The organism is Bacillus sp. FJAT-27245, from assembly GCF_001273955.1.
Classification (GTDB): Bacteria; Bacillota; Bacilli; order Bacillales; family Cytobacillaceae; genus Bacillus_D.
This window is the reverse complement of the sequence record NZ_LIGI01000001.1, coordinates 4,529,236-4,584,463: the sequence shown is the minus strand read 5'-3', so window position 1 is coordinate 4,584,463 and position 55,228 is coordinate 4,529,236. Positions and strand designations below refer to the sequence as shown.

The window sequence follows — 55,228 nt, the reverse complement described above, 5'->3', positions numbered from 1 at the left end:
GGGCCGTTACCCCACCAACTAGCTAATGCGCCGCGGGCCCATCTGTAAGTGACAGCCGAAACCGTCTTTCAGCTTTCCTCCATGTGAAGGAAAGGGTTATCCGGTATTAGCTCCGGTTTCCCGAAGTTATCCCAGTCTTACAGGCAGGTTGCCCACGTGTTACTCMCCCGTCCGCCGCTGAAGTTCCAAAAGCAAGCTTTTGAAACYTCCGCTCGACTTGCATGTATTAGGCACGCCGCCAGCGTTCGTCCTGAGCCAGGATCAAACTCTCCAAAAAGAGTTGAGTCATGCTCAAAATGTTACGTTGGCTAGTGATCCGAAGATCACTATATTATTGTTTGTTGACGCTTGTTTGTTTAGTTTTCAAAGAGCAATTTTTAGCGTGTCGCTCAAAGGCGACTTTATTATTCTATCAAGTTGTTAACCTAAAGTCAACAACTTTTTTTATTTTTTTAGCCGGCTTTTTTGTCGGCTTGGTTGCTGCAAAAGCAACATTAACTAATATACCACCTTTAAAAGTACCATGCAACAGTTTTTTTATTTTATTTACAAAAGGATTATTTCACCTCAACTTACATGCTTCCCCTCTATATAATGAACTCATATTATCCTAATGGCCAGCTTTGATCTACAAGTAAAAAAACGCCAGCTTCCGGAAAAGGAAACTGGCGTTTTCAACATTATTTATGTCTCATAAGCGGGAATAACAATACATCACGGATTGATGGGGAGTTGGTCAGCAGCATAACCAGCCTGTCAATTCCTATTCCAAGTCCGCCTGTTGGCGGCATTCCGTACTCAAGTGCTTCAATGAAGTCCTCATCCATTTCGTGTGCTTCATCATTCCCTTGTTCGCGCTCTTTTAACTGCGCTTCAAAACGCTCCCTTTGGTCAATCGGGTCATTCAATTCCGTAAATGCGTTTGCATGCTCGCGGGCAACGATGAACAATTCAAATCGATCCGTAAAACGGGGATCTTCGTCGTTCTTTTTCGCAAGAGGAGAAATTTCCACAGGATGTCCATAAATGAAGGTTGGCTGGATTAGTTTTTCCTCAACTTTTTGCTCAAAGAACTCATTGACGATATGGCCGTATTGCATATGTTCCGTAATTTCAACCCCGTGTTCTTTCGCAAGCGCACGGGCTTCTTCTACACTCATCTCTTTCCAGAAGTCGGCCCCAGTATATTCCTTAATGGCGTCGACCATATGGAGCCTCTTCCATTCCGGTTCAAGATTAACCTCATAATCACCATATTTGACAAGGGTTGTGCCTAAAACATCCTTGGCGACATGGGCAATCAGGTTTTCGGTGAGTTTCATGATGTCCTGGTAATCAGCATAAGCTTCATAAAGTTCAATCATTGTAAATTCAGGATTATGCCTTGTCGATACTCCTTCATTCCGAAAAACGCGGCCGATTTCATACACCTTTTCCAGTCCGCCGACAATTAGCCGCTTCAAATGAAGTTCTATGGCAATCCGCATGAACAATTCCATATCAAGGGCATTGTGGTGGGTGATGAACGGACGAGCGGTTGCTCCTCCCGCAATTGAATGCATCATCGGGGTTTCTACCTCGAGATAGCCTTGTCCATCAAGGTAACGGCGCATTGATTGAAGGATCAGGCTCCGCATTACAAAGGTTGCTTTGCTTTCATCACTCATAATCAGGTCTAGGTAACGCTGGCGATAGCGCTGTTCAACATCCTTCAGGCCATGGAATTTGTCGGGCAGCGGGCGCAGGGCCTTAGTAAGGAAAGTGTAGTCGGTTACTTTTACCGATAGTTCACCGACCTGCGTTTTAAAAAGGGTTCCCTCAACGCCAATGATGTCCCCAAGGTCGGTTGAATTAAACAATTCGTATTGGCCGTCACCGACTGCATCCTTCCGGACATAAATCTGAATTTGGCCTGTTAAATCTTTTATATGCGCGAATCCGGCTTTACCCTTTCCGCGTTTTGTCATTACTCGGCCTGCAAGGGTAACAGATACCTCTTTCGCTTCAAGCTCTTCCTTTTCAAGCCCGCCATATTGTTCAATCAATGACTTTGCGTTTGCATTGCGCTCGAATTTCTTGCCGAATGGGTCAATCCCCTTCTGGCGCAATTCATTCATTTTTTCCCTTCTGACCAGCAGCTGGTCGTTTAGTTCCTCTAGGCTCATTTCTTATCAGCTCCCATTTATACAGTGCGGCATGTTGCCCGCGCTAGTTTTATCATTAAGTACCTTTATGCAGTTTAGACAATTTCGCATAAAAAGAGACATTAGTACCATTGTACACAAACTTCCGGCAAGGGACATAATAAAAATATCAAAAATACAACAAAGACTGCCAGATTTTTAACTGGCAGCCTCCACTTGCCGGCTGGTAACATAGCTTTCGCCGTCATTCGACCCCATCACGAGCCTTCTTTAACAGTTTAACCAACGATTGCCTGGATTTCCGTTTCCTCAGCTTTAGCTGCGAGCCCATTAAGAAGCATTACGAGTTCTTCCCTTGTATTGCATTCGTTGATGGCGTTGCGGACGGTTGCATTCCCCTTAACGCCTTTCAAATACCATGCCGCATGCTTGCGCATTTCACGGACAGCGATATGTTCATTCTTAAGGGCAATTAGCCGGTCAAGGTGAAGGATGCACACATCCATTTTTTCGCGAACTGAAGGCTCGTCCATTAGTTCGCCTGTTTCAAGGTACTTGACGGTCCGGTAGATCATCCATGGGTTCCCTAGAGCCGCGCGGCCGATCATTACGCCATCGACGCCTGTTTCTTCCAGCATCCGCTTGGCATCCTGGGGGGTCTCGACGTCACCGTTCCCTATGACAGGTATGTTAACCGACTGTTTCACTTCACGGATGATATCCCAGTTTGCTCTGCCTTCGTACATTTGGACCCGGGTACGGCCATGGACAGCGACAGCCTTGCCGCCGGCGCGTTCGACCGCGCGGGCATTTTTAACCGCAAAAATATGCTCTTCATCCCAGCCTATCCTCATTTTAACTGTAACCGGCTTTTCTACCGCATCAACAACAGCGGAAACCATCTCATAAATTTTGTCAGGATCAAGAAGCCATCTAGCCCCCGCGTCACATTTCGTGATTTTCGGGACAGGGCATCCCATATTGATGTCGATGATATCGGCATTTGTATTCTTGTCAACGAATCTTGCAGCCTCGACAAGAGTATCCTTTTCACCGCCAAAAATCTGGAGGCTTAGCGGCTTTTCGCGCTCATCTATATACAGCATGTTCATTGTCTTTTCATTTTTAAAAAGTATAGCTTTGTCGCTGACCATTTCAGCGCAGACAAGGCCGGCGCCAAATTCCTTTACGGTAAGCCGGAAAGCCGAGTTGCAAACACCGGCCATAGGCGCCAGAACGACTGGATTCTTCATGACAATATCGCCAATTTTCAACATAGTACCGGCCTTCCTTTCTAACTTTTTTCCGTTTTAACGAGGCTAACCATCAGCGAAAAATCACTGCTGGTGAAAGGTTCACTATATGTTTATTCCTCAGGGGGAGCTATTTCTTCTATACTTACGCACAAGACTTGAGAAGCTCGCCTTATTATATCGGGAGGCGGCATCCGGTTGCCCCTCTCGATTTCACCAAGTACGGAGACTGACACTCCAAGCTCTTTCGAAAAACTGTCCTGGGTATATCCTTTTAGCTTCCTGAATGCCCGAATCCGTCTTCCCCATTTATCAGCTTCCATATCCGTACTCCTTTTTTATCAGGCAAGAGACCCACTAAAACTTCAAGAGGTTCGCTCTGGCCTGGAAGATGAATATTTCCAGCAACTTCATACAGTGGCACAAGCACAAACGCACGTTCCACCATCCGGGGATGGGGAATAAACAGCTTCTCTGTTTCAATATTTTCTTGGTTATAGAGGAGAATGTCAAGGTCTATTGTGCGCGGACCCCACCTAATTTCCCTTTTTCTTCCAAGAGTGAGTTCTGCCTTTAGGCATGCATCCAACAGTTCAGACGGGGACAAAGCCGTCGTTAGTTCAATTACCATGTTTAAAAAAGGGGCCTGGTCCTCGTAGCCAACCGGATCCGTTTCGTAAACGGAAGAGCAATTTACAACTTTTATGGAAGGGTGGCTATCCAGCAGCCGGACGGCTCCCTTGAGGTTTTGAAAACGGTCGCCGATATTAGAACCGAGTGAAAGAAATGCCTGATTTTCAATCATTATCTTCTCCTTGTAATTTCGGCCGCAACCGACTCATAATGTCCGGGAATAGGGGGATCGGGTTTAACGACTTTGACCGTTGTTTCTTCCACAAGCGGAAATTCCTCAAATATCCTTGATGCGATTTTCTCGGCAACTGCTTCAATCAATTTATACGGCTTGCCTTCGACGACTTCCCTGGAAATCCGGTACAAGTCGGCATAATTAACGGATGCTTCAAGGTCATCCGTTTCCCCCGCCTTTCTTAAATCGAGGCCGACCGCGAGCTCGATGATAAACCGCTGGCCCAATTTCGTTTCTTCGGGAAAAACTCCATGGTACCCATAAAATTCCATTTTATTTACGTGAATCTTATCCATCCGCTTTCCCCTTCCCCATCAAGGCATCCATCATTTTCGCCATCCTGGCCATTTCCTTCACATCATGGATGCGAATCATCTGGCAGCCCTTCTGGATTCCATAGCAAACTGTCGCGCCAGTACCTTCCATTCTCTCTTCAGGCGGCAAGTCAAGCACCGTGCCAATGAATCTTTTCCGGGATGTCCCAAGCAGGACCGGATACCCCAATGCCACAAGAGTATCAAGGTTCTGCATCATTTCAATGTTTTCTTTGAAGTCCTTGGCAAAGCCAATACCCGGATCAAGAATAATTTGAGAATCCTTTACCCCTGCTTCTTTCGCAATCCTGATGCTTTCATACAGGTCCCAAAACACATCACGCGTGAAAAATTCATAGTCACGATTGTCACGGTTATGCATAAGGATGATCGGCGCGTTGAACTCGGCAGCCGCTTTTGCGATACCCGGCTCAGCCTTGGCCCCCCAAATATCGTTAATGATATGGGCGCCTGCCTTTAGTGCCTCCCTCGCGACCTCCGCTTTGTACGTGTCTACGGAAATCGGGACATCGACTTCTTTTGCGAGCAGTTCAATAATCGGGATAACCCTCCCGAGTTCTTCTTCGAGGGAAACAGGTTCATGCCCTGGACGGGTTGATTCGCCCCCAATATCGATAATGTCGGCCCCGTATTCAATCATTTCGCGGGCATGGGCAACCGCGCGGTCAGCCGCGTTGAATTTTCCGCCATCAGAGAAAGAATCCGGGGTCACGTTCAATATCCCCATGACTATTGTTTTTTTATCGTAATCAAGGACATGGTTTCCACAGATGATTTTTCCATTTCCATTGCTCATACATCGTCCTCCGTTCTTATTTCACTTTTGCTGTAAAACGAACTCCGGCCTTCAGCATACCTGCCGTGTAAAAAGCCAGCCAGCTGCCCATTCATACCTTCGAAATTAGCATCTCCAATTCCCGGGCATGCGACAATTTCCTGGATTGAGTTCGTGAAAAATACTTCGTCCGCGTTAAGGAGGTCATCAAGGGAGTAAAAACCTTGGCGAACCTCTATTCCTGACTTTTCCGCCAATTCAATCACAAACTGGCGGGTAATCCCATTTAAGATTCCCGTTTGTACCGAAGGAGTGTAGAGAATGCCGTGTTTCGCCCAAAATACATTAGAGACAATCCCTTCGGCAACATTGCCTTCCTGTGTCAGGAATATTCCTTCAACCCCGGGAAAGTGGCGGATTTCCCGCCAGGCAAGAAGGTTATTCAAATAATGATGCGATTTAAGGCGTTCATCCCCCTCCGGCGTGTTCCTGCTTATGGAAAGGATTTTTCCGCGTTTTTCCTGCAGGGAGCCTGCCCGCGGGAGCGGTTTGGAGAAGATTAGGACTTCCGGCGAATCATACGGTTCGGAGCGAAGGCCGATTTCGCCAATCCCCGCTGACACATTAAAACGGATATAGGCATCCGTATAGCCATTTGCTCCAAGGAGTGACCTAACAGCGCCTTCCGCTTCATTACGTTTCACCTTTTTGCCAATCTCGAGCAATTCGAGCCCCGCATTCAGCCTTTCAAGATGGTCATCCAGCAAAAAGCAGTGGCCCCCGTAGACCCTGAATGTTTCGAATAGCCCCGCCCCATAAAGAAAGCCATGGTCGAATGGGCTAATCGCCGCCTCTTCCTTTTTTACAAGCATGCCGTTCTGCCAAATATACATGTCTAGCTCCGCATCTTAAGGGAATGGACAGCGACGAAATTGGCGAGCAGTTGTTTCCCCGGGCCTGTCATAATCGATTCAGGATGGAACTGGACTCCCTCTATCGGCATCGTTTTATGGCGGAGTGCCATGATTTCTCCCTCTTCCGTCCAGCCTGAAACCTCTAAGCATTCGGGAAATGTTTCCTTTTTAACGATTAGGGAATGATAGCGGGTCGCCTCAAACGGAGTAGAAATTCCTTGGAAAATCGTCTTCCCGTCATGGTGGATGGGAGAGGTTTTTCCATGCATAAGCCTTTCCGCCCGGACGATGTCTCCACCAAACACTTGGGCAATTGCCTGATGGCCAAGGCAAACGCCGAAAATGGGAACCTTGCCGGCAAAATGTGAAATTGCGTCGAGGCTGATCCCAGCCTCATTCGGGCTGCATGGACCCGGTGAAATCATCAGGATGGACGGATTCGCTCTTTCGATATCCTCCAATGTAACTTCATCATTTCGTTTTATTATGAGCTCCTCCCCCAACTCACCCAAATATTGGACGAGATTGAAGGTGAAGGAGTCATAGTTATCAATCATATAGATCATTTGCTTTCACCTGTTTCCGCAAGCTCTTTCGCTTTCCAGAGCGCCCTTGCTTTTTTCAAAGACTCTTTATATTCATATATCGGATTCGAATCTATGACGATGCCGGCCCCTGCCTGGACATGGGCTTGTCCGTCTTTTACGAGCATCGTCCGGATCATGATGTTCAGCTCCACGTCTCCGTTAAAGCCGATCCATCCAAGTGATCCTGTATATGGTCCGCGTCTCGAAGGTTCAAGTTCTTCGATAATCTCCATCGTCCTCACCTTTGGGGCTCCGGTAATGGTACCGCCCGGGAATACCGCGTCAATTAGATCGAAGCCATCTTTATCCTTCGAAATTCGGCCCCGGACATTCGAAACAATGTGCATGACATGGGAATATTTTTCAATGACCATGAATTCATTCACTTCCACTGATCCGTAGGCGCTGACCCTTCCGAGGTCATTGCGTTCAAGGTCAACAAGCATCACATGCTCGGCGCGTTCCTTTTCACTTCCGATCAATTCATTCGCAAGAAGCTGGTCCTCTTCTTCATCGCGGCCCCGCGATCTTGTTCCCGCAATCGGCCGGGTACTGATTTCATCCCCAAGCTTTTTGACGAGTAGTTCCGGCGAACCGCTCACTAGCTGAAATTCGGGGGTATGGAAATATCCCATATAAGGGGATGGATTGACCTCCCGCAGCTTTTCATAAACTTGGATCGCCGGAATGCCAATCGGTTTCTTCTGTCTGACGGAAAGGTTTACCTGGAACACATCTCCCTGTGCAATGTATTCCCTCACCCTTTCAACCGCTGCCATAAAATCCGTTTCTCCAATGGAAACTTCCCTTTCCTGGACGGACACACTTTCTGTCTGTTTATCCGAACCGGCATCTGCCCGAGTCCACCGTTCTTCCCAGTCCCGGACCCGTTCCTCTAGGCATTCGATGTCACCCTCGTCATAAAGGAAGCACATTCTCAAGGTGTTTTCCTGTAAATCAAGGACGAACCATTCCTTATGAAGGAGGAAATATACGTCGGGCACGCGAAGCTCATCTTTGGCCTGGTCCGGTAGTGTTTCAATATATCTTGCATAGTCATAGCTTATGTATCCAATCGCTCCGCCTGAGGCAAGAGGGACCGCGGACTCGGCCTTAATTTTGAATCCAGCCATATATGTTTTCAGACCATGAAGCGGATTCCCTTCCATGGCAACCGCAGCCTTTCCTTCTTCAATGATTTCAAGGCAGTTCCAGCCTTTGGACCTGACAATTGCGAACGGGTGAAATGCCGCAATGCTGTAGCGTCCGCCCCGGCCGCTTTCGAGAAGGACATGATGTCCGGTTTCCCCGCAAATTTGCTTATATTGCTTAAAAAACTTATCCGCTGACAAGTCGATTTTTTTTATATGGACGTTTTTACCCAAAAAACTCACTCCCATTTTCCCGTATCTTCTACATCATACAAGAAGTAAGCCAATGAAAAAAGCATGAGCCGCAAAGTTTGGCCCATGCTTACTATATCGTGTATTATTCTTCAAACTGGTAAAGAGGGGTGCTTAGGTAACGCTCGCCGTTGCTCGGAATGATTGCCAGGACTTTTTTGCCTTTTCCAAGTTCTTTGGCTACCTTTAGTGCCGCATAAATGGCCGCACCGGATGAAATGCCGCCAAGAATCCCTTCTTCCTTCGCCGCGCGGCGTGCAAACTCAAACGCCTGCTCGTTTTCAACTTTAATAATTTCATCATAAATGTTTATGTCTAGGATATCAGGAACAAATCCCGCGCCAATTCCCTGAATTTTATGCGGACCCGGTTTCCCGCCGGAAAGGACTGGTGAATCGGCCGGCTCTACCGCATAGATTTTAATGCCCGGGTAAGCCTCGCGAAGCACCTCACCCGCGCCGGTAATCGTACCGCCGGTTCCAATCCCGGAAATAAAACCATCCAGCTGGGCGCCCATTTGCTCGACAATTTCTTTTCCGGTTGTCCTCCTGTGGACTTCCGGGTTCGCCTCGTTCTTGAACTGTTGCGGCATGAAATAACCGTTTTCCTTTGCCAGCTCCTCTGCCTTGCGAATCGCACCGCCCATGCCTTCCGGGCCCGGCGTCAATACGAGTTCGGCACCATAGGCGCGGAGCAGGTTGCGGCGCTCCATGCTCATCGTTTCGGGCATTACAAGAATAGACTTATAGCCTTTGGCGGCAGCAATCATGGCAAGGCCGATGCCTGTATTTCCGCTGGTTGGTTCAATGATCGTATCGCCAGCCTTTAATTCACCTTTTTCTTCGGCGGCTTCAATCATTGCCAAAGCAATCCGGTCCTTCACACTGCTTCCGGGGTTCATGTATTCCAGCTTCAAATAGACTTCCGCGCTGCCTTCCCCAACAATCCGGTTCAGCTTAACTATTGGGGTGTTTCCCACGAGGTCGGCAATCGAGTTTGCGATACGCGCCATTCGTCCCACTCCTTAATCCGAGTATTTTTATTGGTTTTATATAGAATGTAACAATTTGCCTGGAAACTGTCAATATTTTAGTTTCCCCAAATCTGCCTCCAAAAAACAGAAAAAAGGCTTCGCATAGCCAATGTATGCAAAGCCTTTCCCAATCTTGATGAATATATTTAATAAAAATAGGCTCTTGCCATCCCGTCTATTTTTCAAAAAACCATTTTACTTCCGCTTCATCCCATAGAGCCGCGGCGGAAGGAGGCGCCCCGAGCTGGGAAAGGGCAATTTGCCTGCGGATTTCATCTTTTACGTCCTTGAACGAATAGTTTGTTTCTGCTATTTTTTCATGGAGCTTGATAATCGCATAACCCGAGCCGGTTTTGATTGGTTTGCTCCATTGGCCGCTCTCGAGTTTTTGCGCGGTTACGATATATTCTGGGGGAAACCGTTCATCCCCAGCTTGGATAAAGCCGATGTCTCCACCTTCCGCGGCGGTGAATTCATCTTCGGACCTTTCCCTTGCCAGCGTTTCGAAGCCGGAGCCGCCTTTAAGCTCCTGAATGGCCTGGTCCGCTTCTTCCTTTGTCTTCATCACAATGTGTGATAGATGGTAAGCGGCCGGGACATCATAAAGAGTTTTGTTTTTTTCATAGTAGCTTTTCATTTCGGCCTCGGATACAACAGCATCCTTTGTTAAAATTTCTTCCAGCAATAGCGAAAGCTCGATTTGCCTTTTCCATTTTTCCAAATCCTCGCTTTTGGAAGACGAGCCGCCATATGCCGTTTGAAACATTCTAAGCTCTCTTTCCACATCTTCCTTGGCGACTGTGATGTTGTATTTGCCGGCCATTTGGCTGATAACTTTCCTGTCAATCAGTTCCCTGAGTGTATCTTTGCCGTAGCGCGCTTCCATCTCATTCAGCCATTCTTCTCTCGAAATGCTGTCCTTTCCGACCGTCGCGACTGTTTCACCATCCTTAAGGAAACCGGAGGCCATCTCCGATTTGGAAAGAAAGTAAAAGATGGTCAACGCATTCAGGACAACAAGCGCGGCGATCACCAACCACAATTCCCTAGTTTTCATTTTCCCTCTCCCGGATACAAGCCTTACTTCGCTTCTCTCTTTAGCGCCTCAAGCTCTTCTTTTGAAAAATGATATTTTTCATTGCAAAAATGGCAGTGGGCTTCGGCCATTCCATCCTCTTCTATCATGTCCGAGATTTCGGACTGGCCCAGTGACACAATCGCATCCGCAAACCGTTCCTTTGAGCAGGTGCATTCAAAGCGGACCGGCATCTTCTCGAGGATGGCCAGCTCTTCCTTTCCAAACAACTCCTGTAGTATTTCTTCAGGCGTAAGGCCTTGCTGAATCATTTTGGAAATAGGTGTGATTGTCTTAAGGCGATTCTCAATCCGGGAAATCGTTTCCTCGCTTGTTCCTGGCATTAGCTGAAATATAAAACCGCCCGCCGCCAATATGCTGTTGTCCGGATTGACAAGCACCCCTACCCCAACAGAGGAGGGAACCTGTTCAGAAGATGCAAAGTAATAAGTAAAATCTTCACCTAGCTCCCCCGATACAAGTGGAACCGATCCACTAAAGAAATCCCTCAACCCAAGATCTTTCACAATCGTAAGGGTACCGTCCGTCCCTACTGCACGCCGTACATCGAGCTTGCCGTGTTCATTCAAATCGAAATGGGTTTGCGGATTGCTTACATAGCCTCTAACTGTCCCTTTCGCATTGCTGTCGACAAGGATATTCCCTATAGGGCCCCCACCTTCTATTTTAATCGTCAATTTGTCTTCGCCCTTCAGCATCGCGCCCATCATTAAGCCGGCTGTCATCGCCCGGCCAAGTGCAGCTGAAGCTGTTGGCCATGTATGATGCCTGCGCTGCGCTTCCGCAACCGTGTCCGTGCTTTTTACTGCGTACGCCCTGATTTGTCCGCTATAGGCAAGCGCTTTTACAAGATAGTCACTCATTTTACCGCTCCTTTCTCGTTGTCCGTTTCGCGGGGCTCCTAGGCTAACCCGCGATTCCTTGCTGATTTCCCCTATGCCGGCCGCTGCCCGGCCCGGAGTGCACCTTACACCTCATGCTTGTTTAGTGTATCCATATTACGCTTATAGATTAAATGAAGCCCTTTTAAAGTGAGGAACGGATCAACGATGTCAATGATTTTCGATTCCTCGGCTATCAGATTGGATAGGCCTCCCGTTGCAATGACAGTTGGCGTTTTGGAACTGTTGGCAATCATCCGCTTGACGATTCCTTCAACCTGTCCGACATATCCGTACACAATCCCCGCCTGCATGGCGGCAACCGTATTTTTGCCGATGATTCCCTCCGGCCTCGTTATTTCAATACGCGGGAGTTTTGCCGCCCGTGAGTAAAGCGCTTCTGTCGAGATGCCGACACCAGGAGCAATTGCCCCGCCCATATATTGCTTCTGCTCGTTTACATAGCAATAGGTAGTAGCTGTCCCAAAATCGACGATAATGAGCGGACTCCCATATTCATGGATAGCCGCTACCGCATTCACAATCCTGTCGGCCCCTACTTCCCTTGGATTTTCATATTTTATGTCAAGACCCGTCTTAATGCCAGGGCCAACAATCAATGGTTTTAATTTAAAGTATTTCACGCACATTCTTTCCAGCGAAAACATAATTGGGGGAACGACCGAAGAAATAATGATTCCTTCAATGTCACGAAAAGAAAACCCGGAATGGTCAAATAGGGATTTAATCAGCATCCCGTATTCATCCTCTGACCTGTTTCGGTTCGTTTCGATCCGCCAATGGTGGAGGAGATCCTCCCCTTTATATACACCTAAAACGATATTTGTGTTTCCAACATCAAATACGAAAATCAATTGACTCACCACTCCATGGAATTTAACCAGGACTGAACGCCCCCCATATTGCCAGGGTTGCCGCCGCTGCCCAAGGTTGCAGGTTTACTGAAAACATCATATCACAAACCGTTTCGGGAAAGAAAAGGCAAAGAGCCAATTGCGGCATAAAAATATTCAATTTCCCGCGGGCTCATGTCCGTAAACAAGCAGGGCACCGCGTTGATAAGCGGTGCCCTGCATATTGTATTGCTTATTTATTTTCCTCATCCCGAGTTTCTTCAGGTTTGAGCAGGCTTGTTTTCGGGGCCCCTGGATTGTCTTCCTCTTCCTTTTTGCCCGAAATATTGATAATCACATCATCAAGTGTACTCTTGATTTCGGCAGGAGTAGAGTTAGCGGGAACTTTTCCGTCCGGAAGCCTACCATGGTCGACAAGGTGCTTGATGTCTTCCGCATCGAGTGTTTCCACTTCAAGAAGCGTATTGGCAATCAAGTCGAGCTTGTCGCGGTTTTCCGTTAGAATCTTCTTCGCACGTTCATAAGATTGTTTGATGAAGTTCTGGATTTCGGTATCAATCTCATAAGCAATCTTGTCGGAATAGTTTTGTTCATTGTGCAGGTCGCGCCCGAGGAAAACCTGGCCGCCCTGCGGTTGGCCGAACTGAAGCGGCCCGAGCTTATCGCTCATACCGTATTCGGTAACCATTTTCCTTGCGATTCCGGTTGCCCTTTGGAAGTCGTTGTGCGCTCCGGTGCTTACTTCACCGAACACAACTTCCTCGGCAACCCGGCCGCCAAGCAGGCCTGTAATTTTATCAAGAAGCTCTGGCTTTGTCATGAAATAACGGTCTTCCTTTGGAAGCATGACAGCGTATCCGCCAGCCTGCCCCCGCGGGACAATCGTTACCTTATGGACCATTTCAGCTTCATCCAGCATGACGCCGATGACTACATGGCCGGCTTCGTGGAAAGCGACAATCCTGCGTTCCTTTTCGGAAATAACCCGGCTTTTTTTGGCTGGTCCGGCAATGACCCGATCAGTTGCTTCATCAATATCAACCATATCGATTTTCTTTTTATTCATGCGGGCCGCAACGAGCGCCGCTTCATTCAGCAGGTTCTCAAGATCGGCGCCGGAAAAGCCCGGGGTCCTCATCGCTATCGCTTTCAGATTTACAGAATCATCAAGCGGCTTGTTGCGCGCATGGACTTTAAGAACCGCTTCCCTGCCCTTCACATCCGGACGGTCAACCGTAATCTGGCGGTCAAAACGTCCCGGACGGAGAAGCGCCGGGTCGAGGATATCAGGCCGGTTCGTTGCCGCTACGATAATAATTCCTTCGTTGGCCCCAAAGCCGTCCATTTCAACAAGCAACTGGTTCAAGGTCTGCTCGCGCTCATCATGGCCGCCGCCAAGGCCGGCGCCACGCTGGCGTCCCACCGCATCAATTTCATCGATAAAGATGATGCATGGGGCATTTTTCTTTGCTGTTTCAAATAAATCGCGGACACGGGATGCACCCACCCCGACGAACATTTCAACGAAATCGGATCCGCTGATAGAGAAGAACGGCACGCCTGCTTCGCCAGCTACCGCGCGTGCAAGCAACGTTTTACCAGTTCCCGGAGGCCCGACGAGCAGGACGCCTTTTGGAATCCGCGCCCCAAGCTCGGAAAATTTGCGAGGATCCTTCAGGAATTCAACTACTTCAACGAGTTCCTGCTTTTCTTCATCCGCTCCAGCGACATCCTTGAAGCGGACCTTTTTCTTATCATCGTTATACAGTCTAGCCTTGCTTTTCCCGAAGTTCATAACACGGCTTCCGCCGCCCTGCGCCTGGTTAAGCAGGAAGAAGAAAAGGATGAAAATAATCACAAACGGAATGATGGACGTAAAGAAAGTGACCCACCCGCTTGTTTCTTTTGCAGGCATCGCCTCGATCTTCATGTTTGGAACCGCTTCGTCAATACGGCTCAGCATCCGTTCACTGTTCGGGACATATGTCAGGAAAAACTTGTCCTTGTCTGCATTTTTAAGCTGGCCGCGAACTTCGTATACGTTACGCTCCGGCTGAAGGGTGATAGACTTTATTTCACCTTTTTCAAGATGGGAAATAAACTGGTCGTACGATATATTATCCGTTGGTTCATTGTTTCCGTTAAAAAAGCTAACGACGCCAATAATGACCAAAAATATCAATAAATAAAAGATGGTATTGCGGAAAATCCGATTCATCCCTTACCTCCTCCCACGGTGGAAAACAGTAAATAAAATAGTAGCATAATGACAAAACTGCTTCAACAAAAGTGCTTGAAATGCCGCCTGGTTCACAATATAGTTTTGCCTACTCGGCCTTGTTGTACACTTCCGGCTTCAAAACCCCGATATAAGGAAGGTTCCGGTATTTTTCCATGTAGTCCAATCCATAGCCGACAACGAAAGCATCCGGCACTTGGAACCCAACATAGTCCGCTGAGATATTCACCTTTCTTCCAGTCGGTTTGTCAAGCAACGTGACGATTTTAATGGACTTTGCCTTTCTGTAGCGGAATAGTTCAACCAAATAGCTTAGCGTCAAGCCGCTGTCGATGATATCCTCAATGATCAGCAGATTCCTTCCTTCCACGGAAGTATCAAGGTCCTTAAGGATTTTTACTTCACCAGAAGACACGGTCGAATTTCCATAGCTGGAAACATCCATAAAATCCATCTCCAGGTAGCAATCCATTTTTTTCAGGAGATCTCCCATAAAAGGCATTGCCCCTTTTAACACACCGATTGCCAGCGGATATTTATCCTGGTAATCCTCTGTCAGACGGGCTCCGAGTTCCTTGATTTTCCCTTGGATTTCGTCTTCGGAGATCAAAATTTTTTCAATATCATTTCTCATTTACATGTGCCCCCCAGATGTTGGTTCCTTGATATATAAAAGCTTCAGATAGCCTTCTTCCGGATTTCCGGCAGAATCAAGGGCGGATTTTTTCAGCCCAGGCAGCCAGACAATCCGGCCAGCGCTATCCGTTATGACAGGCCACGCTTCCCTTTCGGAAACCGGTACCTTGTTATCAATAAAAATGTCCTTCAATTTCCTTGTACCCTTCATTCCCTTCAGCGTCATCCTGTCGCCATTTTTTTTCATGCGGATGATTAGCGGGAACGATACTTCAGATTTAGGCAAATACGAGCAACCTTGCCCGGCCCCTTTTTCAGCAATTTCAGCCGGTTCAATGGAAATAATCGCTCCATTTGGCAGAACTGTTTTTCCGGGCCCATCCAATTCAAACCTGAATTGCATCTTCCCAAGACGCCCAAAATGGAAAATACACTCGGAGTAGGAACGGGTGACAGTCAACCCGCCGGGGAAATCAAGATTTCCGGATGGATGAGGACGGTTCAGCAAGGAAATGACTTGATCAATATGTACGGCAGCCAAAAATGTATGCTTTCCTGCATAAAGATAGTTTAATATTAGTTGAATCCCTCTTCTTTGTAAAGGCATTGGCATACCAAGAAAAGCCATAGCATCCAGAACTACTTTCCCTCTTTCCCTGCTTTTTATTACTGTAACCATCCGGCTCTCCGCCAATTCCTCCAAATACGCTTCATCACTTTCCAAATCTTCGCTAAAACGCTGAAAATGTTCGTGTACAAGCGGATTTTCCATTTTTAAAAAAGGGAGGATTGTCTTCCTGAAACGGTTCCTGCTATACGTATCTTTTTGATTGCTCGGGTCGATTCGGAAATCAATACCTTTCCTCCGGCAATAATCAATGATATCCTCCCGGGAAGCTCCCAGAAATGGACGGATGATCATGCCGTCCGCAAATGGCCTGATAAACGGGATGCCAGCCCTGCCCCTGCCTGTACTTCCGCGGGTAAGCCGCATCAGGACCGTTTCCATCTGGTCATCGCCATGGTGGGCCAGCGCCAGGAAGGAATACCGGTGTTTCTCAAGCTGTTGCAAGAAAAAGCGATAGCGGGCTTCGCGCGCGGCAACCTGTGAATTTTTACCTGTAAGCCGGATAATTTCCGGGACATTGACCCGCTCCATTGTAAACGGTATTCCCCGGTCTTCGCAAAAACTTTTCACAAAAAATGCGTCCTCAAGCGATTCTTTCCCCCGAAACATATGGTCCACATGGGCTGCGGAAACTTCCATCCCGAAAGGCTTCCTTCTTTCCCACAAATAGTAGAGCAAAGCCATGGAGTCGGGGCCGCCGGAAACCCCTACAAGTACGCGGGACCCTGTAAGGGAAATCTGTTTCCTTTTCAAAATCGCCTCTATTTTATCCTCAAGCATACCCATACTTCCTTAAAGTAAGTAATTAATCCCGCCTTTTGGCGGCAAGCTTTGGTTTATACGCTCCAAACAAATAAAAGTTTCATTTCTTCCGTTTTCTTCACACTTTTTTTCTGAGTGTGGAATAGACAATCACGTTAATTGTACAACAATATAGACAAAATAAAGAAGCGCCAGGACTGAAATAACAAAAAAGGTTTCTTTTTTGTTGCTTCGTTTTTTGGTTTTCCCGGGAGGATGCCTTCTTAACGATTGCCCTGCCGCCGGTGGTGCCGTAGGTCGTACTGTTGGTGCCGCACCGATTTTAGGCTGCAGCGGGCTTGCGGTGCGGAGCAAAGCTTCCCGCATTCCCCTGGCGGAACCATATTTGCCCAGCAGCGCATTTGAGAGCACCGGCTCAAAGCGGGTAAGCTCTTCTTTTTTCCGGATTGCTCCAAGCAGCTGCCCCATTCCACCTTCTGCTTTTCGGAAGGTCCCTTGGTAAGCGGATGCGATCATGACCATCGCCACCGCAAACAAATCATAGGACGGCTCGGCTTTTCTTGTCCCAAGCCCCCAATACCCCCTGTCGTAAAATTCGGTGTATTCCTTTATGGCCCTGCCAATTAGTGTCGTTCCGCCTACGTCAATGCAGCGGATTCTTGGGGGTGGGCCTGTAACGATCAGATTTTCCGGCTTCAAGTCGCCAAACACCCACCCGTTCTTGTGAAAAAGGTCCAAATCAGTTAATAATTGAAGCAAAAGGACGTGCATCCATTCCTTCCCTTTTTGAAAAACGAATTGCTGAAGTCCCGGCCCTTTTATGTATTCCATAACATAAAAACTGAACATGCCATCCGGAGCAATCCAATCATCCATATCAAGCAATAAAGGCCCAAGGGCTTGGCCCCGGGCCTTGGCAAAAGACTTTAGGACATTAACCTCCGAAGTGATGGACATGCTATTTCCGCTGATTTTCAAAGCGGCTTCCTCGTTCCCGCTTTTCACCAAATAAACAACTCCGTTTGCACCATTGCCCAATTCTTTCAAAACAAGATATTCATTCCTGTGCCACTTCCCGGAAATAACCGTCCCGGTCCCTATCCTACATGGATTCTTCGAGGAAGGATTCATCATTTTCAGCCAGAAGTCTCCTTAATGCGCTTTTTTCATTGAACAATTGGATTGCTTTGCGGATAGCCGGGCCTGTCGGAGTAATCCCTCCGGCTGCAAGCATTGGAAAAATAGAACTAACGGATTCCAGCCTTGGCGTCCAATCAAGGATCCGATCCGTTTCTCCACTTTTCCCGGGAAATACTAGGACTGAAAATTGATTTTTTCCAGAACGCGCATTCAGGCTTATGGACAGGTCGAGCAACGCTTCCTTGACTGTCGGCAATTTATGCTTCATGCTTGCGCTCACATCAACAAGGACAATCACCTCAAGGTCGACAGTCTCGCCAAGTTCATCTACAACCTCAAGGATTTCCCCCCTTTTTTCCGGAGGTAGATCTTCAAGTGTTTTCGTGCTTCCAAGAATTTGCCTTAATTCCCGGTTTACTACTCCTTGCAACGTTTGGCTCATGGCCTTCCTTGTTACCATTTGAACCGTTTGTGAAAGCTGTTCGGAATAGACCACCTGGCTCACGCCGCCACCGGACATGGCAATCCCTTCGATTTCCCTCTTACCCTGGCCATCAATTGGATCCTGATCGACGACTCCAATAACATTGACCGTAATTCCCTGCTCTTTCGCAAGTGCCGCCATTGCGACAGGGTCTTCCCCCTGATTCGAACAGCCGTCCGTAATCACGAGAAGTTGCTTGATTTTCCCCGTATTCATTCCGTCTCCTCCATTCGTTAAATAGTACCATTTTCGACGGAAAGGAGGGTATTTATACAAAAGCCTGTTATGCCCGTTTCTTTTTCATTCCATGTACCGGGATGGAGGCCCATTTTGGGGTATTGTGTTTTACTTTCGCGACCGCGACAGTCATGTCATCTTCAATTTTGTTCGACCTGGAGCGGATGACCTCTTCCATTACCAAATCAGCTACTTCCTGCGGATCATTCGTTTCAAGTTCATGGATTTTCCGTTTCATCCACATTTCATAGTTGCCAACATGCTTTGGCCCTTCGAACACCCCATCGCTCATCATGATTAATAAATCGCCTGCCTTCAGCTGCTCGCTGACAACATCGACATCGAATTCCTGTACAATTCCCATCGGAAGATTGTTTGCCTGTATTTTCATCACTTTTTCGCCACGCTTAATGAAGCTTGGAGTGGAACCGATTTTCAGGAATTTTGCCGAAGCATTCTGCAAATCAATAACCGCAAGATCGAGTGTCGAGAATATTTCATCCGTTGTCCTTAAGGCCAGGACCGAGTTAACGGACTTGATGGCAACCTTTTCCTCGATGCCTGATTGCAGGATTTGTTGAAGGAGTTTCAGTGTTTCACGGCTTTCGTCCTGGGCGCGCTCTCCATTCCCCATTCCATCGCTGATCGCAACAGCGTATTTCCCGCTTCCAAGCTCCATCGTCGAAAAACTGTCCCCGGAAACCAATCCGCCCCCTTTGGCAGCATACGCGACCCCTGTTTCCACAGTGAATGTTTTCGCGGAGCGGAATGTAGCTTGGCAAGAACTGTGAGGGTAGGCACCGCATTCCTCTGAATTAACGATGATTGTTTCGCCAAGAATGTCGGAAAGCATCGGGGCAATGAGCTTCTCGCACTCCCCATGCCCATTGCAATATGGGATTGTCATATCAATATCGACATTTCCGGGTTCGAGGCTGTAAATCTCCACATGTTCAATCTGTAGGCCGAAATCCTGGATGGCCTCCATTATTTGTTCTTCCTGTTTATGGAGGTTTTCACGCTCGCGCTGGATTTCCTTCGCGAAATCTCCCATCACTTCAGAAACGCCAAGTAATTGGTCCGCGACGAGCCGCCTGCTTTCTTTCACCTGCTTTTTCAACTTTTGGTTTGCCTGGTAAACGGCTAGTTCCTGATGAATCGCTTCCGTTACCTTTTTGGGCCTCGAGCAGAGCTTTTCCCACTCGCGCGCCAGTTTTGGAGGAATCGTTGCCTTCGACTGGTCCATTTGAAGCATAATTTCTTCCATATAGCCATATGTTGTAGTAAAGTTCCTTGTCCAGCAATGCTCCTTTTTAAAACACGTCTGGCAAGTCTTTTCAGCAACATTGCTCAAAAAGATGTCCAGTTCCTTTTCTTCTCCGTCTATGTCGTCGTCATCGTGTGAAAAACTCTTCGAAAGCGCTTCAAACACATTTGAAAATTGGGCAACCCTTTTTGCCGTCACATCTCGCATTTTTCTCATATATTTTTGCTGCTCAGCCGTATGCTCCGGAGTCCCCGGTATGTATTTTGCAATTCTCGCGGTTAACGAAGTGGGAGTCAGGAAAAAAAGCAGGATTGCGGCCGAGGTTTCCAGCATGGTTGACTGAAGGCTTACGCCAGTTTCCCCATACATTCCGATCAAAAGGGTCGCAACGAGAAGCCCAAGCGAGACACCAGCCTTTCTCCCTTCTTTCAGCAAACCGCCGAGCACCCCTGAAAAGGCAAGAAGGCTCATATGTGAAAAGCTCGAAACGTTCGCGAGGCTGAAAATGAGGCCTGTGACAACACCGACGGTTGAACCGACCGCTGCGCCTGCCATAAGGGAAAACAGGAGGACCAAATACCTTGACATCACATGTTCAATCGACAGGCCATAGACTACCCATCCAATTGTCCCGGTCATAATAGATGCAAGGAGGATGATTAAAGAAACAATTTCTTCTGTTTTCAGAGGCTGTTTCCGTTTATTGGCTGTAACCAAGGGAACGCTTTGCATAAAAATCAACGAGAGGATGAAGGCCAGTATTCCTTCTATGCCGGCCATTGCCGTATCATAAACAGAGACGCTTCCAGCTTGAATAAACCTTTCAGCAAGTTTTCCGGCAAACAGTACTGCACCGATAGAATAAGGGATTGCCCTGGCCTGATTTCCCACCCATTTCCCGGTGGATTTGTAGACTATAAGGTAAAGGAACACCATGGCGAAAGTGGAGGCCGCGTGGCCAAAGGAAATAGTTGCTGCGCCCGCGACAAGCCCAAAAAGCGCCAACGGAGCCCGTTCCTTTTTAATGAAAAATACTGCGGCGAAAAAGGGAAGGCCGAACGGCGCCAGCTTTGCAAGAATCAATGCCCGTCCAAGTAAAAAACCGACCAGGACAAGGAAATATCCCTTTTTCAAAACAAACCTCTCCGCCTCGGATTGCAGTTTCCCGAAAACTCCGGCCAATCCCCACTTGGGGCGGATGCCCGATCCCGATACATGGTCCATCACTGTTTGTTCTGCCCTTTCCAAAAATACACACTCCCCCGTCGTCTCGTTATTGTGCTTCATTATAAATGGACAAGCATTCAAAGATTGTCAAAATCAAGCATAGAGACTATGGAATTCTTCGACTCATTTCACCCAGCCTGCCATGGTTGGGCAAAAGCCGCCAAAGAGATTGAAATGGTATTTTTAAAAAAGGTATTGACAGTCCTTTTCAATTTATGTATTATGTAATTTGTGTTTAAAAAAATGGCGGTGTAGCTCAGCTGGCTAGAGCGTACGGTTCATACCCGTAAGGTCGGGGGTTCGATCCCCTCCGCCGCTATACTTTTTGCCGGAGCTTTTCGGCTTTCAAAGGCTTTCCCTATAAGGGAGAGCCTTTTTTGTTTGCCACGATGGAACACGTCACTAAAAGATGGATTGGCTTCTGCCGACTCCATACCATCAGCAATCGGCTTTTTGAAAAACAAAACAGGCAGAACCTCAACGGGCCTGCCTGGTATAATAAATATTTGGTTGATAAGCAGCAACAAGTTAGCCTCTTCTAGCCCCTCTTCCACCGCGTTTTGATTCGGTGTTCCGTTTAAGAGAGGATAAACGATCTTCGCTGTCCTTAAGGAATTTGGCCATTTTCGACTCAAAATTCTCAGGCCTTGCATTCCGGTCATTCGCCCTTCCCTGGCGGGGACGTGGCGTGTAAGACCTTTGCGGTTCAGGACGGTCCTTGGCTTTTTTAATGGAGAGGCCAATCTTCCCATCCTTTTCGACATTGATGACTTTAACCTCTACCATATCGCCAACCTTCAAGTGGTCATTGATATCCTTTACGTAATTATCAGCGACCTCACTAATATGGACAAGGCCTGTTGAACCTTCCGGCAGCTCGACGAACGCTCCGAAATTTGTAATCCCTGTAACCTTCCCTTGTAACTTGCTGCCTACTTCGATTGACATAAAAAGAAACTTCCTCCTTAAAAAAATAAAAAAAATCAGTCTTACTATAGATTATACCTAAGTATTAAAATAAGTGTCAACAAGAGTGCACTGTATCATTTTTCCTTCTTTTTATTGTCCTCGGGAATATTGAAAATAATCTCACCCTTGTCGGACAGGAAGTATTCCTTCCTTGCCAGTTTCGCGATATAGTCATCATCGTTCAGCTTGATGATTTCCTCGTTCAGGATTTCGCGCTCCCGTTCAAGACTGGCAAGCCTCTGCTCAAGCTTTTCCTTTTCCGCCTTTTTCTTTTCCAGTACTTCGGTACGCGAATAAATGGAGCTTACAGTAAAGTAAATTAAAAGGGCTGCCAGCAAGGCAAATGCAGTGAGCCTTCTCACCAACGCCTTCCGTTTCCTGGAAGCGGCTTCTTCCGAATAATATTGAGATTCAACATAGCTGTTGCGAATCCTTGCCACGTTTCGTTTCTTTGGTGCTTCCAAGGGCTCTCCCCCTTACTTTTCTTTTTTATTCCACTTAAATATCCGTTTATAAACTTCCCGTACTTTCAATAGAATTCCTGTCCCACTATTATATAACTTCTCCGCCGGTTTTTTAATCCCTTTCGGCAAAAACTTCCACATGAAAGCGAATATTTTTTTTACTGGGTACAAAATCAGTATCCGGACGAGAAAATACGCGGTTCTTAACAGGAGGCGGAGCAGGGACAGGACTGCTTTAAAGAGGAGCAGGATTAAAGCGATGGCAAGCTGGGCAAGGCCAGCAACCGGCTTGAAAATAAGCAGCCGGACTGTTTTTGCCACAATGCTGCCGGCCACCGCCGCGGCATGGATTACCCGATCGAGAAGCCAGAGATAGGCACCTTTCAACAAGGCTTGGTAGGCGGCGAAACCGCACATCAGCGCGATGAAAATATAAAACCTTATTTCTCCTTTATTGACGTGGAATAGAATGTAAAAAACAATCAGCGCCTGGACAACCCAAAAGAGGATATCGTTTATAAACGTAATCCAGTTTTTGCGCTTCGGGCGGTTCAGAAAGCGCTGGTACGTATCGAGCATCGCCCCGAATCCCACCCCTGCCGAAACCATCGCCGCCATTGTTAAAAACTGTACCGTGAGCGTCATCGGAATAACTTGCTAAAGAATCCTTTAGCCTTGTCTCCATGCTGCTCATCAAGGTACACAAGTTCGAAAACCTTTCCCTTAATCGATACGACGCCTTTATCGACATCGAGGTTTTTCATCTGCAGATTATGTCCTTTTATCGACAAAAACCCCATGACTGTTTCCAGGAGGAATTCCTCGTTGTCGAAACTTTCCACCTGTTTGACCCCGGTAATATCAAGGAGTTTCCTTCCCCTCATAATGACATCATGATCAGGCGCCGCCCCTTTGTTTGTTGCGTTTGAGTCATAATACTGGTTCATTGTTCATCCCCCGAATCACATTGTACATGCTATTTTTGTACATAGTATGATTTTCAGGGATTAAATAGAACAAGCCTTATTCTTCGGATGGAGCCTTTTCTTCCTTCACAATCGTATACATTTCGGCCGCTTCATCTTTACGGGATGTTTCCTGGATTCGGTCAACCCTCGCTGTGACGATTCGCTGGCCAAAACGGATGGTCAATTCATCTCCCACTTTGACGGCCGTGCTAGCCTTGGCCTGGTTGCCATTCACAAGAATCCTACCCTGTTCGGATACTTCCTTTGCAAGCGTCCGCCTCTTAATGATTCGCGAAACCTTCAGGAATTTATCAAGCCTCATCGTTCTTCCCCCTAATCTCCTAAATTCTATAGTCCGTTTTTCTTGGCGTCATTCCAAAAGCGGTCAAGCTCCTCAAGCGAGTGGTCCTCGATTGCCGTACCGCTTTTCTTTACCATTTCTTCAATGTAACGGAAGCGGCGAACAAATTTAGTATTCGTTTCCATGAGCGCTTCTTCGGGATGGATGCCAAGGAACCTTGCGACATTTACAAATGCGAATAAGAGATCACCGAATTCCTTTTTTGCGAGTGAAAGCCCCGCTTCATTTTTTAATTCGGCCTCGAATTCATCTAGCTCTTCCTTAACCTTCTCGAACGCCGGGCCGATTTCCTGCCAGTCAAATCCAGCTTTTGCCGCCTTTTTTTGCAATTCATATGCTTTTATAAGGGCAGGGAATGATTTTGGTATCCCTTCTAGAAGGGACTCTTTCTTTAAAGCCCCTTTTTCCCTCTCCTTAATCTGCTGCCAGTTGGCAACAACCTCCTCCGCCGTATCTACCGATTTTGTGCCGAAAACATGCGGATGCCTTCTGACCATTTTGGCTGCAATCGATTCAATAACATCATCAATTGAAAAAAACCCATCATCCTCGCCAATTTGCGCATGGAGCATGACCTGAAGAAGCACATCGCCAAGTTCTTCAATTAAATGGTCAATGTCTCCACTGTCGATCGCTTCAATGACTTCATATGTTTCTTCAAGCAAGTACTTTTTCAGGGAATCATGTGTTTGTTCCTTATCCCACGGGCAGCCGTTTGGCCCCCTCAAAACAGAAATAATTTCCCTCAATTTGGAGAAGTCACGCATGAGGAGCTCTTCTTCGGTTACGGGAGGAACATACAAGGTCACAAGATTATGTATTTCCGTTTTATGGTCCAATTCATAAAGAGGCACCTTTTCTATCTTTTCTTCGGAGCTTCCGGCTGCGGTTATGATGGTTACTTCATATTCATCCGGGAGCCTTTCCATTAAGGTAAGTTTGACATCCGAGGCGATTAGCCGGTCATAAACCTGGCTAATGAACATATGCTGCCGCAACTGCAGCTGTTCGGCCCTGAGCGCGGTTCCATCCAGGAGCTGGAAGCCTTCTACAGGGTCGATTCTTAGAGCAAGGAACAGCGCATCAAGAAAGCTTTGCCCCCCTCCGAACCTGATACAAATTCCCTCCTGCTGAGCCTGTGCTTCAAGCAGGAGCTGGACTGTCCGTTCAGCAACAAGCGGATGGCCCGGAACCGCATATACAATCGGCCCGAGGGATGCCTGGGCAAGAAGGGTATCACGGATTTCTTCATAAACCGCTTCAAATGAGTCATGTTTTTCATAAATGGAATCAAAAGAGGTGTAGGCGAATCCTTCTTTCTCAAGCTCACGAACGACAGGATGTTCCTTTGTCCTTAGGAAAACCCTTCCCCGCTGTTTTATTTTTTTGTACACCCCAAGCGGCATGGCATCCAAATCGGCCGAGCCTAATCCAATAATTTCAATTTCTTTTTTCATCATATCCTGCTCCTATCTTTTGGCAGCAATAATAATAGTTTGCTTCCGAATGGAAACAGCGCAAGGTCTTCCGCGCGAAAGACACCGCTCCTAACGATGGCCAAAGCGTAAATGAACGCTCCGAACAAACTTGCCCCCACCGCCTGTATGGCCGCAGCCGCCCGTTCGCCGCCCGTACTATATAAAAAACCGGTGCCAACTAGGAACAACTTCACAAATATGAGCATCGCCGCAAGGGCAACACCTGCTTTTTTTAAAAATCCCCACTGGAAAGCTGCCACGCCTATACTGCTCTTTAAGAACAGGATGGCACAAATGGCGATTGGACATAACGTAAGCGCGGTGGCCCATGCCGCGCCAAGCGTTCCAAATTTGGGAACAAGGGCGAGGTTAAGGATGTACTTTAACGGGAAGCCCAATAGGATGGCTGCGGCCGGCTTAAATAAGACCCCGCGGCCTTGCAAAATTGCCGATGCGGTTGAAATAACCGAACTAAAAATGATTGCAAGGCTCAACACCGCGAGCACTGCGGTGCCTTTCGCATTCTCAAATAACATAATATTGGCGGGCTTGGCGATCATCCAAAGGCCCGCGGCCGCACCGGCCCCAATTACGGCGGTTACTTGCATTGCAAGCCTGATGTTATGGACGAGGACCGCTTTATCACGTGTTAGCCTGTTGCTCGCAATCAAGGGAACAACAGATAATGAAATAGCCGAGGCCGCCGCGAGGCCAAGCTGGATAAGAGGCTGCCCACGGTCGAAGACGCCCTTCATTTCCTTGGCGGTTTCCGGGGCAATGCCTTGGCTGACAAGGAGGGAATAGAGATTTAAAGCATCGCCAAGTTGAATGAAAACCATCAACAGGCTGGCAGTGCAGATGGCGAGCCCCTGCAGCCCCAGCATTTTGGCAGCGTGTTTTATTTCCTTTAATGGTGGCATCCGAAGCGAATGGGAAACCTTGGCGAGCACATCTCGATGCCTGTTTCGGAAAAAAAGCGCGAGCATACCGAGTGACACAATGCCCCCTGTGATGGACCCAAACATGGCACCCGCCCCAACATAGTACAAGGATAGGCCTTGGCTGGTAAACAGGACGGCAACGAAGAGTATGGTCGCTACCCGAACGACTTGCTCGCCAACCTGGGAGGACGCTGTCGGGACCATATCTCCCTTCCCCTGAAAATATCCACGCAGGACAGAGATTGGCGGAAACAATAAAAAGACAACCGCAACGACCTTAATCAATACAAAGAGGCTTGGGTCTCCCATCAACCTCGCTATTAATCCCGCTCCTGTGTAAAGCACCGCAAAGCAAACCAGCCCGAAAAGCTGCAGGATGATATACGACGCCGCAAGCAGCTGGCCGCCCCTCTCCCCCCGTTCTGCATAAAGCTTCGACAGGACGACCGGAAAACCGGTTGTTGCAAGGGCGATGGCTATTCCATAAAACGGGTACACTTGCTGATAAATATAAAAGCCGACATCCCCGGCAATATTCTGGAATGGGATTCGGTAACCAGCACTCAAAAGTTTTGTAAACAATACGGCAGCCGCCAAGATGAAGGCTCCCTTAAAAAGTTTTTCCGCCTGTTTTACCGGCTCCATTTCAGTCTCCTTCATAATAGAATTCGACAACTATTATAGCATATGGTCCCATATCCAGACGAAACGTCATTTTAGTGAAGTGCAAGCAGGCCGAACGTGATGGAGGGACCTTACACACTCCGATTTTTCCAAAAAAGAAGGCTGTACCCGCTTTGGGCCAGCCTTCTCCTTCATTACTGTTCCATTTGCCTTGCAAGGAAGCCTGCTGCTGTTTCAACCGCTTTTTGCTCTACTTCCCCAAGGTTGCCTTCTTTTGCAAAAATGATGACTGCTCCGATTGGGTCGCCATTTGCGATGATTGGTCCGATTGTATAGGCAGAAACCGATTCCTCAATCCCATCGACCAGCCCGATTGTCCCTTGCTGGGTGACAAGGACCGAAGAGCGGTCTTCCATAGCCTTTTCAACCACTTCCCCAATATTCTTGTTCAGAAAATCTTTCTTGGAACCTCCCGCCACCGCGATATAAGTATCCCGGTCACAAATTAATACAGGATTTCCAAGGCTGTCATAAAGCGCTTCTGCATATTCCCTTGCAAAGTCGCCTAACTCGTTGATTGGTGAATACTTTTTAAGGATTACTTCTCCATCACGGTCGACGAAAATCTCCAATGGATCTCCTTCCCTTATACGAAGGGTTCTGCGGATTTCCTTTGGAATAACAACACGACCCAAATCATCGATTCGACGAACTATACCTGTTGCTTTCATCCAATGTTGCCTCACTTTCATCTGATGATTGAAATTGGTGTTCCTTTTTCCTTTATGGTGATAGCTTCACCAAGTTTGAACTTAGTATCCTTCATATGGAAAGTTCTATTCATTGGCGAATAGGATTTTATTAGAGGTAACAAAACTTCCAAAATAGGATAAAGCTGCCAATAAAAGTTTCCGGCTTACATAGTAGAAATACCCATGTTTATTCGTGCTAAAACATTGAAACCAATTAAAAAACCTCGTTGCAACGATTATTTCTTTCCTATTTTATTCCTGGCGGCGTCCAGCCCCCTCGCAATTTCATAAATGGCATGCAGCCACCTCGAGGTTCCCTCCCCGCGGACATCCAGGGTAATTTTGAACTTGCTGCCGTCCATTCCGAAGCCGGCCCTTCGCCCGTAAGGATAGGTGATTTCAACAATTGCATCCCCGGGGATTTCCGTGCTCCCTTTCTCATCCAAAAGGATGGTAACTGTATCCTTTAGCTGTTTGATTGATTCGACACCCGCTTTTAGGGAGTGGATTTTTATTTCGGCAACATTGAACAGGTAGGAAACTTCGTCAGGATATTCCCCGAAACGGTCTTTTAATTCTTCTTCCAGTTCGTTCAGGTCTTCAATCCCTTCAATTCCCCTGAACCGTTTGTACATTTCAATCTTTTGGTGCCCATCCCGAATGTAGGAATCCGGTATATAGGCATCAATTTCGAGATCGATTTCGACTGTCGGCCTTTCTTCATCCTTCTGCTTTCCTCGTCGCTCTTCAATCGCTTCCTTCAGCATTTGTGAGTAAAGGTCGAAACCGACAGAATCGATAAAGCCATGCTGCTGGGCGCCAAGAAGATTTCCGGCACCCCTGATGGACAGGTCCCGCATCGCGATTTTAAAGCCCGAACCAAGTTCCGTAAATTCTTTTATCGCATGGAGCCGCTTTTCGGCTACTTCGGTAAGTACCTTGTCCTTCCGGTAGGTAAAATAGGCATAGGCAATCCTGTTTGACCTCCCGACACGCCCCCTTAGCTGATACAGTTGTGACAACCCCATCCTGTCCGCATCATGGACAATCAGGGTATTGACGTTTGGTATATCAACGCCTGTTTCAATTATTGTCGTGCTAACAAGAACATCGAATTCACCCGCAAGGAAGCTGATCATGACGGATTCGAGCTCATTTTCGGACATTTGCCCGTGGGCATAGGTAACCCGGGCATCCGGAACAAGCATGGAAATTTCCTCTGCCTTCCGTTCAATATCCTCGACACGGTTATACAGGAAGTAGACCTGCCCATCCCTTGCAAGTTCCCGTTCAATCGCTTCCTTTACAAGCATCCCATTGTATTCCATTACGTAAGTCTGGATTGGGAAACGGTTTTCCGGGGGAGTTTCAATGACCGACAAATCGCGGACGCCAAGCATTGACATATGGAGTGTCCTTGGAATCGGCGTTGCGGTCAGCGTTAACACATCAACGTTTGTTTTTAATTGCTTGATTTTCTCTTTATGCGTCACCCCGAACCGCTGCTCTTCATCGATAATCAATAAGCCGATGTCCCGGTAAACAACATCCTTGGACAAAAGCCTGTGTGTGCCGACAACGATGTCAACAGTACCCGCTTTTAGCCCTTTAATCGTTTCCGTTTGCTGTTTCCTTGAACGGAACCGGCTCAAGAGGCCAATCGTGACTGGGTAGTCCTGGAACCTTTCCCTGATTGTCTCATAGTGCTGCTGTGCCAGGATTGTAGTAGGGACGAGAAAGGCGACCTGCTTCCCATCGGCAATTGCCTTGAAGGCTGCCCGGATGGCAACTTCTGTTTTCCCGTAGCCAACATCGCCGCAAAGAAGCCGATCCATCGGCCGCGGCTTTTCCATATCCCGCTTGATTTCGTGGATGGAACGAAGCTGGTCCTCCGTTTCCTGGTAAGGGAAGGAAGCATCGAATTCCCTCTGCAAATCGCCGTCTGGGCTGAAAGCATACCCGACCGCAGCCTCCCGCTCCGCATACAGCTTTATCAAATCATCCGCAATATCCTGTACGGACGATTGGACCTTTTTCTTAACCCGTTTCCAATCGCTTCCCCCAAGCTTGTAAATCTTCGGCTCTTTTCCCTCCGACCCAACATACTTCTGGACAAGGTCGATCTGTTCAACAGGGACATAAAGCTTGTCTGTCCCCTGGTAGCGGATATGGAGATAATCCTTGTGGAGCCCATTGATGACGAGCGTTTCGATGCCAAGGTATTTCCCAATCCCGTGATTGACATGGACGACATAGTCGCCGACTTTCAGCTCCGAATAACTTTTAATCCGCTCCGCGTTGGAAAGCTTTTGGCGCTGGCGGGATTTCTTCGGTCGTTTGCTAAAAAGTTCCTCCTCGGTAATTACCGCGATTTTCTGCAAGGGAAGCTCAAATCCCCCCTGAAGGCTTCCTAGCATAATCAAGGCACTGCCGGGAACAAGCCTGGCGTCGCCGCTTGCCAATCCCGCTTCTATCCCATAGTCCTCGAGCACTCTTTGCAGCTTTCCAACCCGTTCGGAATCTGCGCCGAGGAAAAGAACCGTATAACCGCCCTTTCTCCAGCGTTCCATCTCCGACTTCAAGAGATGCATTTGTCCATGGAAATTTTGCATCTGCCTCGAGGAAATATTGATGATATTCTGCGGGTTCGTATTGGCCACATGGCGGAGGAATAACGACAAATACAAAACAGGAAATACTCTTTTTTGGAAAAGATCAGGGACACGGTGGGATAGGGATAAACCATGGATAATCTTCCCTTCGCTTAACAGCGATGTGTACCACTCCGCTTCTTCCCTGTCCAGGGAGTCATTCATTTCCTGTACCCTGCTGACCTCGTCGATTATGACCAAGCCGTTTCCGGGAAGATAGTCTAGTAAACTAGCTGGATGTTCATATGCCAGCGAGGCATATTTAAATAGTTGGTCCGGGCGCTGGCCATTTTTCAACTGCTCCAATTCAAAAGAAACATTTTGCGACATCTGTAGCTTCGCTTTATCATCCTTGATTGCCTTCAGGCTTTCCGTCAAGCCTTCCGCAAGTTTTTGGGACAACCTCGAATAATCGGCCTCGCCTAGCGGCAATTCTGTCGCCGGGCCAATCAACGCTTCCGTAACTTTTTCCCTTGAACGCTGGTCTTCAATGGAAAAAGTCCGGATTGATTCCACCTCTGTGTCGAATAACTCTATCCGGAACGGGTTTGTCTGTGTGAGCGGGAAAATATCAATTATTCCACCCCTGACGCTGAATTCCCCGGGGGTTGCGACCATCTCTGACCGGACATAACCCATTTTCACAAAAGCCTCCAGCGCTTCGTCTATATCCAGGTCTTTATCAGTGCTTATCCGGAACTGGTACCCTGCCCATACTTCCCTCGGCGGAAGAATCTTCCTCAGCCCCGCCGCCGGAACAATCAGGATGCCTTTCCCACCCGTGCTCCAGTCATTTAGCACCTCAATCCTCTGCGCCCTAAGTTCGGGGCTGGCAATGCTCATTTCAGCGGCAATCAATTCATTGGCAGGAAATAAGTAAACTTCCCTTTCAGGTAAGAGACTTGAAATATCGTCATATAGCTTTTGTGCCTGAAGGAGGTTATGGGTGACGAGAAGGATCGGCCTGCCCGTCTGCTTGTAAATCGACGCCGCGAGGACCGTCCGGGAGGAGCCGGACAAACCGGCGACCAACTGCTCCTTTAAACCGCCTTCCACCCCACTGATAACAGATTGTATATCTTCCTGATCAAGAAACAGCGCTTTCAGTCCTTCCATCCCGTTCACTCCTTCCCCGGCTGCTTTTCCTTTTTCTCCAAAACTCATACGTTATACTCCCATCGTATAGAAACAGAAAAACGCTTTGGAACTTTATCCAAAGCCTGATTAATGAATCAAGTAATCATATTGATGTAGACTTGGGTTTTTTTCTAATGATTCCTGGCAATTTTCACATATGGACTTTATTTGTATATCACCGTTTTGCTGATATGAAACCATCGCGGCCCTTTCCCGCCCATTAAGCGCATGAAGGCCGAGCATCACAGAGTCGGCTGATGTATGGCCAATCGAACCGAGCCCGACGCCGCAATGGCGGCAAATATAATGGATAGACAATCATTTCCCTCCTAAGGCAAGCCGTATCCATAGTATGGACGGCGCGGAAAAAGATTATTCATTTCCTCCATTGTATTGCCAGGTCACTGGTTAAATTCGTTCATCACTTGTAAAAATGGCTTTTCGAGCCATGCCTCACAGGCGGCTGCGCTTTTCTCGACAGCTTCCACCATCAGCGGTTCTTCGTCCTTCCTGAACCGGCCGAGTACATAATCCGGTACAGCCATGCCAGCTGGGGGCCTGCTGATCCCAATCCTGATCCTGTTAAAGTTGGCCGTTCCAAGATGGGCGATTGTTGACTTGATTCCATTATGGCCGCCTGGGCTTCCTTTTTGGCGGAGGCGGATTTTCCCTGCAGGCAAATCAAGGTCATCGTAAATAACAAGAAGGCCCTCGGTATCAATTTTATAAAAATCCATAGCCGCGCGGATGGATTCACCTGAAAGATTCATATAAGTGAGGGGCATCAGAAGCATTACCTTTTCGCCTTTGTAATGGCCCATTCCGAACAAGCCTTTGTGTTTCAGCTGGTCCAGAGGGATGCCAAGCTTGTCCGACAGGCGTTCAATGACGGCAAAGCCAATGTTATGCCTGGTGTCCGCGTACTGCCTGCCGGGATTTCCTAAACCGACAATCAATTTCAATCCTGATTCCCCCGCTCAATAAATGATAAAAGACGTAACCTTATTTCTAAGGCTACGTCTGGTTTATTATTTTTCAGAAGGCTCTGTTTCCCTGCCTTCTTCATTCTCAGGAACTCCTCCGTCCTGCTGTTCGCCCGAATCAATTTCTTCCTCAACCCTAGGTGGCAGGATGGAAGCGATGACCTCGTCAGGCTCATGGTTAATCTCATACTTGCCTTCTGTATTCAAATCGGCAATCGTAAGCACTTCACCCACCTGCATTGAAGTAATGTCCACTTCAATGGCCGGAGGAATATTCGCCGGGGTGCTCGTAATGGAAACTGCGAACAACGGCTGTTGCAGAACGCCGCCATCCCTGACTCCCTGAGAATCCCCTACGAGGGTGACGTTTACTTCGGCATTAATCTTCGTCGACTTGTCCACCGCAAGAAAGTCTGCATGGATAATATCATTGTTTATGACCTCTTTTTGATAATCAGTCAAGACAACATCCTGCTTGTTTCCATCGACATCAAGGGAAAAAACACCGTTTCTTCCGACTTCTTTGATTGTTTTGGCAAAATCGGCCGCGCTGACGTATACAGGCGTACTGTCAACTTCGGACCCGTAGACGACAGCCGGAATATTGCCCTCCCTCCGTAACTTCCTCACAGAAATCTTTTTCTCTCCGCTGCGGTTCTTTGCCTGCAAAACTGTACTCATGAATTTATCCCCTTCCTGTTTCTTCTTTGGTTCCTCTATAAAAAAGTGCCCTAAAAGAGGTAGGTCTAAACGCATTAGATTAATCTAAGAGGCGGAAACCTGCTAAAACGTGAGGAAAAGGCCCTGCCCGTACGGGAGACCCTCACAACAGATTTTAGTCGAATAATGTGCTTACGGATTGCTCCTCATGCACCCTTATAATGGCTTCGCCAATAAGAGGAGCGACTGAAAGCATGGTAATTTTACCTATTTTCTTTTCATCCTTCAACTCAATTGTATTTGTTACAACAAGCTCTTTAATATTCGAGTTTTGGATGCGTTCAATAGCCGGCCCCGACAAGACCGGATGCGTGCAGCACGCATACACCGCTTTTGCGCCGTTTTCCGCAAGTGCGTTTGCAGCTAGTGTGATTGTGCCTGCAGTATCAATTATATCATCAATCAGGATAGCGACCTTGCCTTCGATATGTCCGACGATATTCATCACTTCGGCTACATTCGGACGTGGCCGGCGCTTATCGATAATGGCAATTGGCGCTTTCAGGCGTTCAGCCAGCTTCCTGGCGCGGGTAACCCCGCCGTGGTCAGGGGAGACGATGACAATATCCCCATTCAAATCCCTGCTCCTGAAATGTTCCGACAAAATTGGTACACCCATCAGATGATCAATCGGGATATCAAAGAACCCCTGGATTTGCGGCGCATGCAAGTCAAGTGTAATTACGCGGGTAGCCCCTGCTGTTTCGAGCAGGTTAGCTACAAGCTTCGCTGTAATCGGTTCACGGGCGCGCGCTTTCCTATCCTGGCGCGCATAACCATAATAAGGCATAACGATGTTGATTGTCTTCGCTGACGCTCGTTTCAATGCGTCAATCATGATGAGCAGCTCCATGATATTCTCATTGACCGGCGCGCTTGTCGATTGGATAACATACACGTCGCAGCCGCGGATGCTCTCTTCGATATTGATTTGGATTTCCCCATCACTGAAACGGGTGACGGAGCATTTTCCAAGTTCGACACCTATTACTTTGGCAATTTCAGCGGCCAGCGGATAGTTTGAGTTCAGGCTGAAAACCTTTAAATTCGGGTCTAGGTATTGATTTGACATGATGGCCTCCAATTGGTTATTTCCTACTGTTAAGTTTTTGAACATAATTTTCCTTGTTTACCTGCCGGGCCCTTGCCAATGACAATGCTTCAGGAGGCACGTTTTCAGTAATGGTGGAACCCGCCGCGACATAGGCATCTTTTCCGATTGTCACCGGGGCAACCAGGTTCGAGTTGCAGCCGATAAATACCCCATCTTCTATTTTTGTCAAAAACTTGTTTTTGCCATCATAGTTGACGGTAATGGAGCCGCAGCCGATATTGACATCCTTTCCAACCTCGGCGTCTCCAATATAGCTCAAATGGGATGCTTTGCTGGAATCTCCCATCACAGCTTTCTTTATTTCTACAAAATTGCCGATTTTCACGCCGTTGCCAAGAGCTGAATCGGGGCGTATATGGGCGAATGGCCCAATATTGACGTTTGAACCAATTGAACTCTTAAAAGCTGCCGATTGGCGGATAACCGATTTGTTCCCAATTTCACATGAATCTATTTCAGAATTCGGCCCGATTACGCATTCTTCTCCGATGACCGTTTTTCCGCGAAGGCTTGTTCCTGGATAAATAACCGTATCCCTGCCGATTTCAATGCCAACGCCAATGTAAGTGTTGGCAGGGTCAATGAGCGTGACTCCGTTTCTCATATGAAACTCGTTAATACGCTCCCTCATAATCCGTTCAGCTTCCGAGAGGGCGACCCGATCATTGATGCCAAGCGTTTCATCGGGATTTTCCGCAAGGTAGGCCGAGACTGTTTCACCCTGTCCTTTGAGGATCCCAATAACATCCGGCAAGTAATATTCCCCTTGCGCGTTTTCATTGGAGACACTCTGGAGGGCAGCGAACAGGGCCTTGTTGTCAAAGCAGTATGTTCCCGTATTAATTTCCGTTATCGCACGCTCTTGCTCGCTGGCGTCCTTATGTTCAACAATCTTCTCGACATGTCCGCTTGAATTGCGGACTACACGGCCATAACCTGCTGGATTTTCCATGTTGGCAGTCAGGACGGTCGCCTTTGCGGATTGCTCGATATGATGGCGGAACAGCGCCTCCATCGTCTCTGCCCGGATGAGTGGGGTATCTCCGCACACAACAAGTGTTGTTCCTTCCCGGCCTTCCAGCAGGGACGCTGCCTGCATAACAGCATGGGCTGTGCCAAGCTGCTGATCCTGCAGTGCATAGTTGCATTTTTCCCCAAGCATTTCCTTTACCTGTTCGGCACCATGGCCAACGATTGCAACAATTTCTTCAACGGAGAGCTTTGATATCTCGTCAACTACATGCTCCACCATCGGTTTCCCACAAACAGGGTGTAGCACTTTGTACAGTTTTGATTTCATGCGTGTCCCCTGGCCTGCAGCCAGAATGACAGCAAAACGGTTCGACATGGCCATGCCTCCAATATCCTTCAGAATTGCGATTCGATCTTCAAGGCAGCTGCCAGACAGCTACACTATATCCAATTTAAAATATTAACGTAAATGGGCGCCCATTTCAAGGATACAGGAGGAATGTATAAAATTGACACAATGGTGGTATAAGGGGAACAACAGGGGTTTGGATAAAATGAAAAAAGAGCCTGACTTTCGAAGTAGGCCCTCGTTGCGGTATTCTTAGGAAGCTCCGGCTTCTTCAAATTCTACTTCCAATTCTCCAAGGCGGTGGTACTCGGCCAGAACTGCTTCCTGAATCTTCCCGCGGGTTCCGGAATTGATCGGATGGGCAATATCCCGGAATTCCCCGTCCGGAGTCCGCTTGCTTGGCATTGCCACAAACAAGCCGTTGTTGCCATCGATCACACGGATATCGTGGACGACAAATTCATTGTCGAGCGTTATTGATGCAATCGCTCTCATTCGCCCTTCTGTATTTACCCGGCGCAATCTTACGTCTGTCACTTCCATTTGTTCACACCCTTTTCTCCTGAAAAATAAAAACCTATTATTCATATTCGCCATATGTTTTTATTTTCCTTCTTTATTTTGAGATTTTTTTGAAAAATTAGGGCAAATTAGTGAATCATTGATAAAAGTGGTATAAATTGGGTAAAACCTTCACGAAATTGTTCACTTTACAAGTGCTACAACTTCAATTTCCACTAGCGCGTCTTTGGGAAGCCTCGCTACTTCAACAGTCGACCTGGCAGGCTTATGTTTCGGAAAATATTCTGCGTACACTTCATTCAATGACGCAAAATCATCCATGTTTTTTACAAAAACCGTGGTCTTTACAACTGTTTCAAAGGAAGCTCCCGCAGCGGACAAGACTGCCTCCAAATTCCGGAAGACCTGCCTGGCCTGGGCCACAACGTCTCCTTCCACCATAGTTCCCTCCGGGGTCAGAGGAATTTGCCCCGAGCTGTAAAACATTTTATTGACAATAATCCCCTGGGAGTACGGCCCGATAGCGGCTGGGGCGTTTGAAGTTTGGATATTTTTCATGTTACTCGTCCTTTCCATTTCTGTTAAAATAATTCCCTACTTTTACTTTGATACGCTTTTCCTTTACGTCCACATCGGCGAGCTGGACAAGTGAAATATATTCATCAACGAGCCTTTCCTCGATTTTCTCCGATTCGACCAGCACCGCAATCCCGGCAACTGATGCATTGAACTCCTCAAGGAGGCTGACCATCCCGACGACTGTTCCACCAGCCTTCATGAAATCATCGACGATTAGGACTCTTGATCCTTCCGCAAGGCTGCGCTTTGAAAGAAGCATTGTTTGAATGCGTTTTGCCGATCCGGATACATAATTAATGCTGACAGTCGGCCCTTCCGTCACTTTGCTGTCACGCCTGACGATTACCAAGGGAACGTTCAGCTGTGTTGCAACCGCATATGCAAGCGGAATGCCTTTCGTCGCCACTGTCATGACAACATCAATCTTGGCTGATGCATAGGCTGACGCAATGATTTTTCCCGCTGATTGGACTATTGACGGATTCCCAAGGATATCCGCCAAATATAAATATCCGCCCGGCAGGAGACGGTCCGGCTTGGCAATCAATTCACAAAGCTCTTCAATAAAAAGCTTCGCATGCTCATCGCTGGTTTTTACCAGGAATTTAACCCCGCCTGCTGCTCCTGGAATGGTTTGGAGAGTTCCAACCCCTCTATTTTCCAATGTTTCTTTAATAATCGCCAAATCTTCGCTTATTGACGATTTGGCTGAAGAATACCGCTCCGCGAAAAAAGTAAGCGGTACTAGTTCACGGGGCCGTTCAAGCAAGTAATGGGTCATGTCGATTAGTCGTTCACTGCGGCGAAATTTCATGGAAACCTCCGAATTACCGAATATTTTAATTTAATGTAACATAAATGTACGGATTTATTCAAGATGGCGCTCACCAAGCATTCTTACCGCAAAAACCTGCCCGCAAAACCCCCGCAAACCATTGTAAATTCTATTCAGCCGGGAATCATGCCTTACTAGGCCAAAAACAGTCGGCCCGCTACCGCTCATGAGGGCAGCATCCGCCCCAAACCGTTTCATTTGATCCTTGATTTGCGCAACATCCGGGTATTGCTTAAGCGTTACTTCTTCAAGAACATTTCCGACATTCGCACAAACTGACTCGTAATCCTTTCTCCGGATTGCCTCAATCATCGATTTAGTATCGGGATGGACAATCGCTGAAACATCGAGTTTTTTATAGACATCCGCTGTTGAAACCCCGAGATACGGCTTGGCCAGGATTACCCAGCATGTTGGAGGGGCGGGTAATTCCTCAATCCGTTCCCCCCTGCCGGTCGCAAGGGCTGTTCCACCGTAAACGCAAAAAGAAACGTCCGATCCGATTTCAGCGCCTAGGACGGCCAATTCATCGAGGGACAGGCCCAGTCCCCATAATTTGTTCAATCCCCTGAGGGCAGCCGCCGCATCGCTGCTACCGCCGGCAAGCCCGGCCGCGACAGGAATTACTTTTTCAATTGAAATTGTAACTCCTTCTTTCACATTGAAACGATCCTTTAAAAGTTTTGCTGCCTGATAGGCAAGATTCCGCTCATCATCCGGAACATACCGGCTTTGGGAAAGAATCCGAATTTGTCCATCTTCCGAGCCCGACAGTTCGAGGCGGTCGGCAAGGTCGATGGTGGTCATAATCATTTCTACTTCATGATAGCCATCCGGCCGTTTGTGCAGTACATCAAGCGACAGGTTGATCTTTGCTGGTGCTTTGACTAAAAGCTTCAATGAGGTCCACCTACTTTTATATGTTCCAGCTGGCGCCCAATCCGGCCACTCCCCGGATAAATTGGCGCGCTCCCCCTGGGGCCTGCGTGCTTTGCATCCCCTAAGGCCAACGCTGGACTGTTCCACCTGTTTTTGTCCTATTTTACCACAAAAATTATAGGATAAGACCCCTGTTTCCCGAACGCACCGGAAAATATGCAAAGAGGCCGGGAAAAATCCCGGCCTGCCGTGCTGCAAGTGTTATTTTAATCGAATGGCTCGCGGTCCTTTTTTCACACTAGCCGTTTTTGAATACCAGATTGTTCCCGGCTCTTCCAGATGTTCTTCCTTTTTCAGCAGGATACCAGGACTGTCCGGGCAGGATACAAGGCTGCCAAGCTTCTTATAAGCAAGCCTACCGGCCACAACCAAATTCCTTAACCTGCGAAGCCGCTGTTGGCTCACCCTTTTCTGCTCTCAAGAAGCTGCTGCTCGGCCAGCTCGATCGCACGCTTGACCATGTTGCCCGCATCGCGCGCCTTTATGCCGCCCCAGCCTTCCCTTTCAACAACATCATAGAAACCAAGGTCCTTTGCCAGTTCTTCTTTAAAACGGTCAGACATTACTCCACGTCTTCTCGCCATTATCAAAAACCCCTTCCGGCAGCAGCGGCATTCTTAGTATGCTGGCTATCCCCAAAATTCATAATGCCTAATCCTGTCAGAAAAGCGAAAGCGCCCGTTTAGCGCCGTATGGACTGGAGGGAAGCAACTGCCTGAGTTACTTCCTTGCAGCTTTGCGATGAGTTGAAGACAACTTCCCCGAATTTGCTGTGGCGCAGGAGCAAAAGTGCCCGTTTAGTGCCGAAAACGCAAAAACAGCGGCTCTAACTCGCCGCTGTCCTGCAAAATTATATCTAGCTTAGTGCTGCCTGTCCTGCTGATTCTTCATAGAAGGTGATTTCGACTGTTTCTGTCAGTACATCTGCATAGCTGTAAGAAACACGTTCAAATGCATTTTCTTCCTGATCCAGTTCAATAACAAATACTGATGGGTAAGTCTCCGCAAGGACGCCTGACCGTTCAATCGTCTTTCTGCGGCCTCCGTTTGCTTTAAGCAGGAGTCTTTTACCCAAATTTGAATCCAGAGCCTTTTTAATGTCGGCAAGTGTTTTTGGCATTCGGTCCACCTCACTGTGTAAAGTATAACACGCTGACATAATTTTGTCAAAGAAAAAACATAAATTATATCAGTCAGCGAAAAAGATTGTCAATATTTTTTGTTCTACTTTTTTCTTTAAATTTCAACAATCTTTAGTTTTACCTATCCACAGCTTTTTATGTAAAGGCAAATTTCTCGGCCAGATAGATTCATTTGTGTTTTAAAGAAACCTTGTCGTTGATTTCCGCTCTGGGCACACGCTTTTCGCGGGGCGTCAGTTGAGCCTCCTCGGCGCGGGCGCCTGTGGGGTCTCAACCTTGCCGCTGCATCCCGCAGGACACTGAATGGCATCTTCGAATATACCCACGCACGAAGAAAACGCCTTAGCGTTTTCGAGGAGTCGGTGCCCTCACTCCAATCAACTTACTTTCCAAACTCTCTTATAAGAATTTACAATGTCTATAAAAAGAAAAATAAGCCTCTTCCCAAGGCTTATTCCCCTTCTTGCGCGTATTCAGGGCGGTAGGGCATTCCTGTCCTTAAAACGCCTTTTGTTTCAATCCCGCCGAGCCCTTTCTCCCCTGTGAGCGTGTTCCTTAAAACATCCCAGACATGGATGCGCTCCATGAACGGTGTGAAGCTGATTTTTGCGACGATATAAACCGGGTCGAGCGCATGGATATTGATTCTTGAAGGTGAGCTCGCAAAATTTGCGCCAGCGGTTATGAGCGATTCAAAATGCGACTGGCACGCCCCTGCAAAAATGACGAGCTGGTCGAGGTTCGGAACCTTCCTCCTCGCCTCCTTGACAGTCTCGACAAATTGTTTTGAGTGGCGGTACGCATTGATGTCACTCATTTTCCCTTTTGTTTTCGAATAAGCATCATGGCCGGTAACGACAAGGATATCCGGGCGGTAATAATCAAGGAAGCCCCCAATTCGTTCCGGCATCTCCTTTTCACTGCAATGGATTCCATATACGGGTATGCCTATTTTTTCATATAGAGCCAGGCATTTTTTCAAATACGTTTGATCTCCGTCAAGATGCAGTACCTTGCCGGGAATCTGAAAATAATTCGCCGGCTTTGCATATCCCCCGGTCACCTGGTATTCCTGCCTTTGCTTCAGCAAGGTCACGTCCTGGCGGAAAAGCTCAAGGGACTGCTCCTCCTTGGAGCGGTATTCATTTGACATCTTTTGCATTTCGGCAAGGCTCATGGCCACCAAATCCTCAATGGGGGCATCTGCCGCCAGCCGAATATATTCCCCATAAAGATAAGCAACCTGCCGGCCATCCTTCTCCACGATATCAATAACCCGGAATAGGATGTCACAATTATACGAGCGCCTGCCGACGATATCCATTTTCTTTATAGCCACAGAATTCACCCCAATAGGTTTCTTCCATAAGCTATGCGGATGCAAAACAACAGGTGACTACCGCGGGCTGCGGACGCCGGCTTGAAGGATTAGCTGAAAGTCGGGAGAAGTGCTTCACTTAGCCGAGCGAATTCGTCAAGGGAAAGAGTTTCCCCTCTTCTCGATGGCTCAATGCCTGCTTTCTCCAGCGCGGTGGTTATAGCTTCTTTCCGTTCCTTCCCGCCCTCAAGCTGGCTGGTAAGATTATTTAGGATCGTTTTGCGGCGTTGGGCGAATGCGGCCCTTGTAACTGTAAAGAAAAACCGTTCGTTAGAAACCGATACAGCAGGCTCGTCCCTTACATTGAGGCGAATAACCGCGGAGTCAACATTCGGCTGCGGGACAAATACCGTTTTCGGAACAATCATCACCGTTTCAGCCTCAGTATAATACTGAACTGCAATGGATAGCGACCCATAGTCCTTAGATCCCGGCTTGGCCGAAATCCTATCGGCGACTTCCTTTTGGAGCATCACAACAATAGCCCGGACAGGAAGCTTTTCTTCTAGAATTTTCATAATGATGGGCGTGGTCACGTAATAAGGCAAATTCGCGGCAACAACAAGATCCATCCCCGGGTCGAATTCTTCCTTAATAACCTCCGCGGCATTGGCCTTTAAAAAATCACTGTGTACGACCTTTACATTTGAGTATGGAGAAAGTGTATCCTCAAGTATTGGCAATAGCCGCTGGTCAATTTCAAACGCCACGGTCTTCTTGCTCGCCTTTGCCAGCTGTTCAGTCAAAGCGCCAATGCCGGGGCCGATTTCAATTGCCCCCGTCTCGCCGTCTATGCCTGCCGCATCAACAATTTTGCGTAATATATTTGTATCGATTAAAAAGTTCTGTCCAAGGCTTTTCTTGAATGAAAATCCGTATTTCTCAAGTATGGCCCTGGTTCTTAATGGGGTTGCTATATCTTTATCCATTTTCATCCTCCCGCTGGATGGCTTTCATAGCTTCGGCAAATTGGCTGCCGCTGATTTGGAACATTTTCAGCCTCTTGTGAAGCTGTTTACCATTCGTATACCCGATTTTCAGGATTTTGCCCAGCCTTGTCCGTTTCTCGCTTGCCCCCGGGCCGCCGATTAGCCCGGCATCGATTAAATCATCCTTGGTAATTTCCTCGATGGCCTCCTCATTTGTCAACTGGGCGTCCTTTAACGCCTTCCGGATGGCTTCTGGCTCCGCGTGCTCGACACCAATCCCCCGGCCATGCCGTTCCTTCGCCTCTTCTTTTTGCAAAAAAGCATGTTTGCAGCCCGGTACCTTTTGGGCTATCTCCTGGCGGATTTTTTCACCAGGGAAATCGGGGTCAGTAAAAATAATAACGCCCCGTTTTTCATTCGCAAGCCTGATTTTTTCAATTGTTTCCTCATTCAATGCGGAGCCGTTTGTCTCGATTGTATCTGCCTCAACAGCCCTTCTTATCGCGGTGGTATCGTCTCTGCCTTCTACCACGATGATTTCTTTAATTTTCATTGCATCCTCCATCGGAGTGGGATTAGAAAAGCGCAGGCGCCAGATCAGCGCCGTATGAACCGAAGTATACTAGGCGCTTGGCGCTGGAGCTAGACAACTTTAAAACATTCTATTGTTTTAAAAAAACTTAATCTTTTTGCAAAAGTACTGAAACCAAACTGTAACCTTTTGCGTCTATATAAACAATAAGGAAATTACGTCCTTAGTATAAGGAATAATTAGCACAAAAACAAAATGCAGAGGTTTGCCCCCTGCATTTATGTATGGCTAATTCAAAATCTTGATCTTCACTTTCCTTGTCCCCCACCGATATGCGTCGGACAAATTCGGGAAAAAGACGTCTATTTTATGTCCCTTGATTGCGGAGCCTTTATCAGCGGCAACTGCATAACCATATCCTTCAACATACACTTTCGTACCAAGCGGAATAACCCTTGGGTCAACTGCAATTACCTTTAAATGTGGATTCGCACGAAGATTGATTCCTGTTGCAGTCGTGCCCGAACAGCCATTGCAGCCGGCGGTATAGGCTGTAGAGGATACATAAAGTTCCCTGCCCCCTGCAGGTGCTGCGCCCCGCGAAACCTGGGCAACGAGGATTTTCGTGCCAACAGCAACAACTTTGTCCTGTTTGGCGCGGACCGTTTTTTCACTGATCAGCTTCCGGGTAACTTCTTTTCCATTTTCCCTTACGACTTCGAACTTCCTTGAACGAAGTCCATCTTTCCCTTCGGTGACAACCTTATTACTGCCTTTTGCCAGTTTGGCATCCTTCTTTGTGACCACTGCAAACTTAATTGGTTCTTCCACTACATCGGTGACTTTTTCTACTCGAACGACCTTTATCACGGCATTTTGTTTGATCTCTTCCTGCAAGGGAGGTTCAACTCGATCTAGTTTAGTTAGTATAATGCCTTGCTGTTTTAAAAAGTCAGCGACCGTAGCCGAAGTGGACCACACTTTTTGTTCTTTCTTGCTGCCATCAATTAAGCTTAAATAAAGAGCTTTCCTGATTTCGATGCTCATTTTGTTGCTGATTGGCTTTTCGGGTCTTACAGAAATATGATCTTGCGGTATCAACGCTATCTTCTGCTCGTCAAGGAGCTCCCCAACCGTGTCGGCTGTAGTCCATACCGTTTTTTTCTCGTTATCTTTGACAAGTTCAACCTGCTTCGCTTTCTTCCAGACGATTTCAAGATTGTCCTTCACCTTGGTCCCGACTGGAGGAAACAGATAGTCATTTGAGTTGACCGTAATGTTCAACTCCCTGAATAGATCTTCCACGGTGCCAGCCCGGGTTTCCACCGTTTTCTCCTTGCCGTTAATGGTCAAGGCGACGGTGCTTTTTGTCCCTTCATAAAAAAGGATCCCGAGGGTAGCTATGAAAACTAGGAAACTGGCAAAAAACACTGCCATTTTCTTCCTACTCAAAGACGTTGGAAACAGGCTTTTCATGTTTATGGATCCGATGAAAAACGCCTCCTTTTCTTGGAGTGATTATATAGAACCATATTGCCGGCTGTCAACTCTGGTACTTTTCCGAAGGTAGTTCTAATTATGCACATCCCACCTGGAAAAGCAAAGAATTACTTATCGACATGTTCATCCTATGCAGAAAAGGAGACTTGTAGAACTTTTTGTTTTTATAAAAAAATTGGACAAACTTCCTATCAATTCGACACGTTCTTCTATCGGCTTATGCCGAATAATCGCAAAGCATTTTCTGTTGTAGCCTTTGCTACATCCTCAAACGGGATGCCCTTGATACTGGCAATTTCCTCGGCGACAAGCCTGACATAGGAGGGTTCATTGCGCTTCCCCCTATGCGGATGCGGGGTGAGGTATGGGCAGTCGGTTTCGATGAGCAGCCTTTCGAGCGGCAATTCAGCCGCCACTTCCTTTGGCTTTACAGCATTCTTGAACGTAACTGGCCCGCCCAGCGAAATATAGAAGTTCATATCCACACATTGCTTTGCAATTTCAACGCTTCCGCTATAGCAGTGCATAATGCCTCCAACCTCTGAAGCATTTTCCTCCTTGAGGATTTCCACAATATCCGCTGTTGCGTCCCTATTATGGATGACGATGGGAAGTTTTACTTTTTTGGCAAGCCTGATTTGCTTCCTGAACACTTCTTTTTGGATATCCCTGGGTGATTTGTCCCAGTGGTAATCCAAGCCCATTTCACCAATGGCGACCACCTTGGAATGCGAGGCGAGCTCCTCAATCCATACCAGGTCCTCATCCGTCATGTCAATGGCATCGACCGGGTGCCAGCCGACGCAGGCATAAATGAACTCATGGGCCTCCGCGAGTTCGATGGCCTTCTCGATTGTCGGCCGGTCAAATCCGACAACAACCATTTTTTCAACTCCATTTTCCCTCGCCCGGGTGATGACTTCCTCAATATCGTCCTTATACTGCTCCGCGTTCAAGTGGGCATGGGTGTCTATCAGCATGATGCCACTTCCTTTCTTGTCTTCTGACTGCTTTAGTATACCGAAAAGGGAATGCACCGGCGGCAAGACGCGCGGCGGGCATTCCCTTCACTATTCCGCCCCCTGGGGGGGAAGTTATTTGTTACTTGATTTTTGTTCCATTCGGCAGGCTTTGGTCAACCGAGGCGAGCGAGAGTGTTCCCTCTGTCTTTCCGGCAAGGATCATTCCTTGGGAAAGCTCTCCACGCAATTTAACCGGCTTGAGGTTCGTTACGCAAATGACCTTCCTGCCGACAAGGTCTTCCGGTTTGTAGTATTCGGCAATCCCCGAAACAACCTGGCGCTTCTCATAGCCGAGGTCAAGCTGCAGCTTCAATAATTTGTCTGCCTTTTTCACCTGTTCGGCCTGGAGAACTTCTGCAATCCTTAAATCGATTTTCATAAAATCGTCGATTGAAATTTCTTCCGCTTCGGGCATTTCCTCTTTCTTGTCCTCCGGCTTTTGTTCCGGTTCAGGAGTTGGCGCTGCCGATCCCTGCATTTGTGCTTTTATGAATTCAACCTCTTCAGCAATGTCAAGGCGCGGGAATATAGGAGCTCCCTTCACTACTTTTGTTCCTGCCGGAATGATTCCGAATTCATCCAGGCTCTCCCATGACTTTAGTGAGCCATCCTCAATTCCTAGCTGTTCAAAAATCTGCTGCGGAGAGCGGGTCAGGAAAGGCTGCAGAAGAACCGCAACCCTGCGGAGCGATTCGGCAAGGTGCGCCATTACGGATCCAAGCTCAGCTTTGCGCTCCGCGTCCTTGGCAAGTACCCACGGCTGGGTTTCGTCGATATACTTATTCGAACGGCTGACAAGCTGCCATATTGACGAAAGGGCCACGGAAAATTCCATTTTTTCCATCGCATCTTCATACTTTGCAACTGTTTCCCTGTTAGCCTCAAGAAGGCTCTCATCATATTCCGTCACAGAACCGGTATAAGCCGGTATTTCACCGCCAAAATATTTGTCGACCATTGCAACAGTACGGTTAAGAAGGTTTCCAAGGTCATTGGCCAGGTCGAAATTAATTCGTTCGACAAATCCTTCTGGAGTGAAGACGCCATCCGATCCAAACGGCACTTCCCGCAGGAGGTAATACCTGAGGGAGTCCAGGCCGTACCTGTCGATTAATGTGACCGGGTTTACGACATTCCCTTTCGATTTGGACATTTTTCCGTCTTTCATTAAAAGCCAACCATGGGCAAATACCTTTTTAGGCAGAGGAAGCCCCAATGCCATCAGCATAATTGGCCAATAAATGGTATGGAAACGGACAATTTCCTTACCGACCAAGTGGACGTTGGCAGGCCAATATTTCCGGTATTTCGAATCATCGCCGCTTCCATAACCCAAAGCGGTGATATAGTTGGACAGGGCGTCAATCCATACATAAATTACATGCTTTGGATTGCCCGGCACTTTGATGCCCCAGTCAAACGTCGTTCTCGAAACAGCAAGATCTTCAAGCCCCGGTTTTATGAAATTGTTGATCATTTCATTTTTTCGTGATTCCGGCTGGATGAAGTCAGGATTCTCTTCGTAAAATTGGAGCAGCCTGTCTGCATACTTGCTCATCCGGAAGAAATACGATTCTTCCTTTACCTTCTCAACTGGGCGCCCACAGTCAGGGCAATTCCCTTCAACTAGCTGCCTGTCCGTGTAAAAGGACTCACACGGCGTACAGTACCAGCCTTCGTATTCATCCAGGTAAATGTCCCCTTGTTCGACAAGCTGCGCAAAAAGCTTGTCGACCGATTTTTTGTGCCTGTCCTCTGTTGTTCTGATAAAATCATCATAGGAAATATCAAGTTTTTTCCAAAGCTCCTGGATACCGGCTACTATCCCATCGACATATGCTTGGGGGGTTAGGCCTTCTTCTTCCGCCTTTCGCTGAATCTTTTGGCCGTGCTCATCCGTCCCGGTCAAATACATCACATCAAAGCCGCGAAGGCGCTTGTATCTAGCCATCGCATCCCCTGCAACAGTTGTATATGCATGCCCTATATGCAAATTCCCGCTTGGATAGTAGATAGGGGTTGTCAGGTAAAACGTTTTGTCTCTCTTTTCCATCGAGATCTCTCCTTCATGTATACCTATCGCTCAAAAGGCTGTTGAGGTCATTATTGCCTTTTCTTTTCAGCTTCTATCACCAAAATATACAGAAAATCAAGGATTTCTGCAATATAATCGGCTTTTCAGCCGCCCACTTCCAAAAAACTTTCACATCTATCCCTATAAAAAAAATGGAAGCGCCGAATAGTATTGTTGTTTGAAGTATAAACTCATGTTTGTCGAAATTTGCGTTTTTCTGTTTTTTTATTATACTAGTAAAGTGTCCCGAATTTTTTTCCTGTTTTTTCAAAAGGAATTTCAGTATTCAGAAAACATTGCTGCATTAAGGTTTTCACTACACCCAAAACTTGTTAATACTTTTTTTGCGATAAATTTATTGACGAATATGGGAATCGCTGGTATTATAAAACTATTAAAAAAATTGTCGAATAATGGCGAATGAAGTATTATTAGAGAATCTTTTTTTTAAAAATGAGAGGAGAAGCTTATATGAAATCTACAGGTATTGTACGTAAAGTTGACGAACTCGGCCGGGTGGTTATTCCAATCGAATTACGACGCACACTCGGAATTGCAGAAAAAGACGCTCTGGAAATTTATGTTGATGATGAGCGCATCATCCTGAAAAAATACAAGCCAAACATGACTTGCCAAGTGACTGGCGAAGTTTCCGATGACAACCTTGCCCTTGCAGAAGGAAAGCTAATCCTAAGCCGTGAAGGTGCGGAACAGCTACTAAAAGAAATTGAGTCTGTATTCAGCAAATAATATTTAAAAGGCTTCTCCTTTGCCGGAGAAGCCTTTTATGTTTTAATGTTTTTTTACTCTACGTGATATTCCCTATAAATATCACGCTTGCTTAGGCCGCGGTCTTTTGCCGCTTTTTTAATTGCGTCTTTTGAGGCCAGGCCTTCAGTGGCAATATAGTGGCCGACATGCTCTTCGACTGACATGCCTTCCCACCACGGCAATTCTTCCGAGGCCACGTCTTTCGCGCCTTCAAGAACGAGGCAAAACTCCCCCCGTATTTCCCCGTTCTTGCACCAGTCAATGGCTTCCTCGACGGATCCCCGGATAAATTCCTCAAATTTTTTCGTAAGTTCCCTGCAGAGTACGATTCTCCTGTTCCCTAAAATCTCAAGAATTAGACTGAGCGTTTCCTTTAGGCGATGTGGCGATTCATATAGAACAATGGTTGCCGGCTGCTTTTTTAATAGTTCGAGCTCATTTTTCTTTTCCTTGCGCTGCCTGTGCAGGAAACCATAGAAATAAAACGGCTGCGGCGAAAGGCCGGACGCAATCAGTGAAGTCAGCGCGGCATTTGCTCCCGGCAGTGGAACTACCGCAATATTTTCCTTTATCGCCATAACAATAATATCGTATCCAGGATCGGAAATAGCAGGCATGCCCGCATCGCTGACCAATGCGATTTTCTCGCCATTCCTCAGTTTTTCCAGCAATTTTTCCCCGCTCGACTCTTTGTTGTGCTCATGGTAACTTACCACAGGAGTTGCTATTTCAAAATAATTGCACAACTTTTTCGTATTACGTGTATCCTCGGCCGCGATAAGTGCCGCTTCCTTAAGAATCCGGATTGCCCGAAAGCTCATATCCTCCAAATTGCCGATTGGAGTTGGGACAAGGTAAAGGATCCCTTTATAATTTTCGTTTTCAAAGCTCTTTTGCTGCTGCATACGCGCGGCCTCCTTCCCTTGCCAAAAACTCTTCCTTTTTTACCCGGGACAGCTGTTTAAAGCGGTATTCTGCCTGCATTGCCTCCGTTTTTGTTTGAAAGGCCTGCGCGAAGACAAGTTCCACAGGACTGCGGCCCCTTGTATATTTGGCTCCTTTTCCTTCATTATGGAGCCTGACCCTCCGTTCAAGATCGTTCGTATAACCTCCATAATAACTGCCATCGCGGCACGATAATACATAGAAGTAATGGTCAGTCGGCGCCATATAAAATCTCCCTTACTTCCGGCGTATATTCATTATTCCCATCATAAACAATAAGAGGCGGCAAAATTTTCAGGCCTGGCTGGCCATTCTTGGTTGCTTCAACAAGCAAGGTATTCGCCTCCTTGCCCTCCTTTGGGTAAACGAATTTCATCCTCTTCGGCTCAAGCCGGTACTTGCGCATTAGCTCTATCATATCATTCAGACGTTCGGGCCGATGCACAAAAGCGACCTTCCCACCTGCCCTGGCAAGTGCGGCTGAGACACGAATCGTATCCTCAAGGGTGCACATAATCTCATGCCTCGCGATTGCAAAGTGTTCATTATCATTAATTTCCGAGGTTGGCGGCGTTTTGAAGTATGGAGGATTGCATGTTACGACATCAAACTTGCCATAGCCAAGCTGAGCGGGCGTGTCCTTCAAATCGCCGTGAATCATCTTCAGGCGGCTATCAAGGCCATTGTAGGCGATGCTCCTGACTGCCATGTCATAGAGCCGTTCCTGGATCTCCACGCCCGTAATCCGCCCCTTCGTCCTTTTGCTTAGGAAAAGCGGAATGACACCGTTGCCGCTGCATAAATCAATCAGGTTCCCTTTTTGTATCGGAACATAGACGAACCGTGACAGCAGGACCGCATCGAGCGAAAAGGAAAATACTGTCGGGCTCTGTATGATCCGCAAATTTTCAGCCAGCAAATAATCCAGCCGCTCATCATCTTTTAAATCGGCCATTGAGTACCTCCTATATCCACAAAAAGGCCTTCCCGTTGAAAGGAAGGCTTTATTTTTTATTCAAAAATGACAGGCAAAACAGGCAATCTCCTTCTTTCCGCAAGCTGCCGAAATGCAAATTGCAAATATGGAAGCCTTCCTGGTAAAGGCGCGCCAAATTGTCATAGCCTTCACCAATGTCCACGGTCCTGGCTTCGGATGCGCCAGCCTTTTTCCCTTTTTTGCCCTGTCCTTCCACCTGTTCCGGCGTTTTTTCAAGGCGCCGGCGCAGGAACTCGTTTTCAAGCTTCAGCGAGTGGTTCTCTTCCAGTATTTCTGCCAGATGCTGTTTTAATTCGCCAAGCTGTTGGTAAAGATTCCCGATTTGGGTTTCCATCGAGCCAACCGATTCAAAAATTTCCTTCTTATCCACGTATTCCACCTCATCAGTCTGTGGATGGTATCGAAAAAGCACCTTCTTTAAGGATTTCGTCGAGGGTGAATTCCAGCACCCTTTCCTGTTCCTTTATATCGACCTGGAGGATGCGTTCCAGTATATTCAATCCAACAACCTTTCCTCTTCCAAGCGGAGTCGTAATCACTTCGCCGAGATCCGGGAGAAGGTCCTTCGCTGTTTCATATTCGTCGTTTTCATATTTCAGGCAGCACATGAGGCGGCCGCATAATCCTGAAATTTTGGTTGGGTTGAGGGAAAGATTTTGGTCCTTTGCCATTTTGATTGAAACTGGATCAAAATCGCCGAGGAACGTCGAGCAGCACAGCATCCTTCCACAAGGGCCTATGCCACCGAGCATTTTCGCTTCATCCCTGACCCCGATTTGCCTTAATTCAATCCTTGTCCTGAAAATGGACGCAAGGTCCTTGACAAGCTCCCTGAAATCAACCCTGCCATCAGCGGTGAAGTAGAAAATGACCTTGTTTCTATCAAATGTATATTCAACATCAACAAGCTTCATATCAAGCTGATGCCCATTCACTTTTTCACAGCAAACGTCATACGCTTCCTTTGCAGCCAGCTTGTTTTCCTCCACAATGAGCCTATCCTTTTGATCTGCAATCCGCACAACCTTTTTCAAAGGGAGGACAACGTCATGCTCGTCCACTTGTTTGCGGGCAATGACAACCTTGCCGAATTCAACTCCGCGTACGGTTTCGACAATGACATAGTCATCCTTTTCTATGGGCAGATCTCCGGGATCGAAGTAATATATTTTTCCCGCTTTTTTAAAGCGGACCCCGACTACATCATACAAATGCTGATCCCTCCTGCAATTTTAACACGAGCTGTTCCATCAGAAGCTGGGGGTTCATATTGGCGTGAAGCCGCCGCTTCGCGTCAAGAACCGCAGCCATCTGATCGGGCAAACTCCGTGTCCGGGTCTGAAGGGCAAATTGCTGAAGCCGTCCTGATTCTTTTTTATAAACAATTTGCTCCTGTTTTCCCAATTGTATATATAATAAGTCCTTAAGTACGAGAAGTAGTAAGTCCAGGCCGCGGTCAATCTGATCTTTCTCTTTAAAGTGCTGGAACCATTCCCCCTGGAGGGCGACCATTGCCTCCAACGGATTCTTTTTAAGCACTTCATATAATTTTACCACTATTTTTTGGGCTTGTGCAAACCAATCCTGCGTATTTAGTTCCAATGCCTCATGAACATTATTTGTTAATTGGGCAAGCAGTGGAGCAGAATCCGGGTCAACCCCGTTTTCAACCAGCTTTTTAATGAAAAGGTCAGGGGGAAGAGGCCTGAACGATAAGATTTGGCAGCGTGACAGGATGGTAGGAAGCATTTGCTGAGGGTTCTCCGTAAGCAGGACGGCGACTGTACCCGCCCCCGGTTCTTCAAGGAATTTCAGCAGTGAATTGGATGCTCCGGATGACATTTTTTCGGCATCAACAATAACATAGACTTTCCTCGAAGATTCCATTCCTTTTTTTGAAAACTCCTCTTGAAGCTCCTTGATTTGCTGTTTTTTAATTGAAAGGCCATCCGGTTCGACCCAGTGGACATCAGGATGGTTGCCGCTGCCAATACGCTTGCAGTTCAGGCAACTTTCGCACGGTTTGAAGCCATTGACTGGATTGACGCAAAAAAGCGCTTTTGACAATTGCTTGGCCGCATCCTTTTTCCCGGTCCCCCGCATTCCTTCAAACAAATAGGCATGGGCGACCCGGTTCTTCTGTATGCTGTTTTGTATCATTTTTAATGCCGCCGGCTGAATTTCTTCAAGCCCCTCCCAAGTCATTGCCAATCCAGCTCACCTGCTTATGATTCATTTTTACCTATCAGCGGAAATCGCCGCTGAAGGTAGTTTCACACTATAGAAAGGGGGAAGGCGCCTTTTTTTCAAAAAAGGGCCTTCCAAAAATGCGGGTAGTTAAAATTGTAAAAATTGCTCAATTGGCAGGACAAATACTGTTGCTCCTCCAACCTCAACTTCAACAGGGTATGGAACGTACGAATCCGCATTCCCTCCCATAGGCGAAACCGGTGCCACGAGCTGGTCCCTCGCTTTACAGTTGATCCTGATAATCTCCAGCGCCTTCTCAACTCTCGCGTCATCCGTACCAATCATAAAGGTTGTATTTCCCGATTTAAGAAAGCCTCCTGTTGTAGCAAGCTTTGTAGCCCTGAAATTATGCTCCACGAGCGCGTTTGATAGCCTATTGCTATCCTGGTCCTGTACAACCGCAATAATTAACTTCATTTGCGTACAACCTCCTTTTTCAAATGATTGGTACTATACTTTCTTCTTCCATTATAGCAGGATTTCCTGCTCCCCACATGAATGAAGGGGGTGGAAATTATCTTAAAGAAAAAATCCCCCCTATTTTAAAGGGAGGATTTCCTTTATTTTTTCCAAAGCGGCCGTAAAAACTTCTTCCATCGGCAAGGAGGCATCAATCACTGCAATCCTGTCCGGAAAACGGTTCAAAAGAAGATGGTAGCCTTCCCTTACCTTTCGGTGGAACTCAAGCTCTTCCAGATCGAGCCGGTTTACTTCACGTCCCTTGTGCTTTTGAATCCGGGCCAATCCTTCTTCCGGGGTAATATCAAAATAGATGGTCAAATCAGGCATCATTGTTTCAATGGCGAACTCATTAATCTTATAGACCTCATCGATCCCTAAACCCCGCGCATATCCCTGATAGGCAAGGGAGCTGTCGACAAAACGGTCACATAGGACAACGGCGCCATCCTCGAGGGCCGGCTTCACTTTCTCAACCAGATGCTGCCTTCTTGCTGCGGCATACAGCAGCGCTTCCGTACGAGGGTCCATCGCAGTATTGTCAGGTTCCAATATAACCCTTCTGATTTGCTCCGCGATGTCGATTCCGCCAGGTTCCCTTGTAGTAAGGATTTTAATTCCGTTGTTTTGCAAATGTTCACTTAAAAGGCCCAGAACCGTTGTTTTTCCCGCCCCATCAGGGCCTTCAGTCGTAATAAATAATCCAGTTTTCATCATGACCTCCAAAATTTCGAGCTTATCTATAGATGAGTATTTCTCCGTCTTCAAGCCGCTCTCCGCCGTGAAAGCGGGAACCTGATTTTATTAATTGCGCAAGCTTCCGTGCCATCAATTCGCTAACCCGCTCCCCTTTCAGTATAAGCGGAATCCCAGGTGGATAGGGGATAATTGTCTCAGCCGCAACCGAACCCGGAGCGTTTTCAAGCTTTACAAGTTCGCCTGTGAGCCCCTCCATTTCGTGATAGGAAAGAGCCAGACGGGAAAGACCCCCTCCCCTTGAGAATACATCAGGCTCTTGTTTGAAAGGAGCGTAATCACGAAGTATATCTTTTATCTTTTTGGCTGCAGGAACGAACGGGTAGGGCATGTCCTCTTTTAAAAGAGGTAGCACAAGCAAAACATTGAAAGGGTCAGCCAGTTCTGTAAAGATGCCTTCATGCTCAAGAAGCTGCTGTATTTCATAGCCAGTAAGGCTGCAGGCACTTTGTACCGCCACTTTTAGAGGGTCGGTTTTTTCTCCAGCTTTTAGGATCCGTATTTGCGGAATATCAGCAAGTTCCTCCCTGAACCGGCTGACTTCCTCCATCAGGCTGGACAAGTCCCTCTTTTTAAAAGTTCCTAGGTACATTCTGGCCAAATCCAATGAAGCCATAAGTGGATAAGATGGACTGCTTGACTGAAGCATTTGCAGGTAATCTTTTAACCGGCCGAGATTGGCCAGCCTACTATTAAAATGGAGGAATGACCCCATTGTCATTGCTGGAAGCGTCTTATGGGCAGACTGGACAACAATATCGGCTCCAAGGGCAACTGCTGATGTGGGGAAGCTGTCCCCGGCAATAAAGTGGGCACCATGTGCTTCATCAACAAGGACCGGAATCCCGTTTTGGTGGGCGGCCTCAATTATTTCTGCTATCGGGTCTGCAATTCCATAATAGTTCGGGTATGTAAGAACAATTCCTTTTATTTCGGGAAAGCGCACCATTGCCTGTTCGACCGCTTCTGTATCCAGCCCGCCAGCAACCTTCCATTCACCGTTAAAAACCGGCTCTATGAATATAGGGTCGGCTTTTGCAAGGCGCAAAGCATTTACTATCGATTTATGGCAATTCCGCTGTACAAGAACTTTGTCCCCTTCCCCGCAAACGGATAAAATCATGGCGAGGTTGCCACAAGTGGAACCGTTCACAAGAAAAAAACTTTCTTCCACACCGTACAGCTCGGCTAGAAGCTCCTCTGCTTCCCGAATCACCCCTTCCGGAGAATGGAGGTCATCCAGTCCGGAAAGCTCCGTTGCATCAAGCTTCATAATCTCCTTAAAGCATGCGCCTGCCATCTCGTTAAGGACCGTTCCGTATTTATGACCGGGTACATGGAAAGATACCGGCATTTTATTTACATGTGCCATCAATGCATTAAATAAAGGTGTATTTTGCTGATTCATATTTTCTCCCAGGCAAAGTTAAGTCTCATCTATTTTATCAGACTTAACGGATTAGGGGTAACGAAGAAAAAAATAAAGCCCTTAAAGGACTTTTATGATAATATATGCGGTTCAGCCACTTTCCTTAGCTGTTTTAAAAAATATCTATACCTGGGGTCATTTGTTTCAGTGGAAACCATATCCCTTTCACACTCCGAGCAAATAAAAGAAGTGTAAAGATGTATACCCTGCGTTTTTGTTTTCTCGCACACGACACAAGCTTCCTTATAATGATTAGCCACAGGCTGATAATCCACTTCTCCCACCTCCATACCCCCATTGTGCCCACCGGACAGGATTTGTATACAATTTTTCGAATTGTCGTATCGCCTATTGTTCTTAATGTATGTGCACACGCCCAATTCGGTGTATGTCTACCTGTTTTTTTATGATGATTTTTGATGGAAAGGTTGTATCCTTTCTCCTCGAATGAGGCGGGGATTGGGACAGGAATTGGCGGTTTTGGAACTTCCGTGTCAAAATGAAGCGAGGATTCGGACACAAGCCCCTTGTAAATCCACTTTACTGTCCAAACATTGGGCTTCTTTGGCCTCGCATCCCTCAAAAATTCAGTGTCAAAATAAAGTAAGCCTTTAGACAACATATGAAGGTTTCGCTACTTCACTTTGTCCAAGTGAGGCAGCGATACACCAACTAATTTACACTGCCGATTTAGTTCTTTGCTGTCTCTCAAATAGAAAGAAAGGTTTCTGATGGCTGGCAGTTCATTCACTTGTGTTTTAAATACAAAAAAGACAACCTTTTCAAAGGTTGCCTACCATTTTGTTTGCCCGGCAGCGTCCTACTCTCACAGGGGCAAGGCCCCAACTACCATCGGCGCTGAGAAGCTTAACTTCCGTGTTCGGTATGGGAACGGGTGTGGC

57 protein-coding genes, 1 tRNA gene, 1 rRNA gene and 1 other annotated feature are annotated in these 55,228 nt (G+C 47.2%); of the genes, 2 read left to right on the top strand and 57 right to left on the bottom strand.

Going from position 1 to position 55,228, the window contains the following annotated elements; genetic code table 11:
- The 20 genes from ADU24_RS22300 to spoIIE all read right to left on the bottom strand — a co-directional run.
- Window positions 1–277, bottom strand: a 16S ribosomal RNA gene (locus tag ADU24_RS22300); the annotation flags it as partial.
- A 403-nt stretch (window positions 278–680) separates the two neighbouring features.
- On the bottom strand, window positions 681–2,165 hold the full coding sequence (gene lysS / locus ADU24_RS22295; RefSeq protein WP_053368704.1) for a lysine--tRNA ligase: 1,485 nt from the start codon (window positions 2,163–2,165) through the stop codon (window positions 681–683).
- 257 nt (window positions 2,166–2,422) lie between these two features.
- On the bottom strand, window positions 2,423–3,421 hold the full coding sequence (dusB, locus tag ADU24_RS22290; RefSeq protein ID WP_053368703.1) for a tRNA dihydrouridine synthase DusB: 999 nt from the start codon (window positions 3,419–3,421) through the stop codon (window positions 2,423–2,425).
- Between the two features lie 89 nt (window positions 3,422–3,510).
- A complete protein-coding gene (locus ADU24_RS22830; protein ID WP_082307009.1) occupies window positions 3,511–3,720 on the bottom strand; it encodes a helix-turn-helix domain-containing protein in 210 nt (69 codons plus the stop codon).
- Entirely contained in the window at window positions 3,672–4,199 is a 528-nt protein-coding gene (folK, locus tag ADU24_RS22285) for a 2-amino-4-hydroxy-6-hydroxymethyldihydropteridine diphosphokinase (protein WP_053369051.1), read from the bottom strand. Before folK ends, ADU24_RS22830 begins: the two co-directional genes overlap by 49 nt.
- 2 nt (window positions 4,200–4,201) lie before the next feature.
- Window positions 4,202–4,561, bottom strand: coding sequence for a dihydroneopterin aldolase (folB, locus tag ADU24_RS22280; RefSeq protein ID WP_053368702.1), 360 nt, complete (start codon window positions 4,559–4,561; stop codon window positions 4,202–4,204).
- Entirely contained in the window at window positions 4,554–5,396 is an 843-nt protein-coding gene (folP, locus tag ADU24_RS22275) for a dihydropteroate synthase (protein ID WP_053368701.1), read from the bottom strand. The genes folB and folP overlap by 8 nt, the downstream gene beginning before the upstream one ends.
- Window positions 5,393–6,268: an aminodeoxychorismate lyase gene (gene pabC, locus ADU24_RS22270; RefSeq protein ID WP_053368700.1), complete on the bottom strand. Its 876-nt coding sequence runs from the start codon at window positions 6,266–6,268 to the stop codon at window positions 5,393–5,395. The genes folP and pabC overlap by 4 nt, the downstream gene beginning before the upstream one ends.
- A 2-nt stretch (window positions 6,269–6,270) precedes the next feature.
- On the bottom strand, window positions 6,271–6,855 hold the full coding sequence (gene pabA, locus ADU24_RS22265; protein WP_053368699.1) for an aminodeoxychorismate/anthranilate synthase component II: 585 nt from the start codon (window positions 6,853–6,855) through the stop codon (window positions 6,271–6,273).
- Window positions 6,852–8,276: an anthranilate synthase component I family protein gene (locus ADU24_RS22260; protein ID WP_053368698.1), complete on the bottom strand. Its 1,425-nt coding sequence runs from the start codon at window positions 8,274–8,276 to the stop codon at window positions 6,852–6,854. Before ADU24_RS22260 ends, pabA begins: the two co-directional genes overlap by 4 nt.
- An 88-nt stretch (window positions 8,277–8,364) precedes the next feature.
- A complete protein-coding gene (cysK, locus tag ADU24_RS22255; protein ID WP_053368697.1) occupies window positions 8,365–9,291 on the bottom strand; it encodes a cysteine synthase A in 927 nt (308 codons plus the stop codon).
- Window positions 9,292–9,487: 196 nt separating this feature from the next.
- Window positions 9,488–10,369: a peptidyl-prolyl cis-trans isomerase gene (locus tag ADU24_RS22250; protein WP_053368696.1), complete on the bottom strand. Its 882-nt coding sequence runs from the start codon at window positions 10,367–10,369 to the stop codon at window positions 9,488–9,490.
- A 23-nt stretch (window positions 10,370–10,392) separates the two neighbouring features.
- Complete coding sequence (gene hslO / locus ADU24_RS22245) at window positions 10,393–11,271, bottom strand: Hsp33 family molecular chaperone HslO (protein WP_053368695.1); 879 nt, start codon at window positions 11,269–11,271, stop codon at window positions 10,393–10,395.
- Window positions 11,272–11,375: 104 nt separating this feature from the next.
- The gene (locus ADU24_RS22240) at window positions 11,376–12,164 is read right to left on the bottom strand and encodes a type III pantothenate kinase (RefSeq protein WP_053368694.1); all 789 of its coding nucleotides are present in this window, start codon (window positions 12,162–12,164) and stop codon (window positions 11,376–11,378) included.
- 232 nt (window positions 12,165–12,396) lie between these two features.
- Window positions 12,397–14,382, bottom strand: a complete 1,986-nt coding sequence (ftsH, locus tag ADU24_RS22235) for an ATP-dependent zinc metalloprotease FtsH (RefSeq protein ID WP_053368693.1) — start codon at window positions 14,380–14,382, stop codon at window positions 12,397–12,399.
- Window positions 14,383–14,491: 109 nt separating this feature from the next.
- The gene (hpt, locus tag ADU24_RS22230; protein WP_053368692.1) at window positions 14,492–15,037 is read right to left on the bottom strand and encodes a hypoxanthine phosphoribosyltransferase; all 546 of its coding nucleotides are present in this window, start codon (window positions 15,035–15,037) and stop codon (window positions 14,492–14,494) included.
- Entirely contained in the window at window positions 15,038–16,447 is a 1,410-nt protein-coding gene (tilS, locus tag ADU24_RS22225; RefSeq protein ID WP_053368691.1) for a tRNA lysidine(34) synthetase TilS, read from the bottom strand.
- 132 nt (window positions 16,448–16,579) lie between these two features.
- Window positions 16,580–17,563 (bottom strand): protein kinase domain-containing protein, encoded by a 984-nt coding sequence (locus tag ADU24_RS22220; protein WP_053368690.1) that lies wholly within the window; start codon window positions 17,561–17,563, stop codon window positions 16,580–16,582.
- Window positions 17,532–18,269 (bottom strand): VWA domain-containing protein, encoded by a 738-nt coding sequence (locus ADU24_RS22215; RefSeq protein ID WP_053368689.1) that lies wholly within the window; start codon window positions 18,267–18,269, stop codon window positions 17,532–17,534. Before ADU24_RS22215 ends, ADU24_RS22220 begins: the two co-directional genes overlap by 32 nt.
- A gap of 67 nt (window positions 18,270–18,336) precedes the next feature.
- Entirely contained in the window at window positions 18,337–20,805 is a 2,469-nt protein-coding gene (gene spoIIE, locus ADU24_RS22210; RefSeq protein WP_053368688.1) for a stage II sporulation protein E, read from the bottom strand.
- A gap of 224 nt (window positions 20,806–21,029) precedes the next feature.
- Between spoIIE and ADU24_RS22205 the strand changes: the two genes are divergently transcribed.
- Window positions 21,030–21,103 (top strand) — tRNA-Met (locus tag ADU24_RS22205).
- A gap of 209 nt (window positions 21,104–21,312) precedes the next feature.
- Here ADU24_RS22205 and ADU24_RS22200 read toward each other — a convergent pair.
- The 27 genes from ADU24_RS22200 to metG all read right to left on the bottom strand — a co-directional run bounded on the left by ADU24_RS22200 (window position 21,313) and on the right by metG (window position 46,704).
- Complete coding sequence (locus ADU24_RS22200; RefSeq protein ID WP_053368687.1) at window positions 21,313–21,732, bottom strand: S1 domain-containing RNA-binding protein; 420 nt, start codon at window positions 21,730–21,732, stop codon at window positions 21,313–21,315.
- Window positions 21,733–21,827: 95 nt separating this feature from the next.
- A complete protein-coding gene (locus ADU24_RS22195) occupies window positions 21,828–22,217 on the bottom strand; it encodes an FtsB family cell division protein (RefSeq protein WP_053368686.1) in 390 nt (129 codons plus the stop codon).
- Window positions 22,218–22,229: 12 nt separating this feature from the next.
- On the bottom strand, window positions 22,230–22,862 hold the full coding sequence (gene yabQ, locus ADU24_RS22190; RefSeq protein ID WP_053368685.1) for a spore cortex biosynthesis protein YabQ: 633 nt from the start codon (window positions 22,860–22,862) through the stop codon (window positions 22,230–22,232).
- Entirely contained in the window at window positions 22,859–23,164 is a 306-nt protein-coding gene (gene yabP, locus ADU24_RS22185; RefSeq protein WP_053368684.1) for a sporulation protein YabP, read from the bottom strand. Before yabP ends, yabQ begins: the two co-directional genes overlap by 4 nt.
- Before the next feature lie 76 nt (window positions 23,165–23,240).
- A complete protein-coding gene (locus ADU24_RS22180; RefSeq protein ID WP_053368683.1) occupies window positions 23,241–23,507 on the bottom strand; it encodes an RNA-binding S4 domain-containing protein in 267 nt (88 codons plus the stop codon).
- A gap of 26 nt (window positions 23,508–23,533) precedes the next feature.
- Entirely contained in the window at window positions 23,534–25,003 is a 1,470-nt protein-coding gene (gene mazG / locus ADU24_RS22175) for a nucleoside triphosphate pyrophosphohydrolase (protein WP_053368682.1), read from the bottom strand.
- Window positions 25,003–26,610 (bottom strand): putative polysaccharide biosynthesis protein, encoded by a 1,608-nt coding sequence (locus tag ADU24_RS22170; RefSeq protein WP_053368681.1) that lies wholly within the window; start codon window positions 26,608–26,610, stop codon window positions 25,003–25,005. The genes mazG and ADU24_RS22170 overlap by 1 nt, the downstream gene beginning before the upstream one ends.
- Before the next feature lie 173 nt (window positions 26,611–26,783).
- Entirely contained in the window at window positions 26,784–27,320 is a 537-nt protein-coding gene (gene spoVT, locus ADU24_RS22165; protein WP_053368680.1) for a stage V sporulation protein T, read from the bottom strand.
- 257 nt (window positions 27,321–27,577) lie between these two features.
- Complete coding sequence (gene mfd, locus ADU24_RS22160) at window positions 27,578–31,108, bottom strand: transcription-repair coupling factor (RefSeq protein ID WP_053369050.1); 3,531 nt, start codon at window positions 31,106–31,108, stop codon at window positions 27,578–27,580.
- 108 nt (window positions 31,109–31,216) lie between these two features.
- A complete protein-coding gene (locus ADU24_RS22155; protein ID WP_053368679.1) occupies window positions 31,217–31,447 on the bottom strand; it encodes an anti-sigma-F factor Fin family protein in 231 nt (76 codons plus the stop codon).
- Between the two features lie 83 nt (window positions 31,448–31,530).
- Window positions 31,531–32,091 carry an aminoacyl-tRNA hydrolase gene (pth, locus tag ADU24_RS22150; RefSeq protein ID WP_053368678.1) on the bottom strand — a complete coding sequence of 187 codons (561 nt, stop codon included), beginning with the start codon at window positions 32,089–32,091 and terminating at the stop codon, window positions 31,531–31,533.
- 66 nt (window positions 32,092–32,157) lie between these two features.
- Window positions 32,158–32,793 (bottom strand): 50S ribosomal protein L25/general stress protein Ctc, encoded by a 636-nt coding sequence (locus ADU24_RS22145; RefSeq protein ID WP_053368677.1) that lies wholly within the window; start codon window positions 32,791–32,793, stop codon window positions 32,158–32,160.
- Between the two features lie 154 nt (window positions 32,794–32,947).
- Window positions 32,948–33,904, bottom strand: coding sequence for a ribose-phosphate diphosphokinase (locus tag ADU24_RS22140; protein ID WP_053368676.1), 957 nt, complete (start codon window positions 33,902–33,904; stop codon window positions 32,948–32,950).
- A gap of 16 nt (window positions 33,905–33,920) precedes the next feature.
- Window positions 33,921–35,294, bottom strand: a complete 1,374-nt coding sequence (gene glmU / locus ADU24_RS22135) for a bifunctional UDP-N-acetylglucosamine diphosphorylase/glucosamine-1-phosphate N-acetyltransferase GlmU (protein WP_053368675.1) — start codon at window positions 35,292–35,294, stop codon at window positions 33,921–33,923.
- A 225-nt stretch (window positions 35,295–35,519) separates the two neighbouring features.
- The gene (gene spoVG / locus ADU24_RS22130) at window positions 35,520–35,810 is read right to left on the bottom strand and encodes a septation regulator SpoVG (RefSeq protein WP_042453823.1); all 291 of its coding nucleotides are present in this window, start codon (window positions 35,808–35,810) and stop codon (window positions 35,520–35,522) included.
- A 162-nt stretch (window positions 35,811–35,972) separates the two neighbouring features.
- On the bottom strand, window positions 35,973–36,347 hold the full coding sequence (locus ADU24_RS22125) for a RidA family protein (protein ID WP_053368674.1): 375 nt from the start codon (window positions 36,345–36,347) through the stop codon (window positions 35,973–35,975).
- Between the two features lies 1 nt (window position 36,348).
- Entirely contained in the window at window positions 36,349–37,182 is an 834-nt protein-coding gene (gene purR / locus ADU24_RS22120) for a pur operon repressor (RefSeq protein ID WP_053368673.1), read from the bottom strand.
- 54 nt (window positions 37,183–37,236) lie between these two features.
- Window positions 37,237–38,103, bottom strand: a complete 867-nt coding sequence (ispE, locus tag ADU24_RS22115) for a 4-(cytidine 5'-diphospho)-2-C-methyl-D-erythritol kinase (RefSeq protein WP_053368672.1) — start codon at window positions 38,101–38,103, stop codon at window positions 37,237–37,239.
- Window positions 38,104–38,343: 240 nt separating this feature from the next.
- Window positions 38,344–38,508: a hypothetical protein gene (locus ADU24_RS23230; RefSeq protein ID WP_156324658.1), complete on the bottom strand. Its 165-nt coding sequence runs from the start codon at window positions 38,506–38,508 to the stop codon at window positions 38,344–38,346.
- A 35-nt stretch (window positions 38,509–38,543) separates the two neighbouring features.
- A complete protein-coding gene (locus tag ADU24_RS22110) occupies window positions 38,544–38,726 on the bottom strand; it encodes a small, acid-soluble spore protein, alpha/beta type (protein ID WP_053368671.1) in 183 nt (60 codons plus the stop codon).
- A 272-nt stretch (window positions 38,727–38,998) separates the two neighbouring features.
- Window positions 38,999–39,262 carry a biofilm formation stimulator Veg gene (veg, locus tag ADU24_RS22105; protein WP_053368670.1) on the bottom strand — a complete coding sequence of 88 codons (264 nt, stop codon included), beginning with the start codon at window positions 39,260–39,262 and terminating at the stop codon, window positions 38,999–39,001.
- Window positions 39,263–39,735: 473 nt separating this feature from the next.
- Window positions 39,736–40,623, bottom strand: coding sequence for a sporulation peptidase YabG (gene yabG, locus ADU24_RS22100; RefSeq protein ID WP_053368669.1), 888 nt, complete (start codon window positions 40,621–40,623; stop codon window positions 39,736–39,738).
- Between the two features lie 89 nt (window positions 40,624–40,712).
- A complete protein-coding gene (gene rsmA, locus ADU24_RS22095) occupies window positions 40,713–41,591 on the bottom strand; it encodes a 16S rRNA (adenine(1518)-N(6)/adenine(1519)-N(6))-dimethyltransferase RsmA (protein WP_053368668.1) in 879 nt (292 codons plus the stop codon).
- On the bottom strand, window positions 41,584–42,144 hold the full coding sequence (gene rnmV / locus ADU24_RS22090) for a ribonuclease M5 (protein ID WP_053368667.1): 561 nt from the start codon (window positions 42,142–42,144) through the stop codon (window positions 41,584–41,586). Before rnmV ends, rsmA begins: the two co-directional genes overlap by 8 nt.
- A 267-nt stretch (window positions 42,145–42,411) precedes the next feature.
- Complete coding sequence (locus ADU24_RS22085; protein ID WP_231689661.1) at window positions 42,412–43,560, bottom strand: G5 and 3D domain-containing protein; 1,149 nt, start codon at window positions 43,558–43,560, stop codon at window positions 42,412–42,414.
- 272 nt (window positions 43,561–43,832) lie between these two features.
- Window positions 43,833–44,603 (bottom strand): TatD family hydrolase, encoded by a 771-nt coding sequence (locus tag ADU24_RS22080; protein WP_053369049.1) that lies wholly within the window; start codon window positions 44,601–44,603, stop codon window positions 43,833–43,835.
- Window positions 44,604–44,724: 121 nt separating this feature from the next.
- Entirely contained in the window at window positions 44,725–46,704 is a 1,980-nt protein-coding gene (gene metG, locus ADU24_RS22075; protein ID WP_269432255.1) for a methionine--tRNA ligase, read from the bottom strand.
- Window positions 46,705–47,172: 468 nt separating this feature from the next.
- On the opposite strand from metG, the gene ADU24_RS22065 reads away from it, so the two are divergent.
- Window positions 47,173–47,469 (top strand): AbrB/MazE/SpoVT family DNA-binding domain-containing protein, encoded by a 297-nt coding sequence (locus ADU24_RS22065; protein ID WP_269432245.1) that lies wholly within the window; start codon window positions 47,173–47,175, stop codon window positions 47,467–47,469.
- 53 nt (window positions 47,470–47,522) lie between these two features.
- Here the strand turns inward: ADU24_RS22065 and rsmI are convergent, their stop codons facing one another.
- The 10 genes from rsmI to ADU24_RS22825 form a co-directional block, all read right to left on the bottom strand.
- Window positions 47,523–48,395, bottom strand: a complete 873-nt coding sequence (gene rsmI, locus ADU24_RS22060) for a 16S rRNA (cytidine(1402)-2'-O)-methyltransferase (RefSeq protein ID WP_053368662.1) — start codon at window positions 48,393–48,395, stop codon at window positions 47,523–47,525.
- On the bottom strand, window positions 48,373–48,660 hold the full coding sequence (locus ADU24_RS22055) for a GIY-YIG nuclease family protein (RefSeq protein WP_053368661.1): 288 nt from the start codon (window positions 48,658–48,660) through the stop codon (window positions 48,373–48,375). The genes rsmI and ADU24_RS22055 overlap by 23 nt, the downstream gene beginning before the upstream one ends.
- Complete coding sequence (locus tag ADU24_RS22050; RefSeq protein WP_053368660.1) at window positions 48,647–49,390, bottom strand: tRNA1(Val) (adenine(37)-N6)-methyltransferase; 744 nt, start codon at window positions 49,388–49,390, stop codon at window positions 48,647–48,649. The genes ADU24_RS22055 and ADU24_RS22050 overlap by 14 nt, the downstream gene beginning before the upstream one ends.
- Window positions 49,391–49,439: 49 nt before the next feature.
- Window positions 49,440–49,802, bottom strand: a complete 363-nt coding sequence (gene yabA / locus ADU24_RS22045) for a DNA replication initiation control protein YabA (RefSeq protein ID WP_053368659.1) — start codon at window positions 49,800–49,802, stop codon at window positions 49,440–49,442.
- A gap of 13 nt (window positions 49,803–49,815) precedes the next feature.
- Entirely contained in the window at window positions 49,816–50,643 is an 828-nt protein-coding gene (locus ADU24_RS22040; RefSeq protein WP_053368658.1) for a PSP1 domain-containing protein, read from the bottom strand.
- Complete coding sequence (holB, locus tag ADU24_RS22035) at window positions 50,636–51,637, bottom strand: DNA polymerase III subunit delta' (protein ID WP_053369048.1); 1,002 nt, start codon at window positions 51,635–51,637, stop codon at window positions 50,636–50,638. Before holB ends, ADU24_RS22040 begins: the two co-directional genes overlap by 8 nt.
- A 132-nt stretch (window positions 51,638–51,769) precedes the next feature.
- On the bottom strand, window positions 51,770–52,099 hold the full coding sequence (locus ADU24_RS22030; RefSeq protein WP_053368657.1) for a cyclic-di-AMP receptor: 330 nt from the start codon (window positions 52,097–52,099) through the stop codon (window positions 51,770–51,772).
- Between the two features lie 120 nt (window positions 52,100–52,219).
- Window positions 52,220–52,855: a dTMP kinase gene (tmk, locus tag ADU24_RS22025; RefSeq protein ID WP_053368656.1), complete on the bottom strand. Its 636-nt coding sequence runs from the start codon at window positions 52,853–52,855 to the stop codon at window positions 52,220–52,222.
- A 22-nt stretch (window positions 52,856–52,877) separates the two neighbouring features.
- Entirely contained in the window at window positions 52,878–54,305 is a 1,428-nt protein-coding gene (locus tag ADU24_RS22020) for an aminotransferase class I/II-fold pyridoxal phosphate-dependent enzyme (RefSeq protein WP_053368655.1), read from the bottom strand.
- A 92-nt stretch (window positions 54,306–54,397) separates the two neighbouring features.
- Window positions 54,398–54,616: a sigma factor G inhibitor Gin gene (locus ADU24_RS22825; protein WP_082307008.1), complete on the bottom strand. Its 219-nt coding sequence runs from the start codon at window positions 54,614–54,616 to the stop codon at window positions 54,398–54,400.
- A gap of 527 nt (window positions 54,617–55,143) precedes the next feature.
- Window positions 55,144–55,228: a sequence feature (5S ribosomal RNA rRNA prediction is too short), on the bottom strand.

Coding starts and splice junctions, on each gene's coding strand:
- cysK (WP_053368697.1), bottom strand. CDS start 9,291: ATGGCGCGTATCGCAAACTCGATTGCCGACCTCGTGGGAAACACCCCA.
- glmU (WP_053368675.1), bottom strand. CDS start 35,294: ATGTCGAACCGTTTTGCTGTCATTCTGGCTGCAGGCCAGGGGACACGC.
- yabQ (WP_053368685.1), bottom strand. CDS start 22,862: ATGACGCTCACGGTACAGTTTTTAACAATGGCGGCGATGGTTTCGGCA.
- ADU24_RS22020 (WP_053368655.1), bottom strand. CDS start 54,305: ATGAATCAGCAAAATACACCTTTATTTAATGCATTGATGGCACATGTA.
- rsmA (WP_053368668.1), bottom strand. CDS start 41,591: ATGGATAAAGATATAGCAACCCCATTAAGAACCAGGGCCATACTTGAG.
- tmk (WP_053368656.1), bottom strand. CDS start 52,855: ATGAAAACTGGATTATTTATTACGACTGAAGGCCCTGATGGGGCGGGA.
- holB (WP_053369048.1), bottom strand. CDS start 51,637: ATGACTTGGGAGGGGCTTGAAGAAATTCAGCCGGCGGCATTAAAAATG.
- ADU24_RS22055 (WP_053368661.1), bottom strand. CDS start 48,660: ATGGCGCCGACTGACCATTACTTCTATGTATTATCGTGCCGCGATGGC.
- pabA (WP_053368699.1), bottom strand. CDS start 6,855: ATGATCTATATGATTGATAACTATGACTCCTTCACCTTCAATCTCGTC.
- ADU24_RS22125 (WP_053368674.1), bottom strand. CDS start 36,347: ATGAAAAATATCCAAACTTCAAACGCCCCAGCCGCTATCGGGCCGTAC.
- rnmV (WP_053368667.1), bottom strand. CDS start 42,144: ATGAAAATTAAAGAAATCATCGTGGTAGAAGGCAGAGACGATACCACC.
- ADU24_RS22215 (WP_053368689.1), bottom strand. CDS start 18,269: ATGAATACGGGGAAAATCAAGCAACTTCTCGTGATTACGGACGGCTGT.
- ADU24_RS22825 (WP_082307008.1), bottom strand. CDS start 54,616: ATGGAGGTGGGAGAAGTGGATTATCAGCCTGTGGCTAATCATTATAAG.
- veg (WP_053368670.1), bottom strand. CDS start 39,262: ATGCCAAAAACACTTGCCGACATTAAAAAGGCTCTGGATTCAAATTTG.
- ADU24_RS22065 (WP_269432245.1), top strand. CDS start 47,173: ATGAGAGGAGAAGCTTATATGAAATCTACAGGTATTGTACGTAAAGTT.
- ADU24_RS22110 (WP_053368671.1), bottom strand. CDS start 38,726: ATGGCGAGAAGACGTGGAGTAATGTCTGACCGTTTTAAAGAAGAACTG.
- ADU24_RS22050 (WP_053368660.1), bottom strand. CDS start 49,390: ATGGCCGATTTAAAAGATGATGAGCGGCTGGATTATTTGCTGGCTGAA.
- mfd (WP_053369050.1), bottom strand. CDS start 31,108: ATGGAAGGACTGAAAGCGCTGTTTCTTGATCAGGAAGATATACAATCT.
- ADU24_RS22260 (WP_053368698.1), bottom strand. CDS start 8,276: ATGGGAGTGAGTTTTTTGGGTAAAAACGTCCATATAAAAAAAATCGAC.
- ADU24_RS22250 (WP_053368696.1), bottom strand. CDS start 10,369: ATGAAAACTAGGGAATTGTGGTTGGTGATCGCCGCGCTTGTTGTCCTG.
- mazG (WP_053368682.1), bottom strand. CDS start 25,003: ATGAAAAAAGAAATTGAAATTATTGGATTAGGCTCGGCCGATTTGGAT.
- pabC (WP_053368700.1), bottom strand. CDS start 6,268: ATGTATATTTGGCAGAACGGCATGCTTGTAAAAAAGGAAGAGGCGGCG.
- ADU24_RS22830 (WP_082307009.1), bottom strand. CDS start 3,720: ATGGAAGCTGATAAATGGGGAAGACGGATTCGGGCATTCAGGAAGCTA.
- ADU24_RS22180 (WP_053368683.1), bottom strand. CDS start 23,507: ATGAGGCTTGATAAATTCCTGAAGGTTTCGCGAATCATTAAGAGGCGG.
- folP (WP_053368701.1), bottom strand. CDS start 5,396: ATGAGCAATGGAAATGGAAAAATCATCTGTGGAAACCATGTCCTTGAT.
- tilS (WP_053368691.1), bottom strand. CDS start 16,447: ATGCTTGAGGATAAAATAGAGGCGATTTTGAAAAGGAAACAGATTTCC.
- spoVT (WP_053368680.1), bottom strand. CDS start 27,320: ATGAAAGCAACAGGTATAGTTCGTCGAATCGATGATTTGGGTCGTGTT.
- ADU24_RS22170 (WP_053368681.1), bottom strand. CDS start 26,610: ATGGAGCCGGTAAAACAGGCGGAAAAACTTTTTAAGGGAGCCTTCATC.
- spoVG (WP_042453823.1), bottom strand. CDS start 35,810: ATGGAAGTGACAGACGTAAGATTGCGCCGGGTAAATACAGAAGGGCGA.
- ADU24_RS22030 (WP_053368657.1), bottom strand. CDS start 52,099: ATGAAGTTAATTATTGCGGTTGTACAGGACCAGGATAGCAATAGGCTA.
- dusB (WP_053368703.1), bottom strand. CDS start 3,421: ATGTTGAAAATTGGCGATATTGTCATGAAGAATCCAGTCGTTCTGGCG.
- hslO (WP_053368695.1), bottom strand. CDS start 11,271: ATGAGTGACTATCTTGTAAAAGCGCTTGCCTATAGCGGACAAATCAGG.
- purR (WP_053368673.1), bottom strand. CDS start 37,182: ATGAAATTTCGCCGCAGTGAACGACTAATCGACATGACCCATTACTTG.
- folB (WP_053368702.1), bottom strand. CDS start 4,561: ATGGATAAGATTCACGTAAATAAAATGGAATTTTATGGGTACCATGGA.
- ADU24_RS22220 (WP_053368690.1), bottom strand. CDS start 17,563: ATGATGAATCCTTCCTCGAAGAATCCATGTAGGATAGGGACCGGGACG.
- ftsH (WP_053368693.1), bottom strand. CDS start 14,382: ATGAATCGGATTTTCCGCAATACCATCTTTTATTTATTGATATTTTTG.
- hpt (WP_053368692.1), bottom strand. CDS start 15,037: ATGAGAAATGATATTGAAAAAATTTTGATCTCCGAAGACGAAATCCAA.
- rsmI (WP_053368662.1), bottom strand. CDS start 48,395: ATGCAGCAGCAAAAGAGCTTTGAAAACGAAAATTATAAAGGGATCCTT.
- ADU24_RS22085 (WP_231689661.1), bottom strand. CDS start 43,560: ATGGCAGTGTTTTTTGCCAGTTTCCTAGTTTTCATAGCTACCCTCGGG.
- ADU24_RS22145 (WP_053368677.1), bottom strand. CDS start 32,793: ATGAGTACAGTTTTGCAGGCAAAGAACCGCAGCGGAGAGAAAAAGATT.
- ADU24_RS22200 (WP_053368687.1), bottom strand. CDS start 21,732: ATGTCAATCGAAGTAGGCAGCAAGTTACAAGGGAAGGTTACAGGGATT.
- lysS (WP_053368704.1), bottom strand. CDS start 2,165: ATGAGCCTAGAGGAACTAAACGACCAGCTGCTGGTCAGAAGGGAAAAA.
- ADU24_RS22140 (WP_053368676.1), bottom strand. CDS start 33,904: ATGTCAAATCAATACCTAGACCCGAATTTAAAGGTTTTCAGCCTGAAC.
- yabP (WP_053368684.1), bottom strand. CDS start 23,164: ATGAACCAGTATTATGACTCAAACGCAACAAACAAAGGGGCGGCGCCT.
- ADU24_RS22080 (WP_053369049.1), bottom strand. CDS start 44,603: ATGCTGATAGACACCCATGCCCACTTGAACGCGGAGCAGTATAAGGAC.